Below are 57,671 nucleotides of genomic sequence, written 5' to 3' on the forward strand. Positions count from 1 at the left end.
GATCGGTATTGATTTAGGCGGGACAACTATCAAATTTGCAATTTTAACCTTAACTGGTGAAATTCAACAAAAATGGAGTATCCAGACTAACATCTTGGATGATGGAAGCCATATCGTACCAGATATTATTACTTCAATAAAGCATCATTTAAAATTATACCAAATGCAACCAAGCCAATTCAGTGGGATTGGAATGGGTTCGCCGGGAACAGTTGATTTGAAGAATGGAACAGTTATTGGGGCTTATAATTTAAATTGGAAAACATTGCAGCCGGTAAAAACAGCGATCGAAAAAGAATTGGGAATACCATTTCTCATTGATAATGATGCGAATGTAGCTGCATTAGGTGAGCGCTGGAAAGGCGCCGGGGAAAATGACAATGAAGTTGTTTTTGTGACACTTGGAACCGGTGTTGGCGGCGGAATCATCAGTAACGGGAAGTTAGTTCACGGCGTTCAAGCTGCTGGTGAAATTGGGCACATGATCGTTGAGCCAAATGGTTATTTATGTACCTGTGGTAATCATGGGTGTCTGGAAACCTATGCTTCAGCAACTGGAATTGTGCGCGTTGCTCGCGATTTAGCTGAAGAATATGCTGGACCAGCTAAATTAAAAAAATTGTTGGATGATGGACAGGATATTTCATCTAAGATAGTTTTTGACTTAGCTAAAGAAGCAGATCAATTGGCTTTAATGGTAGTTGATCAAGTATGCGGTTATTTAGGTTTAGCGTGCGCTAATATCGGGAATTTGCTGAATCCGTCATTTATCGTCATTGGTGGTGGTGTTAGTGCAGCTGGGGAATTTTTATTGGATCGTGTAAAAAAATATTTCCTTAAATATGCTTTCCCAACAGTCCGGACAACAACTGAACTCAAACTAGCTCAGTTAGGTAATGATGCTGGTGTCATCGGAGCGGCTTCATTAGCTTTGACGTTTAATTAATTAATAAAAAGAGGTGGATTGATTTTGTTAGGCACGATTTCAATTTGGGTAGTTCTTAATATTGTTTTAGCGATCATATTATTGGGAATTGTTGGTTATCAATTCTATATATGGTATTGTGGGCGTAAAGTAGCAACCTTGCTTGACAATGATAAATTTAAAGCTGGCATGCATCGGGCGCAAATTATTGATTTAAGGGAACAAAGCAACTTTGATAAGGGTCATATCTTGGGCGCGCGTAATTTGCCGTTTAGTCAGTTTAAAATTTCTCGGGAATCAATTCGCAAAGATATGCCAGTTTATTTGTATGATCAAGGAAAAGCGTTGAGTACACGAGCGGCTGTCCAACTTAATAAATTAGGTTATCAAAATATTTATATTTTGAAAGATGGATTTGAACGTTGGGATGGTAAAACCAAAAAGGCTAAATAATAGTAAATTATGTGGTGAAATATTGAACGCTTAACTAAAAATCCAGCCAAAAGTATGCAAATAGTATTTATGTTAAAAAAATAAATGGCGAAGACAATTAAAGTTCAATTGTCTTCGCCATTTGTCCGTGAGAATTTTATCCTTGCTGAGCGGCATGCATTTTACGAACCGCGCGTTTTTTATGTTCATCAATCATAGCTTCTTTTTCTTCAATTGGATCGACAACATTTTTCTTAAAAGCATAGAAACAGCCAGCAGCGGTTCCAACGGCGGTTGCAAAACCGAGAATGAATCCTTTACCGAATACGTTCATAATTGTTTCCTCCCATCATTCATGAATTTAATTACATTATGACCGATGTGCAGTAAAATATCCAGTTAAAAACAGTTAGAAAAAATAGGGGGGGTGAGTTTCAATCAGACAAAAAGTTTTATTGATCGTGGGCCCGACAGCGGTCGGAAAAACTGCTTTATCGCTTGAATTGGCGCAGGCGTTTAATGGCCAGATCATTTCAGGTGATTCAATGCAGGTTTATCGCGGTTTAGACATTGGGACAGCTAAAGCAACAGCTGCTGAACAGGCACAAGTTAAACATCATCTGATCGACATTCTTGATCCAGCAGAGCCTTTTTCAGTAGCAGCTTTCATCAAAGAATGTCAACGAAAAATTGAGCAAATTGCTCGGCAAGCTAAATTACCGATAATTGTCGGGGGGACAGGTTTTTATTTACAAGCTTTGCTAGATGATTTTCAACTTGGCGGACAACCGGCTGATCCTGATCCGAAAATTCGCCAGCAATGGCGAGACTTTGCTGCCAAGCATGGCCAGCAGCAATTATGGGAAGCATTGGCCCGAATAGATCCAACAGCAGCTCAGAAAATTCCTCCAGCAAATCAGCGAAGAGTAATTCGAGCGCTGGAAGTTTATCAGCTAACAGGCGAAAAATTTTCTTGTCAGGCCGACTTGCCACAGCCGAAATATGACCCATTGATTTTGGGACTGAATGTTGACCGCCAGTTGCTGTACCAGCGAATTAACCAGCGAGTTGATTTAATGTTAAAACAAGGTTTGCTGCCAGAAGCGCGTTGGTTATTTGATCAAGGCGGCACGGCATTGCCGGCGGGAAAGGGAATTGGCTATAAGGAGTTGTTCCCTTATTTTGCAGGTCAGTGTTCCTTAGAAACGGCAGTCGAAGAGATTAAAAAAAATTCGCGGCATTATGCTAAACGACAATTAACTTGGTTTCGTAATAAAATGTCGGTAACCTGGCTGGATCCGCAGGCAACGGATTTTCAGGAACAAGCAAGGCAGCGGGTTAATGATTGGTTGAACGAAAGGTAGATTAAATTGGAAAATTTATGGATGGAACATTTCCCACAAGAATTACAGCAAAAAATTATACAAACACAGCAGCAGATCGCTCCACAAATCGCAGAAATTGAGCAGCGGCAATTGTACAATCAAAGTCGAGTATTAAATTGCTTTAAACAGCACCGGGTTGCCGAAGAAGATTTGGTCGGTTCTACCGGTTATGGCTATGATGATATTGGAAGAGAAAAATTAGATGCGATTTACGCAGACTACTTTCATGCAGATGATGCAATTGTTAAGCCGCAGATTATGTCAGGAACTCACGCAATTACAACATCGTTATTTGCAGTTTTACGCCCTAATGATAAATTATTTTATTTAACGGGAATGCCATATGACACTATTCAGCATGTTATTGGGGTTGCTGGCAATGAACCGGGAACATTGAAGGATTTTCAGATTGGTTTTGATTATCAGCCATTACTTGAAAATGGTGAAGTTGATTATCAGCAGGCCACTAAGAAATTGCAGGATCCAACCATCAAAATGGTGGCTTTACAGCGTTCTCGCGGCTATGCAATTCGGAAGAGCTTTACAGTTGCCCAGCTGAAAAAAATGATTGAATTTATTCGAAAGATCCGCAAAGATGTTGTTATTTTCGTTGATAATTGTTACGGTGAATTTTCTGAAATTCATGAACCGACTGAATATGGTGCTGATTTGATGGCCGGTTCGCTGTATAAAAATGCTGGTGGTGGAATTGCTAAAACAGGTGGTTATATAGTTGGCCGCAAAGATTTAATTCATTTGGCAGGTAATCGGTTGAACTCGCCGGGATCGGGTAAAAACGAAGGTGCAACCATTGGACATCTGCGTGATATGTATCAAGGCTTTTTTATTGCACCGCATGTTACGGGAGAGGCTATAAAGGGTGCAATTTTTGCCAGTGCTTTATTGGAGAAGCTTGGTTTGAAGGTTTCACCGCGCTGGGATGATCCGCGAACGGATTTAGTCCAAACGGTTGAGTTGGGCTCACCAGCTAAAATGGCTGAGTTTTGTGCAGCAATTCAACACTTTTCACCGGTCAATGCTTTTGTTGATCCGATTGCCAGTCAAATGGGTGGATATGAAGATCAGGAAATCATGGCTTCGGGAAGTTTTACCGAAGGATCAACAATTGAATTGTCATGCGATGGACCAATTCGACCACCATATGCTTTATATATCCAAGGCGGACTGACTTTCGAGCATGTAAAAGTTGCGATTAGTAATGCAATCAACGAAACTTTTTTTTAAAACAAAAACATGTAAGAAAAAGTAACATTGAATATTGACATCAAGGAATCAGCTTGTTATGATTAGTGCGTAGTTTAGAGGAGGGTTGTTATGAAAGAAAAAGAGCTCAGGCGTTCGCAAGCTGTTTTGCCAATTGGAACTGTGATGAAATTAACAAAGTTGTCAGCACGGCAAATTCGTTATTATGAAGAACAGCAATTGGTAACACCGAAACGTAACGAAGGCAATCGGCGGATGTATTCATTGAATGATATTGATCGTTTGCTGGAGATAAAAGATTATCTTGACGAAGGAATTAATATGGCTGGCATCAAACATATCTATGATGAAAAGGCACGCAAGCAAGCGCAAAAGAAAGCTCAATTGGAGAAGCCTTTGACAGACGCCGACGTTCGCCGGATTTTACGTGATGAATTTATGTCGGTCAGCGGCTTAAGTAAGCAGAATGAGTTTTTTTTCAAACATAACAAAAACTTCTAAAAATTAGAAATGGGGAGCGATGTAAATGGTAAAGCCTAACTACACCAAAGATGACATCCGCAAAATTGTCAAAGATGAGAATGTTAAATTTTTGCGATTGATGTTTACAGATCTTTATGGCGTGATCAAAAATGTTGAAGTTCCGGTTAGTCAATTGGATAAGTTGCTCGATAATAAATTAATGTTCGACGGTTCATCGATCGATGGATTTGTGCGAATTGAAGAAAGTGATATGTGGCTTTATCCCGATCTTTCAACTTGGATGATTTTCCCTTGGGGGAACGAGCACGGAAAAGTTGCACGGGTAATTTGTCAAGTATATAACGCTGATCGGACTCCTTTTATTGGCGATCCGCGCAACAATTTGATTCGTGTACTCGGTGAAATGAAAGAGTTAGGTTTTACTGAGTTTAATATCGGACCTGAACCGGAATTCTTCCTTTTCAAGCTTGATCCAGAAACTGGCAAACCAACAATGCATTTAAACGATAAGGGCAGCTACTTTGACTTAGCACCAGTTGATTTAGGTGAAAATTGTCGGCGTGATATTGTGTTGGAACTTGAAAGCATGGGCTTTGATGTTGAAGCATCTCACCATGAGGTAGCTCCAGGACAGCATGAGATCGATTTCAAATATGCTGATGCATTACATGCTTGTGATAATATTCAGACTTTCAAATTAGTTGTTAAGACAGTAGCTCGTAAGCATGGTCTGCATGCAACCTTTATGCCAAAACCGCTTGATCGAATCAATGGCTCAGGGATGCATATTAATATGTCGCTCTTCCATAAAGATGGCAATGCTTTCTATGATGAAAATGGCGATATGCAGCTTTCCGAAACTGCTCACTACTTCTTAGGTGGCTTGTTGCAGCACGCACGTGGCTTTACAGCTGTAACTAACCCAATTGTTAATTCATACAAACGATTAGTTCCTGGTTATGAAGCACCGGTTTATGTTGCTTGGTCAGGTCGTAATCGTTCACCATTAGTTCGTGTTCCGATTGCGCGTGGCTTGTCAACACGTTTGGAATTGCGGAGTGTTGATCCGGCAGCTAACCCATATTTGGCAATTGCAGCTATCTTGGAAGCTGGATTGGATGGCTTACGTAATAAGATTAAAGCACCAAAACCAATTGACCGTAATATCTATGTAATGGATGATGAAGAGCGTAAAGCAAACGGTATTAGTGATTTGCCGTCAACTTTGCATAATGCTTTGAAGTCTTTGCAAAAAGATGAGGTTATTGGTAAAGCATTGGGTCCGCATTTATACCAGAACTTCATTGAAGGTAAGAAGCTTGAATGGTCTGCTTATCGGCAGGAAGTTACTCAATGGGAACGCGATCAGTATTTAGAGTTGTATTAATTTAAATTTAATGGGTTATTTAAAAAGACGATGAGCAATCATCGCCTTTTTGTTTACTGTTCTAATTTAGATTAATCTTGTTGAATTCCAGTTAAATTAGAAATATTTTTATTAGCACAGTAAGTTTTTATAACCGTTCTTTATTTGCTAATTCTGCTTCATCTGTGTCATAGGTGTTGATCATAGATTTAGGATCAGCTAAAGATAAATATTTGATTTGTGACAGATTGGCTAGATAAGTCAAACCCTGTTGTTGTGTTTTAATTAAGAAACTGTTTTTTTGAAGAAATTGATGTTTTATTTTACCAGTTACTGAGTATTCATTGTGCTGCTGGTCAGTTAACCAAACGGTTATTAATTGTTTTTTTTCGAACGCTTGTTGAATGAAAAGTTTTAATTGAAAAGTCGGCATTTGCGGATGCAACGTTTGAGTAGCTGGCGTTTTATAAATTGTTTGGATTTGACGATAAAAATTTGTCGGTAGTTGGAACCACTTGTTTTGCTTAATTTCGATCATAGTTATTTCCCTCTTTCAGAACAAATGTTCGCTGTCTATATTATATGAACATGTGTTCGAGAAAGCAAGCAAAAAAATTAATTAATCAATTGTATTATTTCCAGAAGTTGAATGTGAGTTCAAAATGCACTGTTGCATCAGTGAAAATCACTTAATTTTTATAAGAACGACTTGAAAAATAATTTGAAAAAGTACATTATAGAATTAATAACTTTTTAGAGGAGAAGTATATAAGATGTCTAACAGGGGAATGCTAATCGTATTATCTGGACCTTCAGGTGTGGGAAAAGGAACGGTTAGAAAAGCTATTTTTGAACAAGATAACAATAAATTTCATTATTCAGTTTCAATGACAACTCGTAAAATGAGACCGGGTGAGGTTAATGGCAAAGATTATTATTTTGTCAGTCAAAAGGAGTTTGAAAGTGAAATTGCCGCTGGGGACATGTTAGAATATGCCAGATATGTTGACAATTATTATGGCACCCCTTTAAAATATGTAAATAAAATGTTGGAAGATGGCAAGGATGTTTTTCTTGAAATCGAAGTTAATGGGGCAATGCAGGTCCGAAAAAAATGCCCGGATGGATTATTTATTTTTTTGACTCCACCGGATTTAATGGAGTTGCGTCACCGAATTATTGAGCGTGGAACTGATGATCTGGCAACAATTGATAAGCGAATGCACAAGGCAGTCGGAGAAATCGAAATGATGCAGAATTATGATTACGCAGTTGTTAATGATGAAGTTCCGGTCGCAGTCGAAAAGATCAAAACGATTATTCGAGCAGAACGTTGGCGGGTCAAACGGTTTTTGCCAAATTATAAAAAGCAATTAGGAGATGTTTTTAAATGATTCTTTATCCATCAGTTGATGATTTATTGGAAAAAGTTGATTCACGTTATATGTTGGTGATGTTAGCCAGCAAGCGGGCACATGAATTGGATGCGGGAGCTTTACCGTTAATGTCAGATTATAAATCAGTCAAAAATGTTGGTAAAGCTTTGGAAGAAGTAGCAGATGGAAAATTGATTATCGATCCAGATGAAAAAGAAAAAATTTAGTTTGCTGAAATTAAAGTAATTTAAAATTGACTGGTTTTTGGTGTTATGCCAACTTGCCAGTCAATTTTTTTAAAATTCTGGTTAAAAACGATTAATTGGCAATCAGTCTGGTAAAATAGGATTGGTAGTTAAAAGGGAGGCCTGAGTGTGAAAAAAAATAAAATCTTAGTTTGTCTGACTGGTGGGATTGCTTTGTATAAAGCAGCCTCTGTTGTCCGTGGGTTAGTCAAAGCCGGCTTTGATTTAGAAATCATCATGACAGCAACAGCTCAAAAATTTGTTGCGCCATTGACTTTTTCATCATTGATCAAGCGACCTGTTTATACAGATGAAGATTGGTTTACGGCAGCCGATGTTTTACATATTAAATTAGCCGATTGGGCGGATGCAGTAATTGTTATTCCAGCGACAGCTGATATTTTAGCCAAGATGGCTGGCGGATCAGCTGACAATTTGGTAACAGCTAGTTTATTGGCTAGTAGAGCGCCTAAATACGTAATTCCAGCGATGAACGAAAAGATGTTGACCGCTCCGGCGACTCAGCGAAATTTACAGCAATTAAGCGCTGATGGAGTTAAAATTTTAAAACCAGCCAAAGGACTTTTAGCTGAAGGGTATTCTGGATATGGTCGTTTGCCGGAACCGGCAGAAATTTTGACTTGGCTGACTAAACAGCTGGCTGTGATCGATAAACAACAGGATTTACAGGGAAAGTGTGTGCTGATTTCAGCTGGATCAACGGTTGAACCGCTTGATCCGGTTCGTTATTTGTCTAATAACTCAACTGGAAAGATGGGATTTTCAATTGCTCAAGCCGCACAGCAGCGAGGCGCAGAAGTTATTTTAGTAGCTGGACCAAATCATTTAGCACTGCCAACGGGGGTCAACTACCAACCTGTCAAAACAGCGCAGCAAATGGAACAGAAAATGTTAGAGTTTTATCCGCAAGCTGATTTTGTAATTATGGCGGCGGCAGTTGCTGACTTTCGTCCCATGCGGACAGCTGAGCAAAAAATTAAGAAAACCGGATTGGATCAGCTAACATTAGAGTTGGTTCGTAATCCAGATATTTTACTTGAATTAGGGAATCGTAAACAACAACAATTATTAGTCGGTTTTGCAGCTGAAACGCAGCAATTGCTGGCTAATGCTACTGCAAAGATGCAACGAAAAAAAGTTGATTTGTTAGTGGCAAATGATGTTTCACGAGCTGATGTGGGATTTGGAACTTCGCAAAATGAGGTTGTTTTTTTACGACCGCAAGCAGATCCGCAACTTGTTTCTAAACGCAGCAAGTCAGCGATTGCTGATAAAATATTTGATTTATTATTAGATTTAGATCATCAAAGGAGGAAATAATTTGCAAGTTGCAGCAGTGATTGTCGATGTTCCGGCTAGACAAACTGATCGACCATTTTCTTATGTGGTTGGTTCAGAACTGTCCGGCAAACTGACTGTTGGTATGCGGGTTATTGTTCCTTTTGGTAGAGGAAATCGTTTAATTCAAGGATTTGTTGTCGGAATTACTGAAAAACCATTAGCGGAAACCAGTAAATTAAAAAAAATTAGTGAAGTTCAAGACTTAACGCCGGTATTAAATCCTGAAATGCTGGCTTTAGCAGATTGGTTGGCAGCGACAACTTTTTCTTTTAAAATATCCTGCCTGCAAACAATGATTCCTAATGGTTTACGGGGGAAATCAGAGAAAATAGTTCGGTTACTGGCTCCTGAAAAAGTTGATCAGTCTTTAAAGGATTTTTTTGGTCAAAAAGCCGAACAACAGTTGCAACCAGCTAAATTATCGGCAGAATTATTTAGAAAATTACAGCAAGCACGAAATGCCGGTAGTGTCGAATTACTTTATCAGGTTAAAGATCAGGCACGACCAAGGCAAGTCCGAGTTGTCCAAGGCTTGTTAACGACGCAACAAGCGCAAGCTTTAAAAAAACAACAGCGAGCAAATGCTCATCAATTATTAAATGTGTTGGACTTTTTAGCGAAAAATCCACAAATAACTATTCAACAACAGCAGTTGGAAAAACAAATTGGAGTCAGTGCAGCAACAATTCGAACGGCTGCTGCTAAGCAGTGGTTGAAAGTTGATTATCAGGTTGTTAAACGGTCAGCTTATGACCTGACAACAATTTCTGCAACGACCGCTAAAAAATTAACATCAGCGCAACAGCAAGTCTATCAGCAAGTAGCTGCTGCAATCCAACAGCAAACAGCGACGTCTTTTTTGCTGGAAGGGGTCACTGGCAGCGGAAAAACCGAAATATATCTGCAATTAATGGCAGCCGCTTTAGCCAAAAAACAAAATGCACTGCTGCTGGTTCCAGAAATTTCGTTAACCCCACAGATGGTGGCACAAGTTGTTGGTCGTTTTGGCAAACAAGTAGCTTTGCTGCATAGTGGTTTATCAGTTGGAGAACGATTAGATGAATGGCGGCGAATTGAAAATGGTTCAGCCACGATTATTGTTGGAGCACGTTCAGCCGTTTTTGCCCCAATTAAGAATTTGGGAATTATTATTTTGGATGAAGAACATGAGAGCAGCTATGCACAAGATAATATGCCGCGTTATCATGCTCGAGATGTGGCTTTATGGCGTAGTCGTTATCATCATTGTCCAGTTGTTTTGGGGAGTGCAACGCCATCACTGGAATCGCGGGCTCGGGCACAAAAGGGAGTCTATCATTGGTTGCAACTACCAGAACGGATTAATACGCGGCCTTTACCGGCGGTGTCCCTAGTTGATATGCGGCAAGCAGCTCAAACTAGTCATGATTCAGATTTCTCAAATGAGTTGTTAGCTGCAATTAAGCAGCGGCTAGTAAAACAAGAACAAATTATTTTATTGCTGAATCGTCGCGGGTATGCAACTTTTATGATGTGTCGGCAATGTGGTTTTGTGCTGAAATGTCCCAATTGTGATATTTCGTTGACTCTGCACAAAGATCAGCAGGTGATGAAATGTCATTACTGCGGTCATGAGGAACCAATTCCACGAAAATGTCCGGCCTGTGGCAGTCTGAAAATTCGTTTTTATGGTACTGGTACGCAAAAGATTCAAGAGAAATTGCAGAAATACTTTGCAACTGCTAGAATTTTACGAATGGATGTCGATACAACTCGGCGCAAGGGTGCTCATCAACAGATTTTGCAACGTTTTGGTCGGCATCAGGCAGATATTCTTTTGGGAACGCAAATGATTGCTAAAGGGCTTGACTATCCTGATGTAACCTTGGTTGGTGTATTGAATGCAGATACTTCGCTCAGTTTGCCGGATTTTCGTGCCAGTGAACAAACCTTTCAATTGTTAACTCAAGTTAGTGGTCGAGCGGGCCGAGCTAAAAAAGAAGGAAAGGTTATTATTCAAACGTTTAATCCGCAGCATTATGCCCTTCAGTTTGCTAAAAAACAAGATTATGAAAAGTTTTATGCTTATGAGATGCGTTTACGCCATCAAGGAGACTACCCGCCATATTATTTTACAATTCAAATCGCTGTCAATGCTGTCAGTGAACCAGCAGCTGTTAAGTATTTATTCAAGATAGCTCACGAATTAAAACAGATTTTAAGTCCAGAAGCCAAGCTGCTCGGACCAGTCCCACAGATGATTTTACGAATTAAAAATCATTATCGCTATCATCTGATTATTAAATTTAAACATGAACCGCAATTATTAGACTATTTGCATCACTTATTAGAAAAAAGTCAACAACAAAAAGCTGTTCAGCTGATAATTATTCGAGAACCAACCAATTTTATGTAATTCTGAAAAAGAAAAGAGGAAGATTAATGACATCGATTATTTTTATGGGAACGCCGCAATTTGCCGCAACGATTTTGGCGGGATTACTGCAAGATTCGAACTATCAAATTGCTGCCGTTGTCACGCAGCCGGATAAGTATGTTGGCCGCAAAAAAGTTTTGACGGCTTCACCGGTTAAACAGCTGGCCTTAGCTCATCAATTGCCGTTGTATCAGCCTGCTAAACTTCCAAAAAGTCCAGAACTAAAGCAGCTGATAGCACTGGAAGCGGATTTGATTGTTACAGCTGCTTATGGTCAATTTTTGCCCACATCATTATTAAAAAGTGTAAAAATTGCCGCTGTTAATGTCCATGGCTCATTACTGCCAAAGTATCGCGGCGGTGCACCAATTCAATACGCAATTTTGCAGGGAGAATCCAAAACCGGGATTACTTTAATCAATATGACTAAAAAAATGGATGCAGGTTCAATGTTAGGACAAGTTGAATTGCCGATTCAATCAACAGATGATGCGGGCAGCTTGTTTGAAAAATTAAGTCTTCTTGGCCGAGATTTATTGTTAGAAAAATTACCAGCAATAATTGCCGGCAAACTGGTGGCTGTCCCACAAGACGAGCAACAAGTTTCCTTTGCACCGATTATTACCTCAGAGCAAGAGCGACTGCAGTTAACGGCAACGGCACAGCAGCTTGATCAAAAAGTTCGAGCATTAAGACCGGAACCGGGAGCTTATTTTGCTGATTTTGGTGGTAAACGAACCAAATTATGGGCAATTGAACCGTTGAGTGAACAAACCGAACTGCCAGCCGGCTACGTTGTTGATCTGACCAAGCATACATTAAAGCTGTCGGCAGCTCAAGGAACTGTTTATCAAGTAAAAGAACTCCAACCGGCTGGTAAAGCACGGCAAAAGATTAGCGATTATCTGAATGGTCAGGGTAAACAAATAACAGTAAATCAGAGGTTGATCAAAGAATGAAAAGAAAATTTGCTAGTGACCATTCGGTTCGCGGTTTATCTGTTGAAATTTTAACACGTGTTCAGCAGGAAAATGCCTATTCTAATTTATTGCTGAATCAAGTTTTACAAGCTGAACATTTAAGTGTACGAGACCAAGCCTTGCTGACACAAATTGTTTATGGTAGTTTGCAGCATCGCCTGACCTTGGAATATTGGTTGGCACCATTTATTAAACAAAAGCAGACTTTGCCTTGGGTTTATGAATTATTATTGGCAGCAATTTTTCAACTACAATACCTTGACCGCGTTCCGGCACGGGCTATTTTGGACGAATCAATCAAAATTGCCAAACGCAATGGTCATGATGGTATTCGCAAGTTCGTTACGGGAGTTTTACATGCAATTTTACGCCAAGACCTACCAGATCCGACTAAAATTAAAGATCCGCTGCAGCGTTTAAGTGTTTGCTATAGCTTGCCCGAATGGCTGCTGCAGCAGCTGCTTAATGAAAACGGTCAAGATAAAACGGTGGCTATTTTACAGACAATTAATCAACCACCGCATCAAGCAGTTCGAGTTAATCAGTCACAGTTGACAACAGCAGCAGCAAAAGAACAGCTTGAAGCGGACGGCTTTACATGCGATTTCAGTCCGTTGAGTCCGGTTAGTTTGATTATTAAACATGGCTTTGCCAGCCAAAGCAAACTTTTTAAATCGGGAGCTTTAGTATTTCAAGATGAGAGTGCTGCCCAGGTGGTTGACGGTATGCAGGTTCAACCAACCGATCACGTGTTGGATGCTTGTGCGGCTCCTGGAGGCAAGACTTTACAAATTGCCGATCAATTAACTAGCGGTGTTGTTACAGCACTTGATATTCATCAACATAAGGTTAAGTTAATTGAAGAAAATGCTGCTCGGTGTGGCTTTTCTGCTAAAGTTGCGGCTATTTGTCTGGATGCACGTCAGGCTGCTGCTAAATTTCCACCAGCCAGCTTTGATAAGATTTTAGTTGATGCACCTTGTTCCGGCATTGGCTTAGTCCGACGCAAACCGGAAATCCGTTATCGCAAGACTGCAACGGGAATTCGCAATTTACAGCAGTTACAATTGGGATTGTTGGCGAGTATGGTGCCATTAGTTAAAACGGGTGGTCGTCTGACCTATAGTACTTGTACTATTTTACAGTCAGAAAATGATCAAGTTATTGCTGCTTTTTTGCAGCAACATCCAGAATTTAAGCTATTAAGTAAAAAAACAATTTTACCAGATGAATTTGACTCGGACGGCTTTTTTATGGCATCCTTAGAAAAAATGCAAGATTAATTGGGGGGCTGTGCAGTGAATTTTTCGTATAAGAGTGATATCGGCCAAGTACGGCAACGAAATGAAGATTATGTCGGGCTATTTAAAAATCAAGCAGGAATTCGTTTTGCAGTTGTAGCAGATGGCTTAGGTGGTCACCGCGGTGGGGATGTAGCTTCAGAAATGGCGGTTTCGCATTTGGGCTATCAATTTGAAACAACCAAATTTACTGATCCACATGTCGGAGCTAAATGGCTTGAACAGCAAGTTAAACAAGAAAACCAATTAATATTGCAGCGTGCAAATCAATTCAGCGATTTATCTGGGATGGGGACAACCTTAGTCTGTGCACTTTTTTTTGGCAAGCAAGCTGTTTTAGCCAATATTGGAGACAGTCGGGGTTATTTATTGAGAGACAAAAAGCTGTTTCAATTGACTGAGGATCATTCTTTGGTTAATGAATTGGTAAAACGCGGACAAATTAGCTCGGAAGAAGCTCGTCACCATCCGCAAAAAAATATTATTACACGGACACTGGGAGTCTCAGACGAAGCAGTTTTAGATCAGCAATTGATTGAATTGCAGGCAGGGGATCTACTGTTATTATGCACTGATGGTTTAACTAATATGTTAGAAGATAGCCAACTGCTGAAGATTCTACAGAACCCAGTAAGTTTAGCGGATAAATGTGAAATTTTGATCAGACAGGCAAATGCAGCTGGCGGTAAAGACAACATTACCGTTTTGACAGCCGCTATTCAAGACAAAGTTGAGGTGGCTGGAAAATGAGAGCCGGGTATGTTTTAAGTGGCCGTTATCAAATTAAACAGACTTTAGGCGAAGGCGGGATGGCCAATGTTTACTTAGCGCAAGATTTAATTTTACAGCGACCGGTCGCAGTTAAGCTGATGCGTTTGGATTTGCGTGATGATCCAGCAGCGGTGCGACGGTTTCAGCGTGAAGCAATTTCGCTGACGGAATTAACTCATCCTAACATTGTCAGCATTTATGATGTTGGTGAAGATAACGGAATGCAATATCTGATCATGGAATATGTAGAAGGAACAGACCTGAAAGCCTATATTCAACAGAATTTTCCGCTAGCTTTTCCGACAGTTGTGGCGATTATGGAACAAATTTTGGCTGCTGTCGATCATGCACATAACCATGGAATAATTCACCGTGATTTAAAGCCACAGAATATTTTAATTAATCATGAGGGCCAAGTTAAAATTACGGATTTCGGGATTGCTTTGGCAACAACTGATTCCTTAACGCAAACAAATACTTTAATGGGATCAGTTCACTATTTGTCTCCAGAACAAGCACGTGGAAGTGTGGTTACAAAGCAATCAGATATTTATTCATTAGGAATTATTTTATTTGAATTATTAACTAAAAGAGTCCCTTTTCAGGGTGAAACAGCGGTTTCAATTGCCTTGAAACATTATAAGGATGAAATGCCAGCGGTACGTCAATTTAATCCCGAAATTCCGCAGGCACTTGAAAATGTGATTCTTCACGCGACAGCTAAAAACTTAACGGATCGTTATCAAAGTGCTGCTGAAATGGCGGCAGATTTAAAAACGGCACTCAGCCCCCAAAGAGCTGCTGAAGCTCCTTGGCATCCCCAGCAGCTTTTAGATGATGAAACTAAGGTATTAGAGCCGCTCAAAGAAAGTGAAACTAAACAAGCAGCAGTTAAAAAAACACCAACACCGAAAAAAAAGTGGAGCAAAAAGAAAAAATGGTTGGTAATTGGCGCTTCATTTGCCGGATTTTTATTGGTATTAGGTCTAATTGGCTTTGCGGTCGCACCGCGATCAGTTAAAGTTCCTGATTTGCAGGGCATGACCAAGGGTGAAGCAGTAGCTGTTTTGCAGCAGCAGCAATTAACGGTCGGCAAAACGCGCTATCGGACAAGTGGAAAGTATTATAAAGGACAGATTGTACAGACTGAACCAGCTGCGGGCAGCAGTGTTCGTCAAAAATCTAAAGTTGCTTTAATTTTATCGAGCGGACCAGAGAAACGAAAGTTTGGAAATTATCGCGGACAGTCATTCAATAAAGTAAAAAAGCGTTTGGAAAAAAAGGGAGTTACGGTTTTAAAAACAGAAAAGCATTCAAAAACGATTGCGACTGGAGAAATAATGGCCCAAAGCATTAATCCTAAACGGAAGGTTGTTTGGCGGGATTCAACGGTAACTTTTACTGTCAGTACCGGGGCAACTGCCATCAAATTGCGTGATTTGACAGGATATACACGCAAAAGCGTAATTGATTATGCAAATGAATTAGGTTTAGTACTGCAAAGCAATTGGCAAGCTGGTTCAGAAAAGACAGCAAGTGATGCCGATTTGGTGGTTGCCCAAACACCAGCCGCCGGTACATTAGTTCAAAGCGGAGGTATTTTGACGGTTACATTTGCAGCTTCAACAACGGATGCAGCCAGCACTTCATCAACTTCAGCAGCTGAATCATCATCTAGTCCTGCAAGCTCAAGCAGTACGGATTCATCCAGTTCAACAGCCTCATCAGCTAACCAATTTAAAATGGATATTACTATACCGTATAATGAACCAGCTGACAATTCAGCTGATTCAAGTGCACCTGCACAACAGGTACAAATTTATTTAGCTGATGATAATCATAGTTTGGACCAGGTATATCAAACTTTATCAATTACCAAGGATACTAAAGTAACTTTGCCGTTTTCTTTGTCTAATTCGGCAACTGGAAAATATAAAGTTGTTGCAAATGGTAAAACGATCGCTGAAAATGATAATGTTACGAGCGAAAATTAGGGGGCAGTTAATGGTAAAAGGACAGATTCTACAATCACTCAGTGGCTACTATGATGTTGTGTCTAAAGGAATAATCTATCGGACACGTGCCCGTGGTAATTTTCGGCAAAAAAAAATTACTCCTTTGGTTGGTGATTGGGTCGAATTTAAGGCTGATAATCAAAGCGAAGGATATTTGCTAAAAATTGATTCTCGTAAAAATCAGTTGGTGCGACCGCCAATTGCTAATGTTGATTGGGCAGTTGTGGTAGTATCTTGTAAAGAACCCAATTTTTCAGCTAATTTACTTGATCGGCAATTAGTCATGTTAGCTGCGCAAAAGATTCAACCATTAATTTATTTTTCTAAGCTGGATTTGTTGACTGAAAGTGAAGTAACAGATTTTAAACTGATTATTAATAATTATCAGGAATGGTACTCGGTTTTTACAACCGTTACAGCAATTCAACAACACATAATGGCTGCTGATTTTCAGCAACAGACTTTAGTTGTGATGGGACAAACCGGTGCTGGCAAATCAACATTATTAAATCATTTGGCACCAAACTTGAAGTTAGAAACTGGTGCAGTTTCTAAGGCGTTGAGCCGTGGTAAACATACTACGCGAAAGGTCACATTATTTCGCATAGGTGAAAACTATTTAGCTGATACACCGGGTTTTTCATCCTTTGAGTTACAGAATATTGCTGCTGTTGAGTTACGGAATTTCTTTCCCGAATTTTTAGCTTGCCAGTCAGCTTGCAAGTTTCGTGGCTGCTTGCATCAAAATGAACCACATTGTGCCGTTAAAGCAGCAGTTCAGGAGAAAAGGATTGCTGCCAGTCGCTACCAAAGCTATTTACAACTGCTGACAGTTATTCAGCAGCAAAAGCCGCGTTATTAAGAGAAGGGATGATCATATGAAAATTGCTCCATCGATTTTAAGTGCCAATTTTGCTGATTTGGGTCGTGATGTTAAACAAGTTGAGGAAGCAGGAGCTGACTATTTGCATATTGATATCATGGATGGCCACTTTGTCCCGAATCTTTCTTTTGGATTGCCGATTGTTCAAGCTTTACGACCGGTGACGCGGCTGCCTTTTGATTGTCATTTAATGGTGACTGATCCTAGTACTTATATTCAGCCACTATCCAAGGCTGGGGCAACAGTCATTGGTTTTCACGCAGAAGCGACAGCTCATAGTTATCGCATTGTTCAGCAAATTAAACAAGCCGGTTGTCAGGCAGAAATCGTTTTAAATCCGGGAACGAGTTTAGCAACGGTTGAGGAGATTTTGCCACTAGTCGATGCTGTCTTGTTGATGACGGTTAATCCCGGATTTGGCGGTCAAAAATTTTTGCCGTCAGTATTGAAAAAAATTCGACGCTTAGCTGAAATCAAACAACAGCAGCATTATAATTTTGAAATTGAAGTTGATGGTGGAATTAACGACCAAACTATCAGTTATTGCCGTCAAGCGGGAGCCACGGTGGCAGTTGCCGGTTCATTTGTTTTTACAGCTGACCCAGCTAAACAAATTCAGCTGTTACGGCAAGCGGCGGAGGCGGAACAATTATGAAGGAATTTAATTTATTAGTTGGCGGACCAGTGATGCAGTTACCAACTGATTTGTTAACCACTAAAAAAGCTGCTTGCTGGGGTGGTGCTGATCGCGGAGCGTTACGTTTAGTTAAGGCAGGAATTACCCCTCAGCTGGCAATTGGTGATTTTGATTCTTCAACGGCGGCTGAACGAGAATTGATTTTTAAAAACAGTCAGCGTGTAGAAACTGCTAAAGCAGAAAAAGATGATACTGACACTGAATTAGCAGTTCGGGTCATTCTACGTGACTATCGGCCAGATCAGCTTAAGATTTATGGGGCTACTGGCGGCCGGATCGATCACTTATTGGCAAACTTATTTTTTATTTTGCAGCCAGAGTTTTATCCAGCACTTGATCGGATAACCTTGATTGATCGGCAAAATAATATCAGTTTCTTCAAGCCGGGAACATATTTGCTGCAAAAACAACCGGATAAAAAATATTTAGCGTTTGTGCCATTGACTAAAGTAACTCAGTTGGTTTTATATGATGAGAAGTATCGTTTAGCCGGCAAAGATTTTAGTCAGCCAATTTCTTTGGCAAGCAATGAGTTTGTGGGAACAACTGCTAAATTTTCATTCACCAGTGGCGTTGTTTGTGTAATTCAGAGCAGTGATTAAAAAAGAACCAGTACCTTCAATTGAATGCACGGTTTAAAGCTGTCGCTTTAACAAATAGCACTCACAGTAAGGACTGGTTCTTTTGATTCAGTTTAATTAAACGCGGGTAACTTTACCTGATTTCAAGGCACGTGCTGAAACCCAAACACGTTTTGGTTTGCCATCAACTAAAATCCGAACTTTTTGCAAATTTGGTTTCCAGCTGCGGTTAGTTTGGTTTAAAGCGTGTGAACGTTTTTTACCAAAAACGGTTTTACGACCGGTAATAAAATCTTTAGCCATGATGATCCTCCCTGATTGCTGAATTTCGTAGCAATAAATGCTCGCTCATTTAATAAAAATAGCATAGATAAGTATTTAATGCAAGAACTTTGTGTAAAGTAAAAATCCTTGGCAGCTATTTAAACGCAGCTGGTGACTGAGTCACAGGTTTGGTGTTACTTCAACTTTTATGATAAAATACGTTTAACTGTTGTGTTCTTTTATAAGGAGGGCTATTATTTATGGCTGTTAAGATTAAAACACAGTATGGGGATATTGAAATAACCAACGATGTGATTGCTACAGTTGTTGGTGGAGCTGCCACTGAAATTTTTGGAATTGTCGGAATGGCTAGTAAAAATCAAATACGCGATAATTTAAATGAGATTTTAAAACGTGATAACTATGCAAAAGGTGTGGTTGTGCGTCAAGAAAATGACCGGGTGGCAGTTGATGTTTATATCGTTGTCGGTTACGGAACAAAGATTTCAGAAGTTTGCCGCAATGTTCAAGATAAAGTCAAGTATAATTTAAAATCGATGCTGGGAATAACTGCTAATTCGGTAAACGTCATTGTTCAAGGCGTTAGAGTGATTGAAGAGTAGTTATTATAGCGGGGAGGATATAATTTTGAAAGCTAAAAAGATAACGGCAGCGGAATTTAGAAAAATGGTTGCTGTCAGTTCTGAACGTTTAAATAAAAATGCTGACTTTATTAACTCGTTAAATGTTTTTCCGGTACCGGATGGTGATACTGGAACTAATATGAGTTTATCATTTGCCAGCGGAGCTAAGTATGTTGCTGAATCAACAGCTGATGATGTTGGAAGTTTAGCAGCAACTTTGGCTAAAGGGTTGCTAATGGGTGCACGGGGCAACTCTGGAGTTATTTTGTCACAGATTTTTCGTGGCTTTTACAAAAGTACTGAAAAAAAAGCTGAATTAACGCCAACTGATTTAGCAGCTGCTTTGAGCAGTGGTGTTGAATCAGCTTATAAAGCAGTTATGAAGCCTACGGAAGGAACGATTTTGACGGTTGCTCGTCAAGCTGCCAAGGCAGCAAATCAAACTAGTAATCAAACCGATGTCTCAACAGTGATGTCAGCAGCATATGAAGCGGCAAAGGATGCTTTGGCACATACACCAGAACAATTGCCAGTTCTCAAAGAGGTGGGAGTAGTTGATTCTGGTGGTCAGGGATTGACCTTTGTTTATGAAGGATTTGCAGCTGTTTTGGCTGGAAAAGCCGTTGCTGAACCAGTCGCAAAGCATCAGCCCAATATGGTTGAAATGGATGAAATGGTCAATGCTGCTCATCATCAAAGCGTTCAGAGTCAATTAAACACTGAAGATATTCGTTATGGATATTGTACTGAGATTATGCTTCGTTTAGGAGCAGGTCGTTTGGTTGATAAAAAGTTTGATTATGATGCTTTTCGTCAACATTTAAGTGAAATTGGTGACTCATTACTAGTAGTAGCTGATGAGCAGGTAGTAAAGGTGCATGTTCATACGGAACATCCCGGTCAGGTTTTATCTTACGGGCAACACTTCGGTTCTTTGATTAAAGTCAAAGTCGATAATATGCGTTTGCAGCATGAAACCATTCTGGAACACGATCGTCAAACGGATAATGAATCAAGTGCACCGACTAAACCGGCTGTTAGTGAAACTATTAACGGTTATGGAATTATTGCAATTGCATCGGGAGTTGGCTTAGGTAAATTATTCAAAAGCTTGGGTGCAACTTTGATCCTAAATGGCGGTCAGACAATGAATCCAAGTACAGAGGATATTGTTGAGGCAATTAAACAAACTCAAGCAAAAAAAGTTTTGATCCTGCCGAATAATAAAAATATTTTTTTGGCTGCCAATCAAGCAGCCAAAGTTGCCGATGTTGATGTCGCAGTTGTTCCAAGTAAAACAGTTGCTCAGGGGATGACCTCATTGCTGAGTTTTGACAGTCAGGCATCATTAAAAGACAATCAAGAACGGATGACAGCTGAATTGGATTCTGTTGTTTCAGGCCAAATCACGACAGCGGTTCGTGATACAGCCATTGATGGTCAAAACATTAAAAAAGGCGATTTTATGGCGATTGTTGATGGGAAAATTGTTTTGACAAATGCAGTTCGTAAAACAGCAGCAATTTCAATGTTGAAACGGATGTTGTCTGCTGATAGCGAAATCGTGACAATTATTTATGGGGCCGATGGTAATCAAGAAGAAGCACAAGAAATCGCTGCAGCTGCCCAGCACTTGGATAGTGATTTAGAAATTGAGGTTCATTTCGGTGGTCAGCCGGTTTATCCATATTTAATTTCGGTGGAATGATAAGAAGATTCTGACTGGCCGGCAATCACGGTCAGTTTTTTTGTTCTTGGAGGGTGAGCAGCTTGGAAACGATATTAGAACAATCACTTGCAAGCTTAAAAGGCGTTGGTCCCAAGACTTTGCAGGCTTTACAGCATTTAGGGATTACAACGATTGAAGATTTGTTGACAGCTTTTCCGTTTCGTTATGATGATTATCGTCCCAAGAAAATTGCTGAACTAATTGACCAAGAAAAAGTGACGCTTCGTGGAGTTGTAGCAACGGCACCAGTTCTAGTTCATTTTGGTCGCAAAAAAAATCGCTTGAATTTTAATTTGCAAATTGATGATCAAGTTGTATTGGTAACTTTTTTTAATCAGGGATATTTAGTAGATAAAGTTACTCAAGGAGCAGAACTGACAGTTTTTGGTAAATGGGAGAGTGCTCGGCAGCAACTGTTAGGAATGAAATTGTTGTCACTTAATAAAAAAGAGCGGCTTGCGGGAGTTTATCGTTCTTCTAAAGAAATTCACGCCACACAGCTGCAGCGATTAGTGAAACAGGCGTTTGAACGTTATCATTTGCAAATTTCAGATCTGTTGCCGCAAAATTTGCAGAAAAAGTATCATTTACTGTCACGGCAGCAGATGATACATGATATGCATTTTCCGGCTGATCAGGCAGCCGCCCAAGCAGCTAAACGAACAGCAGTGTATGAAGAATTTTTTTTATTTGAAGCACGATTGCAATATTTGAAACAGTTGGATCAGCAGCAAAGTGGCTTGCAGATTAATTATGATAATCAGCAATTGAAAAAATTTATCAGTCAACTGCCTTTTGAACTAACAGCAGCTCAGAAACGATCGGTTAATGAAATTTGTCATGATATGCACCGACCAATTCACATGAATCGGCTGTTGCAAGGTGATGTTGGTTCGGGAAAAACAATTGTAGCTGCTATTGCAATTTATGCCGCAGTGACGGCGGGATATCAAGCAGCATTGATGGCACCAACTGAAATTTTAGCACGTCAGCATGCTGATAAACTTTTTCGTTTATTTGAACCATTGGGGGTTAATGTCAGTTTACTGACTGGTGCCACGACTTCTGGTAGTCGGCAGCGGCGTGAACTACTACAACAGTTGCAAAAAGGAGCGATTAATGTTCTGGTTGGAACGCATGCTTTGATTCAAAATGGAGTGGAATTTAAAAATCTGGGACTGGTTATTACTGATGAACAACATCGTTTTGGAGTTAATCAGCGCCAAGCTTTACGATTGAAGGGTGTTCAACCTGATGTGTTGGCCTTGACAGCAACTCCGATTCCAAGAACTTTGGCTTTAACGGTTTATGGCGAAATGGATGTTTCAATTATTAATGAATTACCTCAAGGACGCAAGCCGGTTAAAACTTTTTGGTTGAAAAAAACCCAATTACAGCAAGCTTTTAATTTTATTAAAGAGCAGCTAAAACAGGGTCAGCAAGCTTATTTGGTTACACCACTGGTTAGCGAATCGGAAGTATTGGATTTGCAAAATGCTGAACAACTTTCAGAGGACGCAACTAAATTTTTTGCACCGGAATATCAAGTCGGTTTAATTCATGGTAAAATGAAAAGTGATGAAAAAGAACAGATCATGACAGCTTTTACAGGTGGCAAAATTGCTGTTTTAGTTGCAACAACGGTAATTGAAGTTGGGGTTGATGTTCCCAAAGCTTCCGTGATCTTGATTTTAGATGCTGATCGATTTGGCTTAGCGCAACTTCATCAGTTGCGAGGACGAGTTGGCCGCAGCAGCAAGCAATCATATTGTTTGCTGGTGGCTGATCCCAAAACCGATTATGGACGTGAACGACTGCAGACAATGACGGAAACAACAGATGGTTTTGTTATTGCTCAGCGTGATCTAGAATTACGCGGTCAAGGTGATGTTTTAGGCAACAAGCAAGCAGGGCTGCCTGAATTTAAGGTTGCCGATCCGGTCAAAGATTTGAGAATTTTACAGACGGCCCAAATTGATGCCAGTCAGATTGTTAAACAGCCTGATTTTGGTAAAACAGCTGCAACTAAACCATTGCTGCATTATTTGCAGCGGCAGCCGTTGGGGTTTGACTGATACTTTTAGGAGGAAAAACAGTGAAAATAGCAGTAGACGCAATGGGTGGAGATCATGCACCGGAGGCTATCGTGGCGGGAGTCGCTAAAGCACGTGATCAATATCCAGAGTTAGAATTTTTACTTTACGGTCAAACGGACCAAATTAGTAAACTATTAACAGATCAAACAAGAATTGAACTTATTCAAGCTGATGAAGTAATCGGGATGAATGATGAACCGGTCCGGGCGATTAGACGCAAGAAAAAATCTTCATTAGTGATGGCAGCACAGGCCGTCAAGAAAGGTGAAGCAGATGCGCTGTTTTCGTGTGGCAATACTGGAGCATTGTTGACTGCTGGTTTATTAATTGTTGGTCGAATTAAGGGAATCGTCAGACCTGGCTTGCTTTCAACGTTACCAGTGATTGGTGAACAATCAGGGGCTTTTAATTTATTGGATAGTGGGGCCAATGCCGAAAATAAACCCGAACATCTACATCAATATGCAATTTTGGGCAAGTATTATGCGCAAAAAGTCCGGGGAATTGCTAATCCTCGGATCGGTTTGCTGAATAATGGAACTGAACCGCATAAGGGAAGTAAAATGACTCAGGAAACCTATCAGTTATTGCAGGCTGACCCCGCTATTAATTTTATTGGCAATATCGAAGCAAATACGGTCTTGCAAAATGAAGCTGATGTGATTGTTGCTGATGGATTTATGGGTAACACTTTGCTGAAATCAATTGAAGGAACAGCAACTGCTATTATGCATTTGCTGAAGAAAACAATTATGGATAGTGGTGTCAGCAGCAAAGTAGGAGCTCTTTTACTTAAACCGGCTTTTAAACAATTAAAGGCTAAAATGAATCAAGCACAGTATGGTGGAGCGGTGTTGCTGGGAGTTAAAGCTCCGGTGGTTAAAGCGCATGGTGCCAGTGATGCGGAGACGGTTTACTATACTTTAGGTCAGATTGAACAAATGTTGAAAGAACAAATGATTCCTGATTTGGTTGAATATTTTTCTAACTTGAATCAGGCATCTGAAAATACGAATAATGCAGCTAATAAGGAGAAATAAAAAATGACAGAAGAAGAAATTTTTACTAAACTTGCCAAGATTATTCATGAACGTTTTGAAATTGCGGTTGATAAGATTACCCCAGATTTGAATTTTACTAATGATTTAGATGCTGATTCAATTGATTTAGTAGAATTCGTTTTAGAGTTGGAAGACAGTTTTGGTGCTGAAATTCCAGATGAAGAAGCTGAAAAATTGCAGACAGTTAGAGATGTTGTTACCTACATCAAAAATCACCAAAAATAAACGATAAATTTGGGATATCAATCAAGGCCAGCACAAAACGCATGTTTTGATTGCGGCCTTTTACTTTTACCAATAAATCGGAAAATTAAATAAAGGAGCAGATGAAGATTGATAGATGGATTAACTGAGTGGCTTAAAGAGCATTTTGAAATCGAGTTTAAACGAACGGAATTATTAGATGAAGCTTTTACGCATGCTTCATATGTTAATGAACATCCTAATCAAAGTTTAAAATATTATGAACGAATTGAATTCTTGGGAGATGCAGTTATGCAATTGTGCGTTTCCGAGTATTTATTTTTACGCTATCCGGCATTACCTGAAGGAAAACTATCACGGTTGCGAGCAGCGATGGTGTGTGAAGACAGTTTTAGCAAGTTTGCTGTTGAATGTCATTTTGATCAATATATTCGTTTGGGCAAAGGAGAAGAAAAGTCTCATGCACGGCAGCGGCCATCGCTGTTATGTGATATTTTTGAATCCTTTGTTGGGGCACTATATTTAGACCAGGGAAAACCAGCAGTCGACAAATTTATTTCGCAGGTTGTTTTTCCCAAGATCGATCTAGGTTGGTTTGACCATTTGCTTGATCATAAGACAGAACTCCAAGAATTTTTGCAGCAAGATGGTGATGTAGATATTGAATATCATGAGTTGGAAAATGATGGTCCAGAACATGATAAACGTTACACGATGACAGTTAGTGCCGATGGTAAACTTTTGGGTCAAGGTCAAGGACATTCCAAAAAGGCGGCTGAACAAGCGGCCGCTCGGGAAGCATTGATTAAGTTACATGCTGATAAATAAAGAGTAAGGAGCAGCTGAAATGAAACTCAAGTCATTAGTACTGGATGGCTTTAAATCATTTGCGCAAAAAACACAAATTGAATTTCGTCCGGGATTAACGGCCATTGTCGGGCCGAACGGCAGCGGAAAAAGTAATTTAGTTGAAGCGATCCGCTGGGTTTTGGGTGAACAGTCAGCTAAAAGTTTGCGCGGTTCCCGGATGCCGGATGTAATTTTTGCCGGTTCGAATGATCAAGCTGCTTTGAATCGAGCAGAAGTTGAAATTACCTTTGATAATAGCGATCACTTTCTGGCAGTTGATACTGATGAGGTTGCGATTACACGCCGGCTTTTTCGTGATGGAACAAGTGAATTTTTATTAAATCAAAAATTTGTTCGTCTGAAAGACATTACTGATTTATTAATGGATACAGGATTGGGGAAAGATTCTTTTTCACTGATTTCACAAGGAAAAGTTGAACAGGTTTTTAATAGCAAACCAGAAGAACGCCGGCAATTTATCGAAGAAGCTGCCGGCATTTTAAAGTACAAAAAAGAACGCTTGGATGCTCAAAGTAAAATGGCTGAAACTGATGATCATTTACTGCGAGTTGCTGACATTGTCAGCGAATTGGCAGGCCAGGTTGAACCGTTGAAACAACAAGCGAGTGCAGCAAAAGATTATTTAAATCAAAAAAAGCAATTAACCTACTTTGAGCGCAGTCAACTGATTTATCGACTAAAAACGACGGCTAAACAGCAGACAAACCAGCAGGCAAAATTAAAAGCAGCTGCAGTTCAAGCAACACAGCAGCAACAATTAGCAACAGATCTGCAACAACAACAAAAAAAATTACAGCAAGAGCAGCAGCAGGTAGTTCAACGGCTGGATAACTGTCAAAGTGAATTAGTAAAAATCGTTCAGCAGCGTGAGCAGCTTAATGGCCAACAACGCTTGACTTTACAGCAGCAGGATTATCGAGAACAGCGTCAACAAACTCTGAATCAACAACTTGCAACTGCCGAGCAGGAGCAGCAGCAATTACAAACACAACTGCACCAGTTGGAACAGCGTTTAGCACAACAGCAGCAAAAGATAACGTCAGTCAAAACAGCAATCAAAACCAAGAAAAAAGAATTACAGCTGGATTCAGCTGAGTTGCAAACGCAAATTGAAGAACTGCGAAATCAAATTGTTGCGAAAATGCAACGCCAAGCGTCAGTGAATAATCAAATTAATTATTTAACTAAAGAACATCAGCGACAGTTACTGCATCAGCAGCAATTAACAGCCCGCTTGACGCAATTGCAGCAGCAGCAGGATACAACTGCGACTCAACATAATGATGCTGCAAATACTGTTGCTGAATTGAAAAGAAAGTTGCAGCAGCAGCAGCAACAACAACAACAGCTGATCAACCACCAAAAAGAGCTGCAGCAGCGATATACTGAGCAGCAGCAACGTTGGTACCAAGCAAATGGTATTTTTCAGCAAACTCGAGCTAAATGTGACAGTTTTCATGAAATCTCTAGCAACTACAGTAATTATTATCAAGGTGTTAAACAAGTATTACTGGCAAAAAAACAATTAACTGGAATTATTGGTTCAGTGGCAGAATTGTTAAGTGTACCGTCAAAGATAGCTGTTGCAATTGAAACAGTTTTGGGAGGACAATTGCAAAATATTGTTGTTACCGATGAATTAGCAGCTAAACAGGCCATTAGTTATTTGAAAACACATCATTTCGGCCGAGTAACTTTTTTACCCCGAACAACGATTCAACCGCGAAAATTGCCACTATCAATTGAACAACGACTGAAAAATTTGTCAGGAGTTATTGGGATAGCTAGCCAATTAGTTAAAACGGCTGATTCAAATCAAATGGTTTTGGAACATTTATTGGCGACTACGGTAATTGTTGATTCGATCGACAATGCGATTATTGCTGCACGAAAGCTAAATTTTCGTTACCGAATCGTTTCACTGGATGGGGACGTAATTAATGCTGGTGGTTCTATGAGTGGCGGTTTTCGGCGCAGTAATAATGGTTTATTGTCACAACAGCAGCAGACAACTGAATTGGCAGCTGCTGTGGATAAGATGAAAAAACAGTTAGCCCAAATTGAAGAATTAGGTGGTCAGCTCAAACAGCAGCAACAAGCGGTAGCACAGCAACTAATGCTGCTTGAACCGCAAGTAAAACAAGCAACGCAAGCTTATCAAACGGCAGCAACTAATTTAAAATTGCAGCAAAACGAAACTGGGCATTTGCAACAACAACTAACAGCGCAACAATTTGAAGTACAGCAAAGCAACTTATCACTTAATAATTTTGCTGCCGATCAAGCTAAAGCTGTTCAAGAAAAACAGCAGCTTACGACAGATTTGGCTAAATTAAAACAAGAATTTGCCAGTCGGCAGCGGCAGTTGGAAAATATTACAGCAGTTCATCATCAGCAAGAAATTGAATTGGCTGAATTGCAACAAAAACAAGCCGTTTTGTTGCAACAACAAGCAAGCAGCCAACAGCAGGTAAATGAATTGAAGAAACGAATAACCCAGCAAGCACTTCATTTAGAACAGTATCGAAGTGAATTGACTGAATTGACAGCAAATGCTGATCAACAGCAGCTTAGTGGTGAGAGCTTGCAGCAGCGATTGGCTCAGTTGCAGCAACAACAACAAACAGCTGAACAAAAATTGCAAAAATTGCAACAACAGCGAGCTCAATTGCAACAGCAAGCTGCACAACTGCAAAGTAAAAGCAAACGCCAAGCAGAAATACAGCAATTGGCGCAGCAAGAGTTGCAGCAACTTAAATATCAAACTGAGCAGCAAGAACAGCAGCTTGATCATGATTTACAGACTTTAAGTGAAAAGTACCAATTAACTTTTGAAGCTGCCCAGCAACTTAAAATTGAGACTGACTCAGTCGTAATTGAACGACAACTGAAATTGTTAAGACGCAGCATCAGTGAATTAGGCGAGGTTAACTTAGGAGCAATTAAAGAATTTGAACGGGTTAATCAACGTTATCAATTTTTGACGGCTCAACGGCAAGATTTGCTTGAAGCTAAGGCAGAACTGCAAAAGAGTATGTTGGAAATTGATCAAGAGGTAAAAAGTCGTTTTCAAAAAACTTTTAAGCAGATAGCGGCTGCTTTCAGTCAGATTTTTCCTGAAATGTTTGGCGGCGGTCAAGCCAGTTTAAAGTTGACAGAACCGAATGATTTGCTGCAGACTGGAATTGAGATTATGGCACAGCCGCCAGGTAAGAAATTACAGCGTTTGTCGTTATTATCAGGTGGCGAGAAAGCTTTGACAGCAATTGTTTTGTTATTTGCAATTTTGCAGATTAAACCGGTCCCATTTGTAATTTTAGATGAAACAGAAGCAGCACTAGATGATGCAAATGTTGATCGATATGCACAATATTTACAAAGATTTTGTAAAAAGGCACAATTCATAGTGATTACACACCGTAAAGGAACTATGGATCATGCTAATGTGCTTTATGGGGTCACCATGCAGCAATCCGGTATCTCCAAAATGGTTTCAGTGGCATTAACCTAAAATTAGGGGAGGAATACTATGGGCTTCTTTGAGAAAATAAAACAGGCTTTTACAGGAGAAAAACCAGCAGAACCAACTGCTGCAGAAAAGAAATATGATGAAGGTTTAGCTAAAAGTCGGCAGACATTTGGTGATAAATTGAATAGTTTATTAGCAAATTTCCGCACAGTTGATGAAGATTTCTTTGATGATTTAGAAGAGACACTGATTGAATCAGATGTCGGTTTTGAAACAGCAGTTAAAATCAGTGACGAGTTGCGGCAGGAAGTTAAATTAAAAAATGCTAAAACTAAACAAGCTGTATCCGAAGTTATCATTCAAAAATTAATTGAACTGTATGAACAAGAAGGAGCCGATGAAGATGCAAAATTGCATTTTGCAACAGATGGACCAACAGTCTTTTTATTTGTGGGGGTCAATGGTGTTGGTAAAACAACGACGATCGGTAAGTTGGCTTATCAATTAAAGAAAACGGGTAAACGAGTTTTACTGGCAGCCGGTGATACTTTCCGTGCCGGAGCAATTGAACAATTAGCAGAGTGGGGTAGAAGAGTTGAAGTCCCAGTGGTTCAAAAGCCGGCTCGAAGTGATCCAGCATCGGTTGTTTATGATGCTGTCAAACGGGCGAAAACAGAAAAATTTGATGTTTTATTAGTTGACACAGCTGGACGCCTTCAAAACAAAGTTAATTTGATGAAAGAATTGGAAAAAATTTCACGTGTTATTACCCGAGAAATCCCAACAGCTCCACAAGAAGTGCTGCTGGCACTTGATGCAACGACCGGACAAAACGCTTTAACACAGGCTAAGCAATTTAAAGATGTAACACCGGTCAGCGGAATAGTTTTGACTAAATTAGATGGTACAGCCAAGGGTGGAATCGTTTTGGCGATTCGTAACGAATTACATTTACCGGTTAAATTAGTGGGACTGGGAGAACAGTTGGATGATTTGCAGAACTTTGATCCAGAAAAATTTGTTGCTGGATTGTTCGGTGGGTTATTGCAAAGTACTGACGCAGATCAGCAACAAGAATAAGCTGGCTGCTATTAAAAAGCAGTCTCAAACGATCAGACGTGATATAATGAACGCAGAATTTTGCAGAAAACTATAGCTTGTTTTGTAAGGACTGACTAATGTAATTGCCTAGGTGCTAAAAGACTGATGGTGATAAAAGCAATAATTAAGAAAGGAAAAACTATATTTCTTTTGCAAGCATAATTGTTGATGTTTGCTGATGTTTTATATAGCAAAAGTAGTCGATGACGATTGAAAAGACAAATCGAATAAATGCACTGCTTGATTTTTACGAGCCATTACTGACGCAAAAACAGACTAAGTATATTGACTATTATTATCGTGAAGATCTTTCGTTAGGGGAAATTGCAGAAAATTATCATGTATCACGACAAGCAGTCTATGATAATATTAAAAGGACTGAGAATATTTTAACGGCTTATGAAGAAAAGTTGCAGTTGTATCAGCAATTTCAACGACTTAATCAGCAGATAGAACAAATCAAGACATATGCTGTTAACCAGTATCCTGAAGATACAAAACTTTTGCAGCTGTTAGAACGGCTGGAAAGCATAGAAGAATAGGTTGGTGAATTAAAGTGGCATTTGAAGGTTTAACTGAAAGATTGCAACAAGCGATTGGCAAATTAAAACGTAAAGGCAAAGTCAGTGAGAGCGATGTCAACGAAGTTATGCGCGAAATTCGTTTGGCGTTGTTGGAAGCCGATGTTAATTTTCAAGTAGTTAAAGATTTTGTTAAGGATGTTCGAAAAAAAGCAACCGGTGCTAAGGTACTGGAAAGTTTAACCCCAGCACAACAGATTGTTAAGATCGTTAATGAACAGTTAACAGAAGTAATGGGGCAAGAAGCGGTTCCGTTGCAAAAATCTGAAAAGATTCCAACTATTATTATGATGGTTGGTCTGCAAGGAGCTGGTAAAACAACTACTTTAGGTAAATTGGCACTGAAGCTGAAAAATGAGCAACATGCGCGGCCATTGCTGATTGCCGGAGATGTTTATCGACCAGCTGCGATCGATCAGCTGCAGGCTTTAGGTCAACAAATTGAGGCGCCTGTATTTTCATTAGGCACCGATGTTTCGCCAGTTGAGATTGTTCGGCAAGGATTGGAATTAGCCCAAGAAAAGAAAAATGATTATGTTTTAATTGATACAGCTGGTCGGTTGCAAATTGACCAAAAATTGATGGATGAATTAAAACAGATCACCCAACTGGCACATCCAGATGAAACTTTGCTGACAGTTGATGCGATGACCGGACAAAATGCGGTTGAAGTCGCTAAGGGTTTTAATGAACAACTAAATATTACGGGGGTTGTTTTAACCAAGCTGGATGGTGACACTCGTGGCGGGGCTGCTTTATCAATTCGGGCAGTTACCGGCAAACCGATTAAGTTTATTGGTCAAGGTGAAAAAATGACTGATCTGGATGTCTTTTATCCAGATCGAATGGCTTCAAGAATTTTAGGCATGGGGGATATGCTGACCTTAATTGAAAAGGCTCAGCAAGACTTCGATGAGAAAAAAGCTGCTGAAATGCAAGAAAAAATGCGGGAAAACAGCTTTGACTTTAATGATTTTCTTGATCAAATGGAACAAGTTCAAAAAATGGGACCGATGGATGATTTGATGAAAATGATTCCAGGAATGGCAAATAATCCGGCACTGAAAAACTTTCAAATTGATGAAAAACAAATTGCGCATATTAAAGCAGTAGTTTTGTCGATGACGCCACAAGAGCGTGAACAGCCCGATATTTTAAATCCTAGTCGCCGCCGCCGAATTGCCGGTGGATCCGGCCGACCGATTCAAGAAGTTAATCGGATGATCAAACAATTTGATCAAATGAAGAAAATGATGAGTAATATTAGTAAAGGCAACTTGAACGGGATGGAAGGTTTGCTGGGGAACGGCTTGTCGGGTAAAATGGCTAAAATGTCATTAAATTCAATGGTGCGTAAAAATAAAAAACGTAAGCTTAAACGGCTGAAAAAGCTGAAAAAAAGACGTAAATAGCTAAATAAAAAGTAGCTGTCAAGAAATAATACTTTACAGCTTGGCAATTTATTGGTATATTATTATTCGTTGATAAATTAATTAGGAGGTGTCATTAATGTCAGTAAAAATTCGTTTGAAAAGAATGGGATCTAAACGACGTCCATTTTATCGAATCGTTGTAGCCGACTCGCGTTCACCGCGTGATGGCCGTTTTATCGAAAACGTTGGAACTTATAATCCATTGACTCAACCAGAACAGGTGACTCTTAAAGAAGAAACCATCATGACTTGGTTAAACAATGGTGCACAGCCATCTGATACGGTTAAAAACATTCTTGCAAAACAAGGAATTATGAAGAAATTCCACGAAGCACGGTTTGCAAAAAAATAAAGTTTGGCCGTTAAGCTTGAAACTTATAAGTTATAAAAAATCAATCAATTAAAAATGGGGTTTTCATTAATATTGGTTGAGTGAATATTTCTGGTATAAGAACTCTCTTGATAAGACAGCAATGTTTTGTTTAGGGAGTTTTTTTAAGGAGAGGTTTATGAAATATTTTGAAGTTGGAAAAATCGTTAATACCCATGGAATTAAAGGTGAAGTCAAAGTAACCGTTATAACTGATTTTGCAAAACAACGATTTCAACCGGGAAAATTTATTTATGTGCAAACAGATACAGCTATCCCCCAAAAGTTAACACTTAAAACTGTTAGACCGTTTAAACAATTTTATTTACTGTCTTTTGTTGAGTATACTGACCTAACAGCAGTTGAAGCTTTAAAAAATGCCAAGCTGCTGATTGACGAAACTGAGCAAACTCCTCTGGCAGCCGGTGATTACTATTATCATCAAATTATTGGACTGAAGGTTGTAGATGGACAAAAGCAAATTTTAGGAAAAATCAAAGAAATTTTAAGTCCAGGTGCTAATGATGTTTGGGTAGTTGAACGGGCAGGAAAACCGGATTTATTATTACCAGCAATTCATGATGTTATTAAAAAAATTGATCTTGAGCAAAATGAAGTTGAAGTTGAATTGCTAGATGGGTTGGATGATTGATGAAAATTAATATTTTAAGTCTTTTTCCAGAAATGTTTACCGGACCGTTGCATGAATCGATTGTTGGAAAAGCGATTGAAAAAGCATTAATTGCAGTGGAGGTGGTTAATTTTCGTGATTATACAACCAGTCGGCAAAAACATGTCGATGATTATCCCTACGGTGGTGGAGCTGGGATGCTGCTGCAGGCTCAGCCAATTTTTTCTGCGTTAGATGCTCTGGAAAAACAGGATGGAGAGCTGGGACGGGTAATTTTGCTTGATCCGGCTGGAAAAAAGTTTGATCAATCCTTGGCAGCAAAATTTTCACAGGAAAAATCGCTGACTTTTATTTGTGGACATTATGAGGGGTATGATGAGCGCATTAGAACCCGGGTGACCGATGAGGTTTCGCTAGGGGACTTTGTAATGACTGGTGGAGAAATTGCAGCGATGGCAATGATTGATGCGACAGTTAGATTATTACCTGGAGTGCTGGGTAATCAAGCTTCGGCACCAGCTGATTCATTTTCCAGCGGATTAACCGGGTTACTGGAATATCCGCAGTACACTCGACCAGCTGATTTCCAAGGATTGAAAGTGCCGGAAGTCTTATTGAGCGGCAATCACCAAAAAATTGCTGATTGGCGGCAAAAAGCAGCTCTTTTGCGGACTTATCAGCGCCGACCGGATTTATTAGAAAATATCAAATTGAACTCACAACAAAAAAAGTGGTTGCGTGAATTTGCAGAAAAAAGTTGATTGCTGCAATCAAGTATGATAATATTGTGGTTGGCTTGTTAGCCATATTAACAGCATTCCGCTGCGACTGGACATGAATGCTGGTGAAAGGAAGAAAGAAAATGAATCCATTGATTCAAAAAATTACAGAGTCACAATTACGCAAAGATATTCCTGATTTTCGTCCGGGAGATACGGTTCGGGTTTATGCTCGAATTGTTGAAGGTAACCGGGAACGAATCCAGTTATTTGAAGGTGTCGTTATTAAACGTCGCGGACAAGGTATCAGTGAAACATATACTGTTCGTAAAATCAGCAGCGGCGTCGGTGTGGAGAGAACTTTCCCAGTTCATTCACCACGTGTTGATAAAATTGAAGTTGTTCGTCAAGGACGCGTACGTCGGGCTAAGTTGTATTACTTACGTGCTTTACATGGTAAAGCTGCTCGTATCCCAGAAAAATTACGCAAATAGAACCAAGAAAAAGCCTGTTATTCAAGGCTTTTTTTGTTTGCTCTAAAATAATCAGGTACTGGTTTGTAAAAGTTCTAGAGGGCGCTCAGGGGCCAAGCTAAAGGATTAAAGCCTTATTGTGGATGATTGATTAAATAGGCTGTAAGTTCTTGTTTAACTAATTCCTGATAGCGCTGGGGGATACCGAAACTTTGAATAAATTCTTGACTGTTGATAGTATGAGTAGTCACTTGTTTTAAGTAGAAAGGGATTAATAGATTGATGGCTAATTGATTGGTCTGGTGCTCAATACTTAAAAGCTGAGCCGTCGTAGTACGATATAAAATTTGATCGCTTGATTCATTTCGCAACAAATGAGCCAGTTCATGAGCAAATTGAAAAATTAATTCATGCGGTTTTTTCCAATTTTGATTCATAATGATTATTCGTTGATCAGCACTGGCAATTGAAGGAGCTTCAGGTGTTAAGGAAGTTATCCAGTAAACTGAAATTTCCTTTTTATGCGCCAATTGTGTCAACTGGATCAGCAGTTCATTCATAAAAGTTGCCTCCGCAATTGAAAAATTATCTGTCTATTTATTACTTCGCAAAATAGAGTTGATAATCGCTAAATCTTTTCGAGATATTTTTTTCCCTTCATAGGTAAAAATGACATTATCATTTTGTTTTAATTCAACCTGTAGTTTTTTTTCAGATGCGCGTCCTAATAGATAATCAACGGAAACATTAAAATAATCAGCGATCTTTTCAACTCGCGAAATAGATGGCTGCCGTTTGTTCCATTGGTAAATGGTGTTATGGCCTAAATTTAGTTCCGACTCTAATTGATAAATTGTAATATGATTTTTTTTGGCTAATTCTTTGATGCGATCAACAATCATAATATGCCTGACTCCTTTTCTAGCTTAAAAGGTAGAAATTTAGTTGAAATCTAACTTATAAGTTAGTATAATTTAAGATATAAAAGATTTTGTTTAAATCCCTAGAATACCTTTAATAATATAATACTGAGTAAATCTTAGTCAAATTTGTTAGATAACAATTTAGATAATAGGAGTGGAGTCAGGTGAATTATGAAATTTCAGATGCAATTTTACTTTGTTTAAAGAGAAACAAACGTTTAGGAATCAAACCGTCATCACAGACTGACATTGCTGATCATTTTGGCTTGTCTAAACCATATGTTAATCAATTAATTAATGGTCATGTTGCTGACTCTGCTAATACGCGGCAACGTTTAGCAGCCATTAAACAGTATGTCGGAATGGAGTAATTATTCGGAAGAACAATTTAAAATAATTGATGTGGCTGGTAACAAATTAGAATTAATTTTGTTAGCGGCAATGAAATTAGTGGAAACCTTTGATTTAGAGAAAGGTTTTTTATTTTGGAGAATAATAGTTAGTGGCGTGATTTTTTAGACCAAGTTTGGTTGCCAAATGAGCGTTGCTTGGAGAATAACCAAGTTGCTAAAGAGGGATTAATTCGCAAATAATTTATTGGTTAAAAAAAGCCACCAGTATACTGGTGGAAAACAGGTTTTATTAACCAAATGAATTGTTGGGAATAACATTCAAGCTGGTGAATTTAATTTGAAGCTTGATTAAATAGATATTAGTAACCCATTACTGAAAAAATAGCTGTCAGGAAAACTGTCCCAACAGTTACGATGATCATTAGCCAAATAACTGCCATCGTAATTTTTTGAAAACGGCTGCGCTTCTTTTTTGCCACTTTTGTTCACCCTTTTAAATTAGTATTTATAAATAACTATACCGTTTTAAGATTAATACTGTCAAATTAAAACAGCAAAATCCTTAATTAAGTGACTTGCTAATTTTGGATATTTCACGTAAACTATGAACGATTTATAATTTTTAGGGAATAGCAGCTCATCTAATATTAATAACTTTGGATGAGTGAAAGTGAGGAATGATCAGCAGTGAAAATAATGGTACAAAAATTCGGCGGCACCTCAGTTCAAGATGATCAGTCAAGGAAAAAGGCAATCGAGCATGTTCAGTATGCCGTTGATCAAGGATATAAAACAGTTGTAGTAGTTTCAGCGATTGGTCGTAAAGGAGCTCCTTATGCTACCGATTCATTATTAAACTTGGTAGATGGAGCAAGTTCGTTACTATCAAATCGGGAATTAGATATGTTAGTTTCAGTAGGAGAAATTATTTCTACTGCGGTTTTTACAGAAATGCTGAAAAAGCAAAAATTTGCAGCGATTGCCATGACCGGACCAGACGCCGGCTTTCGAACTAATAATGAATACCAAAATGCTAAAGTTTTGGATGTCAAAACCGATGCAATTTTAAAGGCCTTTAAGACGAATGATGTCGTTGTCGTTGCAGGCTTCCAAGGTCTTTCCCGTCAGGGGCATATCACAACGCTGGGACGCGGTGGCAGTGATACTTCGGCGGCTTTATTAGGTGCTGCATTATCAGCTAAACGTGTCGATATTTTTACTGATGTCTCGGGAATGATGACCGCTGACCCGCGGCTGGTAAAAAAAGCTAAGTTCCTCAAAAATGTTAGTTATGAAGAAGTAGCTAACATGGCACATGAAGGAGCTAAGGTTATTCATCCACGAGCAGTTGAAGTAGCTCAACAAGCTCATTTACCGTTGCGGATTCGTTCGACTTGGGATAGTGTTGATGAACTGGGAACCTTGGTTTCGGATAAGGATTTATCAATTCGCCATTACCGAGCGGTGACGGGAATTGCCCATCAAGTTGGATTGACACAATTTATTATTGCAACAGCTGATTTGACAGCCGAAAATGTTTTTGCCTTATTGGCAGATAATCATCTAAGCGTTGATTTTATCAATATTTTGCCAGAAAAAGTTGTCTTTAATTTAAATCAGCAGCAAAGCCAAGTTGCGAAGCAATTGTTGGCTGCCAAAAAAATTAAAACCGAGATTATTGAAGATTGTGCCAAGGTTTCGATCGTTGGGGCTGGAATTATGGGGACGCCGGGAATCACGGCGCGAATTGTTTCAGCTTTAACGGCTAAGAAAATTAAAATTTTACAAACGACAGACAGCTATACAACGATCTGGGTATTGGTTAAACAAAGTGATTTAATTGCGGCAGTTAATGCACTCCATGATACATTTTTAAATGAACGGCAGGATGGTACCGATGAAGTATGAGGTGTTGGTGCAATTAGCTGTGATCGGTATTTTGTGGGTGGGGTTAAGTTTTTGGAAAAGAAAGTTTCCCCGTTTTTTCCCGAAAAAACTTTATCCTGTTGACTTGATTATTTTTTATTTGATTTATTGTATACACCGCTTATCAATGGTAATTTTAAAAACAAGTTTGCTGCCGGAAATTTCGCTTTTTGCAGCTTTGCTGGGAATTGGTTTAACTCTTTTTTTGGCGGTTACTCGTGGTGAAATTGTTTATTCGCTTTTTTGGCTGCAATTTTGGCGAATCTTTGGAATTTTAGTTATAATAAGCTACCTAACTCTACTGTTGATCTTTGGTTTGAAATTTGTATCTTAGATACTCAGATTAACTATTTATGGAATAATAAATGTTTGAAGCTCGAAATGAGCTTCTTTTTTTTAGCTCAATTAGTCTGAAAACGATTGAATTCTTAATGATAGTTGGTTTAAAAAATTAGAAAAAAATTAAATTCATTTAAACAGGGCAGGGAATTATAATTTTTTTTATTGTTTCGATAATCAAGTGGTAAAATAGTGGTTGAGAGTGGGAGATTGTGGTAACATCAAATATAGTTAGTTAAAGGGGGTTAGGCTGCTTGTTAATGGGCGAATATCACCATACGATTGATAGTAAAGGGCGACTGATCATTCCAGCGAAATTTCGTGAGCAGCTAGCCAAGCAGTTTGTCTTAACGCGGGGAATGGACGGCTGTTTATTTGGCTACCCGGCCAATGAATGGCAGTTGCTTGAAAAAAAACTTCAGCAGCTTCCTTTAACTAAGCGTGATGCACGAGCTTTTGTTCGTTTTTTTTATTCAGCGGCTACTGAATGTGAATTTGATCGTCAAGGTCGCATTGTGGTTCCAAAATCATTAAGGCAGCATGCTGAATTAACTAAAAAGTGTGTAGTTGTTGGTGTTTCTAATCGATTTGAGATTTGGTCAGAGGATCGTTGGCAGGAGTTCAGCGAAAAAGCTGAAGAAAATTTTGATGAAATTGCTGAAAATATGATTGATTTTGATCTGTAAGTATAAGTAAAGGTGGAGAAGTAATTTTGACCAAAGAATTTGTTCATCAGACAGTTTTATTGCATGAAGCAGTTGCTGGTCTGCAGGTTCGTCCAAATGGAGAGTATGTCGACTGTACATTGGGTGGAGGCGGTCATAGTAATTTAATTGCTCAGCAATTGAGCGCCGAGGGGCATTTGTATGCTTTTGATCAAGATGAAACGGCAATTGAGTTTAATCAGCAACGATTTGAAAATTTGCCCGTTACGCTGATTCCAGCAAACTTTCGTGAAATAAAGCAGCAATTAGCGGTTTTGAAAATTTCGCAAGTAGATGGAATCCTTTATGATTTAGGTGTTTCTTCGCCACAATTTGATGATGCACAACGTGGTTTCAGCTATCGTTTCGATGCACCGTTGGATATGCGTATGGATCAGTCACAGCAATTAACGGCTAGAATTATCGTTAACGAGTGGCCTTACGAAAAATTGATAAAGATTTTTTGGAGGTACGGTGAGGAAAAATATGCAAAGTCGATCGCACGTCACATTGAAAAAGCACGCGCTGTTGCTCCTATTGAAACTACGACCCAGTTGGTTGAACTAATTAAAGCGGGGATTCCAGCACGCGCTCGACGAACGGGTGGACATCCTGCCAAACGTGTTTTTCAGGCAATTAGAATAGCTGTGAATGATGAGTTGGGTGCATTAGAGGATTCGCTGAGTCAAGCATTAGAATTGCTTGCGCCAAATGGTCGGATTTGTGTAATTACATTTCAGTCGCTGGAAGATCGTTTAGTAAAAGCAATGTTTAAGGAGAAAAGTTCCCTACCTGATGATTTACCAGCGGGATTGCCAGTTATTCCGGCAGATATGCAGCCGGATTATCGCTTAATTACACATAAACCGATTGTGCCTAATCAAATAGAGCTCGAACAAAATCATCGAGCGCATTCGGCCCGTTTAAGAATTATTGAACGAAAAAACAAATAATTATCATAATTAAATTTTTTAGAGGATGTGATTTGTATGACAGAAAGCACCGCTACCCAAAGGCAAGAAATTGTTCCTAAGAAAGCGGCCCCAATACATAAAACAACACTGCAGCCTAATCCCAGCCGACATCGAGTACCGTTTTCTAGACTTGAGATCGGCAGTATAGTTGCTGGAGCGGTTATTCTAGTCGCTTTAACAATTGCTGTTATTTCCAGCCAAATTGGCTTGACAAAAGCTCAGTTCGGTTTGCAACAAGTCAATCAGCGAATCACTACGATTCAGAATCGCAATGTAAATACAAAACAAGAAATAAATTCATTATCAAGTCGCGATCGTTTGCTGAAAATTGCTGAAAAAGATGGATTGATGATGAATAATAGCAGCATAAGGAATGTTACCAAATGAATAATAAAAAAAAGCAGCTGAAACGACAAACCAATCGAAAGTTTTATGGTATCGGAATTTTCTTAATGGTGGCAGTAATCTTTGCCGTTTTCATTGGCCGCTTTTTTTATATTGGAATTTTTAAGACAGTTGATAAAGTCAATCTTCCACAAAAAGTCAGTCAATTGTATGCCGGCAAGACAGAGATCAAGGCCCAAAGAGGAACTATTTATGATAACGACAATCAACCAATTGCCGAAGATTCATCAACCTATAATATTTATATTGTACTATCAAAAAAAGCTACAATTTTTGGTAAAAGAGAGTATCTGGCACAAAAAGACAAGCCCAAAGCAGCTCGGGTATTGAGCAAGTATTTGGGAATCAGTTATCAAACGGTACTTAAAGATTTGAATCCCAGTGATCAGGATCTTTATCAGGTTGAACTGGGAAGTGCCGGCAGCAATCTCTCGTTTGAAACCAAACAAAAAATTGCAGCAGCTAATATTACTGGAGTCAATTTCACTTCAACGCCAGCACGATTATATCCTAACGGAATTTTTGCCTCCCATATAATTGGTGTGGCAGAAAACCAAGCAGGACAATTAACGGGAGTTTCAGGAATCGAAAAAGCTTTTAACAAGCAGCTTACCGGACATAATGGTGTTCGCAGTTTTGAAAAAGACACTCGTGGTACGCCGGTTCCTGGTAGTAAAGTCAAGTCGCGTGCAGTAAAAAATGGCGATAATTTGTATACAACGCTTAATACTCAGCTGCAAACTTACTTGGAAACTTTAATGTCGCAGGCACAGTCGACCTATCGTCCACAAGAAATGACGGCAATTTTAATGAAAGCTGATACTGGTGAAATTTTGGCTGCTACTCAACGACCGACTTTTAATGCTCAAACTAAACAGGGAATTAATCAAATTTGGCGGAATATCTTAGTTCAAGATAGCTATGAGCCCGGATCAACAATGAAGGTCTTTACGATGTCAGCAGCAATTGACAGTGGTATTTATAATCAGAATGCGACCTTTAAATCTGGATCTTATGAAATTGACGGCAAAAAAGTTAACGATTGGGATCCAAATGGTTGGGGGTATATCAGCTATCGGGATGCCTTTATTCGCTCATCAAATGTGGGGATGGCTCATCTGGAACAACAGATGGGAGCAAAAACTTGGTTAAAATATATCAAGAAATTTGGTTTTTTAAAAAAGACTGGGTTAGGCCTTCCCAACGAAGCTAAGGGTAATATTGAGTTCGGGTATCCAATTGAACAGGCTAATACAGCTTTTGGGCAAGCGATTGATGTAACAGCCCTGCAAATGATGCAGGGATTTTCAGCTATCGCTAATCATGGTAAAATGGTAAAGCCGTATTTAATTAAACGAGTAGTTGATCCTAACAATGACAAAACTGTTTATCAAGCAGGAACAAAAGTTGTTGGTAAGCCAATTCGCAGTCAAACTGCCAGTCAGGTCTTGAGCATGATGCAAGATGTAGTTAATAATCCAAATGGAACCGGGGCGGCTTTCAAAATTGATGGATATCCAATCGGTGTTAAAACCGGAACAGCTCAAATCAGCAATGATAAAGGTACCGGGTATTTGACGGGGGCAACTAATTACTTATTTTCAGTTGTCGGTATGGCACCAGCAAATAATCCTAAATATATTTTATATGTTACGATGAAACAGCCGGCAACATTTGCCGGCCAAACTTCTGGTCAAATGTTAGCATCGGTCTTTAATCCACTGATGAAGCGGGTTTTAGATGAAGATCAGGAAACAACTAATCAGCAAAAAACACAAGTGAAATTACCAAATGTGGTTGGACAATCAGTGACAAATGCCAAAAAGACTTTAAGCAATGCAGGGTTGTTGGTTACCGTTGTTGGTACTGGTAAGAAAATTACGGCTCAATCTGTTTCCGGTGGTCAAACGTCACTGACTGGTGAACGGATTATATTGTTGACTGATGGTGAAAGATTAATGCCAGATCTGACTGGCTGGTCGCGCAGCAATGTTACTGTTTTAGCAAAAATGTTAAATATCAATGTCAATTTTCAAGGTTCAGGTTACGTCAAAAGTCAAAGTATAGCAGCTAATCAACCATTGACAAATCAAAAAAATATTGTAGTACAATTGAAATAAAAATGTGGTGAAAAAAATGCAAGCAAGTAAATTAATCAAATGTTTAAGATTTAAAAAGGTTTTACCGGCAGAATATGAAGATTTTACGGTAAGCTTGTTAACACAAAATACTAAGGAAGTTATCGAAAATAGTATTTTTGTAGCAGTTAAAGGTGCCCAATTCGATGGACACCGTTTTGTCAAAGAAGCAATTCAAGCGGGAGCAAAAATGATTATTGCTCAAGAAAGAGTTGCTATTGATGGGGTTCCAGTAGTCTATGTTGAAAATTCTAAACGTGCAATGGCAATTTTAAGCAGCCATTTCTACGGTAATGCCAGTCAGGCTTTGCGGGTCATCGGTGTCACTGGAACTAATGGCAAGACGACGGTTACGCATTTGATCGAAGCGATTTTCCGAGCTCAAGGTGAAGAAACGGGATTAATAGGAACGATGTATCGAAAAATCGGTAGTGAAATTTTTCCAACGAAAAATACGACTCCCGATATTATTACGTTACAGCGGGCACTGAATAAAATGGTTGAGCGGCATGTTTCAACGGTTGCGATGGAAGTTTCTTCAATTGCTTTGATTCAAGGTCGAGTTTGGGGTGTTGATTTTGATATTGCCGTATTTACAAATTTGACACGTGATCATCTTGACTACCATAAAACAATGGCGAATTATGAACATGCTAAAAGCTTGTTATTTTCACAGTTGGGTAATTGCTATACCGGCAATGGAGATGATAAGGTCGCAGTTTTAAATATTGATGATCCTGTAGGCAGACAATTTCAGCAAGACACAGCGGCTCATATACTAACTTATGGAATTGAACAACCAGCAATGATTCGGGCGACCGATATCAAGATTCATAGTCAAGGAACTGATTTTAAGCTGCATGTTTTTGATCAAGTTTGGCCGATTCGCGTTAAAATGATCGGTCGCTTTAATGTTTATAATATTTTAGCGGCGTTTGCTGCCGCATATGCTGCCGGAGTGAAATCAGAACGGATTATTACCGCACTTAGTGAATTTTCGGGAGTTAAAGGTCGTATGCAATTAATAACATCAACCACTGGCGTCAGTGTGGTTGTAGATTATTCGCATACGCCAGATGGCTTGTTTCAAGCTTTAAAAACTCTAGATGAAGTGGCACAAAAACGCGTTTTGTGCGTAATTGGTTGTGGTGGCGATCGTGACCATGGAAAACGGCCCAAAATGGGAGAAATTGCGGTTAAGTACAGTGACTTAGCTATCTTCACTTCTGATAATCCACGGACTGAAGATCCTGAGAAAATAATCGCTGCAATGTTGACAGGGGTACCGGGAAAATCTGAAGTACCGGTTTTTGTTAAACGCCGAGCAGCAATTAACTATGCGATCAAACAAGCTCAACCGGGTGATGTAGTTTTAATCGCTGGGAAAGGGCATGAAGATTACCAAATAATTGGTAAAGAAAAGCGTCATTTTGATGATGTAGAGGAAGCTACTAAAGCATTAAAATTAAAGGAGCAAGCTGACAAATGACTTTTGCAGAAGTAATTATTTCACTAGTTTTGAGTTTTGGACTGACGGTTTTGTTTTTACCGCAGTTTATTAATTATGCTCATCGAAAAAAACAAGGGCAGATGATTCGAGAAGAAGGACCAAGTTGGCACCAGAAAAAATCTGGAACACCAACGATGGGTGGCTTGATTTTTAATACGGTGATTTTAATTGTCAGTTTAGTTGCTGCAATAATTTGGCAGCAATTAACTGCTAAATTGTTGGTATTAATCTTTATTCTAGTGCTTTATGGTGGTTTAGGTTTTTGGGATGACTCAATTAAACTTTGGAAAAAACAAAATGAGGGTCTAAAAGCTTGGCAAAAATTATTAGGACAAATTGTCGGGGCGGTTGTTTTTATGATTGTTTATTATCAGGAAAAATTACCGCTGGCTTTACACTTATTTGGTCATGAAATTTCAATTGGAATGTTTTTTATCTTGTTTGCAATTTTTTGGTTAGTTGGTTTTTCCAATGCTGTTAATTTGACTGATGGTATTGATGGTTTAGTCGGAGGTCAGGCAACGATTGCTTTTGCGGTTTATGCAGTTATTGCTGCTAAACAGCAGCAATATGATGTTTTGCTATTTTGTTTAACGATTATTGGTTCCTTATTAGGTTTTTTGCTTTTCAATCATAAACCGGCTAAAATTTTTATGGGTGACATGGGTTCTTTAGCTTTAGGTGGGGCCTTAGCTGCTGTTTCAATGTTAGTTAATCATGAAATTTCGTTGTTGTGGATTGGTTTGATTTTTGTTATCGAAACCGCCAGTGTTATTTTGCAAGTCGCTTCTTTCAAATTGACTGGCAAACGGATTTTTAAAATGAGTCCGATTCATCATCATTTTGAACTTTGCGGTTGGAGTGAATGGCGGATTGATTTGACATTTTGGTTTGTAGGTATCATTACAGGAGTCAGCGCTTTATTAACAATCTTTTAACTTAAAGGAAGTATTCGGATGAAGGCAATAAAAAGTTATCAAGGGAAAAAAGTTCTTGTATTAGGTTTAGGGAAAAGTGGCATAAATGCTGCCGAGCTTTTAGTTAGATTAGGTGCCAAGGTAACAATAAATGATTTAAAAACACCAAAAGATCCAACGATCATCAAGAATTTGCAGGCAAAGGGAATTAAAGTGATCACTGGCAGTCACCCATTAGAATTGGCTGAACAAAATGAATTAATGGTTAAAAATCCTGGGATTCCGTATACTAATCCATTAGTGAAAGCTGCTCAAGCTGCTGGTTTGCCGATTATAACTGAACCTGAATTGGCTTACGAGATTTTAGAAGCACAGTTAGTGGCAGTTACTGGAACAAACGGAAAGACAACGACGACGACTTTGATTACCTTGATGCTGGATCAGGAAAGAACAGCTGGCCGAGCTTATGCAGCTGGTAATATTGGAATTCCTGCCAGTCAAGTAGCACAAAAAGCAACTGCTAAAGATGTGATGGTTACGGAATTATCAAGCTTTCAGTTACTGGGAATTACCAAACTGCGGCCACATATTGCCGTGATCACTAATATTTATGAAGCACATACTGATTACCATGGTTCAAGAGCAAATTATGTTAAAGCTAAATTGCGGATCACTAAAAATCAGACAGCTGAGGATTATTTAATAATCAATTGGGATGCTGAAGAGTGGCGAAAATTAAGCGAAAAGTCAGCAGCTCAAATTATTCCGTTTTCGCGCAAACAGGTTGTTCCAACTGGTGCCTATCAGCAAGGTGAATATCTGTATTTTAAAGGTGAGAAGATTATTAAAGCTGCTGATATTAAAATTCCTGGTGGCCATAATATCGAAAATGCTCTAGCTGCTATTGCGGCTGCTAAACTTATGGGACAATCGAATCAGGCGATTTGCCAAGTATTACGAACTTTTAGTGGCGTTAAGCATCGAATTCAATATGTTATGACAGTTAAACAACGAAAATTCTATAATGATTCTAAAGCAACGAACATGGAAGCCTGCGAACGGGCATTAAGTAGTTTTACGCAGCCAACAGTTTTATTAGCCGGTGGCCTAGATCGAGGTTTTACTTTTGAACGTTTGATACCTTATTTTAAACATGTGCGAGCTATGATCTGTTTTGGTGAAACAGCCAAATTAATGGCTGCGGCTGGTAAAGCTGCGGGCGTTAAGCAGATTGATTTTACGCAGGATGTAGTTAGCGCTGTTCCGTTGGCATATAAGTTGAGCCAGCCGGGAGATGTTGTGCTGTTGTCGCCGGCTTGTGCCAGTTGGGATCAGTATCCAACTTTCGAAGTTCGCGGTGATCGTTTTATTAAAGCAGTTGAAAATTTAGCAACTGAACAGGAGGAAAATTAAGTTATGCGTTTACTGATATCAGGCGGCGGCACTGGTGGTCATATTTATCCGGCTTTGGCTTTGATCGATCAACTAAAGAAAACTGATCCGCAAGCAGCTGTCTTATATGTCGGTACCCATCGCGGATTAGAAAATAAGATTGTGCCAGCAGCCGGGATTGATTTTAAAACAGTCAAAATTCAAGGATTCAAGCGATCACTGTCATTTGAAAATTTAAAGACGGTTTATCTTTTTTTGAAAAGTGTTGGAACAGCTAAAAAAATTATTCGTGAATTTAAACCTGATGTTGTTGTTGGAACGGGCGGTTATGTTTGTGGAGCAGTTGTTTATGCTGCTGCACGAATGCATATTCCGACCTTTATTCATGAACAAAATAGTATTGCTGGAGTTACTAATAAGTTTTTGAGCCATTTTGTAGATCGAATTGGTATTTGTTTTCCTGAAGCAGCTAAGGAATTTCCTGATAAAAAGGTTGTTTTCACTGGAAATCCGCGGGCTCAGCAAGTTGCAGACATGAAATCAGCTGGGTATTTAAAGAATTTTGGTTTCAAATCAGAAATACCAACAGTTTTGATTTTTGGTGGTTCGCGTGGAGCACGCCGAATTAATGAAGCGACGGTTGCGGCTTTAAAAAACTTTGATGGTAAACCGTATCAGGTCTTATTTGTGACTGGCAGTGTCCATTATCAAAAAATTGAAACGATGATTAAGGAGCTACCGGCCAATGTCGTTGTTAAACCGTATATTGAAAATATGCCTTTAATTTTACCAGAAATCAGTTGTATCGTTGGTCGGGCCGGAGCAACCAGTTTAGCTGAAATTACGGCCTTGGGAATTCCTTCAATTTTGATTCCCAGTCCGTACGTAACACACGATCATCAAACACATAATGCCCAAAGTTTAGTAAAAATAAAAGCGGCAGTAATGATTAAGGAAGATCAGTTAAATGAAACAGTACTGACTAAAAAAATCGACCAGTTAATGGCAGATAAAAAATTACGGTTGCAAATGGCTCAAAATGCTAAAAAAGCTGGTGTACCTGATGCAGCTGATCAAGTTTTGAAGCAATTATTTTCTTTAAATAACTAATTCTGAATAACTAAGAAAGAGGTGTTAAGGAATGTCGGACAAAAAAGAAAAGGACCCAAATGAACGAACGTCTGCTCCCTTGACACCTTGGGAAAAAGCACAACTTGAACGAAAACAGCAAGAAGAGCGGTGGCATTTTAAGCCTTTTCAGAAAAAACGAATTGGTAATAAGTTACCGGAATTAGTTGCGTTGCGGCATAAAAGATTACGCCGGGCTTTGTTGCTTAATTTGTCAGGTTTCACGCTTTTGCTGTTATTATCACTATATTTTATTTCACCGCTCAGTAAAATAACTAAAATTGAAGTTTCTGGTACTTCAACACCTTTGGCACAACAAGTGGTTAATTTTAGTGGGGTGAAACCGGGGCAATATTTACTGGGGGTCATTTTTGAGCGACGACAAATAACCAAACAACTGCAGCAAAAGGTACCAGAAGTTCGCCATGCAGAGTTTGCTATTTCCGGTAGGAACGTTAAAGTGAAGTTAAAATTTTACCAAAATTTAGGATATGTAGCTAAGAACAATCAATTTTATCGAGTGGCTCCTAACGGTAAAATCTCACATTTGGCCCATTCATATCCTCAAGGAAATACGCCAATTTATGTTGATTTCAATAATCAGCAATTATTGAAGGAAATGGCAAAACAAATGGAGCAGTTGTCGCCTAAAATCATTCGGGCTATTTCTGAGATCCATGCAACCCCAACTAAGGCCGATTGGCAAAAACTACATTTATATATGAATGATGGTAATCAAGTTTTGGCGACAGCCAGTACTTTTGCTAGAAAAATGAAGTATTATCCTGAGATTAAAGCTCAAACATCAGGTAAAGTGATGATTGATATTCAGGTAGGAGCATTTTCTTATCAGTTGAATTAGTAATTTTAATAAATTGTAATTTTTCTGCAGTCTGAAACGTGTAATATTACTATGGGGTGTGGTAAAATTAAACTATTCAAATGAATAATAATTAATATCTACGAAACTTAATTTTGATTAAAATTTGAGAGAAGGAGGCTCGATTGATGGGGAAATCTGGAATATATGTCGGATTAGATATTGGGACAACTTCAATCAAAGTGATAGTTGCAGAATATTTGAAAGGTCAGCTTAATATTATCGGTGTTGGAAGTGAACGTTCCGATGGTCTCAGCCGAGGTGTGGTAATTGATATCGATCATGCAGTACAGGCAATTGATCGGGCGGTTGCACAAGCTGAGGAAAAAGCTAGTTTGAAGATTAAAGATGTTCAAGTCAGCTTGCCAGCTAACCTGCTTGAAATTGAACCCTGCAGCGGAATGATTGCTATTCGCAAAAACGGTGGTACCAAAGAAATTGATGAGCAAGACGTAATGCGAGTGACTAAGGCCGCTTTGACGCAGCAATTACCCCCTGAAAGACAAATTGTTGATATTATTCCTGATGAATTTACAGTTGATGGATTTGATGGTATTAAGGATCCACGGGGAATGGTTGGAGTCCGTTTAGAGATGAAAGGTGTTGTCTATACAGGACCGAAGACAATTTTGCATAACACCTTACGCTGTGTTGAAAGAGCTGGGCTGCATGTCACGGACATTGTTGTGGCTCCCTTGGCTTTATCAAGGTTGGCGTTGACTGATGGTGAACAGGATTTTGGCTCAGTACTGATTGATCTGGGAGGCGGACAGGCAACAGCAGCTGTCGTTCACGATCACAAGTTGAAATATACATACGTTGATCAAGAAGGTGGTCAGTTTGTCACTAAAGATATTTCAGTTGTACTGAACACTTCGTTGGAAAATGCTGAAAAGGTCAAACGTAATTATGGTTACGCAGCTGGCTTTTTGGCACCCAAAGATGAAACGTTTAATGTCGAGGTTGTTGGTCAGGCCGAAACGGCTGAATTTACAAGTGAATATTTAGCTGAAATTATTGAGGCCCGGTTAACACAGGTTTTTGAAAGGCTTAAAACGGTGCTGGATGATATTTCTGCTTTGCAGCTGCCTGGTGGGGTAATCATTACTGGCGGACAGGCTGCTTTGCCGGGGGTCAAAGAGTTGGCGGAAGAAGTATTTGAAACGAATGTTCGTTTGTTTGTTCCAACTCAAATGGGATTAAGACATCCGTCATTTACCCAAGTAATTGGTTTGATTGAGTATAGTGCGCATCAAAGTGAAATTGCGCGAGTTGTAAAAAAAGCTGTTTTTCCTGAGATAGAACTGTCATCGGCTCAACTTGAAAATAATGATTATACGAGTTTATCAGCAACTGATTCAGAACCTGATAAGACGGCAGTTCCGAAAAAAGAAAAAGTTGAGCATAAAGGAACCTTTGACGGTGTAAAAAAATTTTTCAGTACTTTTTTTGATTGATAAATGGAGGTAAAAGGCATGGAATTTTCGCTGGATGCAAATGAAAATACAGGCGCAAATATTAAAGTAATCGGTGTCGGTGGGGCCGGTGGCAATGCTGTTAATCGGATGATTGCTGATGATGTAAAAGGTGTTGAATTTATTGTTGCTAATACTGATGTACAGGCTTTGAAAGGCTCAAATGCTGAAACAAAAATTCAGTTGGGCCCAAAACTAACACGCGGACTAGGTGCCGGTTCAAATCCTGAGATCGGTAATAAAGCAGCTCAGGAAAGTGAAGAAGCAATCGCTGAAGCGCTTAAAGGAGCTGATATGATTTTTGTTACCGCTGGAATGGGTGGCGGCACAGGAACCGGAGCAGCACCAATTATTGCTAAAATTGCTAAGGAGCAAGGAGCATTGACTGTCGGGGTGGTAACTCGTCCATTCAGTTTTGAAGGACCTAAGCGGGCTCGATTTGCGGCAGAAGGCGTTGCTCAGATGAAAGAACATGTTGATACATTGGTAATCATTGCTAATGACCGCTTGTTGGAGATCGTTGATAAAAAGACACCGATCATGGATGCATTTAAGGAAGCAGATAACGTTTTGCGTCAAGGTGTTCAAGGAATTTCTGATTTAATTACGTCACCAGGCTATGTCAATTTGGATTTTGCTGATGTAAAGACAGTTATGGAAAATCAAGGTTCTGCTTTGATGGGAATTGGTTCAGCTAATGGCGAAAACCGAACAGTTGAAGCAACTAAAAAAGCGATTTCTTCACCATTGCTGGAAGTGTCAATTGATGGAGCAGAGCAGGTATTGCTGAATATCACCGGTGGACCTGATTTGAGTTTATTTGAAGCTCAAGATGCTTCTGAAGTAGTGGCTCAAGCAGCGACCAGTGATGTTAATATCATTTTCGGAACCTCAATTAATAACGAATTAGAGGATACAGTTGTTGTTACCGTAATTGCTACTGGGATTGATAAGAAAAAGCGTGAAAAGAAAGTTCAGCATCGTGCTAACTACAATCCTGCTCGTTCTGCTGGAAATGAACAGCGAGAAAATGTTGGAAGCAGCAGTTCTCATGAAAATGAGCAATTTAAAGCCGGTGAAAATGATCCGTTGCGTGATTGGGACTTGCGGCGGGAATTTTCTGATAATAAACATGAAAAACAAGAACGGCAAGTTGATTTTGATAATATTGAAAAGAAAAAGTTTGATGTTTTCAAAATGGATACTGCACAAGAAGAAAATGAGAATGAAACTGATGATCTGAATAAGCCACCATTTTTCAGACATCGTCGTAAATAATATTTTTTTCCAGGCAAGGGGTGATTTCAATGACTTTGGGAAATAAATTAAGCCGATTTTTTGGTGTTGATGAGGTAGAATATGATGAAGCCGCGGCTGTTGAACAACAACAAGCTGTAAAATCAGAAAATAATTTTGCCGCACACAATCAAAAAGTAGTTTCATTTAGTGATAAGAATCGTAACGGTTTCGAAAAAAAGATTGCTTTATTCGAGCCACGCATTTATTCTGATGTTAAAGCAATTGCTAGTAAATTGCTTAATGGTCAAGCAGCTGTAGTTAGTTTTCGCAGAATGGAAGAATCACAATCGCGACGAGTAGTTGATTTTTTGACAGGAACCGTCTTTGCTATCGGCGGAGAAATTCAGCGGATTGATGATCAAATCTTTTTGTGTACACCACGTGGATTTACAGTTGAAGGTAGCTTGGCTGGTAAATTTGATGATGATGAATTCAGTTAAGGAGTGTCTAATTGTTAGTTTTAACAATAATCAATCGTTTATTTGAATTATATTCTTTAGCGATTGTCGTATATGTTTTAATGTCATGGTTTCCAAATGCACAACAAAGCCGTTTTGGGGAAATCTTAGCTCGTTTTTGCCAACCGTATTTAGATTTTTTTGAACGTTTTATTCCACCGATCGGCGGGATTAGTTTTTCGCCGATCGTGGCTTTAATTGCCTTGCAGTTTATTCAAAATGGCTTAGATTTAGTTGTTAGTATGATTTTTTGAGTATAATTTTAAGAGGGCAAAATTTTGCAGTCTGAAGCAGTCTATCAACATTTTCGTTCAGCTGAAGCACCTTTAATTGCTGAATTTTCTGATTTGATTAATCAAGCAGCCGATGAGTATCGGCCGATTTTGACCAGATTTTTAGATCCGCGGGAGCGTTTTATTATTCAGTCCTTGCTGCCAAGTGATAGTACAGTTAAATTTGCTTGCTGGGGAGTAACTGAGCACGCTGAACGACAGCGCGGAATTTTTTATCCGGCCTATTTTGTACCGCAAAAAAGCGACTTTGAATTAGCATTATTACAAATCCACTATCCTTTAAAATTCGCTCAGCTGAAACATAGTCAAATTTTAGGGACGATCTTAGGTAATGGCTTGCAACGGTCAGTTATTGGCGATATTATAACCGATGAACAGCAGTGGCAGGTCATTGTTGATCAAAATATCGCTGTGTATTTGCTTGATCAAATCGAACGGATCGGTCGGACAAAAGTCAAATTTGAAGCAGTTTCATTGGATCAAGTTCTTTCTCCAAAAATTGATTGGGAGCGGCTGGATATTTCAGTTTTATCTTGGCGATTAGATGCAATTTTAGCGGCTGTATTTCATTTTTCACGCAAGAAAGCTAAGGAATTACTGGCAGCTGACAAAGTTCAGTTAAACTGGATGCCACTGATGCGGCCGGATATTCAGCTGAAGTTACAGGATATATTATCGATTCGTGGTTATGGTAGGTTTAAGATAATTGAAACGACCGGTATTTCTAAACGTGGTCGGATTCATTTGCAAGTTGATGTCTTAAGAAAATAATACATAAGCTGGAGGTGTTGGGGATATGGCGTTAACCCCGTTAGATATTCATAATAAAGAATTTCGTGTAAAATTGCGTGGCTATGATCAAGATGAAGTTAATGATTTTTTAGACCAAATCATTAAAGATTATGAGATAACACTTAAAGATAATAGTCGTTTGACTGAATCTTTAAAACAAAATCAAGAAAAGTTGAAGTATTTTAATGATTTGAAAGATTCACTTAATCAGTCAATTATTGTAGCCCAAGAAGCTGCCGATCGTGTGAAGTCAAATTCACAACGTGAGGCTGATATTACTAAACGTGAGGCTCAAAAGCAGGCTGAAGATGTAATTTCAGAAGCGCATGAAAAAGCGCATGAGATCATTGAACAGGCTTCGCAAAAAGCTAAAAAATTAATTTTTGAGACTGATGATCTTAAAAAACAGGCACGCATTTTCCGTCAGAAACTGCAGGTAATGCTGGAATCGCAATTAGAGGTTGTTAAAGGCAGTGAGTGGGATGATATTTTGCGTCAAGGCGATACAAGCGACTACGAAGCTATTCAAGAAATAATTCGTCGTGATGAAGACCTTGACAAGCAGGCAGCTAAGGCAGTAAAATCAGTTTCAAACAGTGAAGCTGTTGAAACGACTGATGATGAAGCTGCAGCGTCAGTATCAGAAGATCCAACAAAAAAAGCGGTCGTTATCTTTCCAGATGAAGAAAATGACGGTCAGCATTTCTCTGAAGATTCTTCAAAAGATTAAGTATTTTAAAGCAGAACAAGGTCAATTTGGTAGTCGGTCAAGAGAGTCGATGTCTTGGTGAAAGTCGAACCCAACGCTAAGTTGATTATCAGCTGCTATGATGATGTAAAACTGAAATTTAAGTAGGTTTTACCGGTTCATAACCGTTAAATAATGTTTAAGAGGAGTACAGCATTGTATTCTTGAACTTGGGTGGTACCACGAAGAATTCGTCCCTTTACGGACGGGTTCTTTTTTTATTTTTAGAAAGGGTGATCTAATGCGAGTTAAAGAGACGTTGAATTTAGGCAAAACAAAATTTCCGATGCGTGGAAATTTGCCTGTTCGCGAAGTAGAACGGCAAAATGAATGGGAAGAAAATCAGGTTTATGAACGGCGGCAAAAATTAAATGAAGGCAAGCCGACTTTTGTATTGCATGATGGGCCACCATATGCAAACGGCAATATTCATATGGGTCATGCACTAAATAAGATCTCTAAAGATTTTATTGTTCGTTCGAAGTCAATGATGGGATTCCGCAGTCCTTATGTTCCGGGCTGGGATACGCATGGCCTGCCAATTGAACAGCAATTAAAAAAAGCTGGTGTTGATCGAAAAACTTTGTCAGTAGCTGAGTTTCGTGAAAAGTGTCGGGAGTATGCTTTAAAACAAGTTGATAAGCAACGGACTGATTTTAAACGTCTTGGTGTAGCTGGTGAATGGGATAATCCATATTTGACTTTAGATCCAAAATTTGAAGCGCAAGAAATTCGGGTTTTCGGAAAAATGGCTGAACGTGGATTAATTTACAAAGGTAAAAAACCGGTCTTTTGGTCTTGGTCATCTGAATCGGCTCTAGCTGAAGCTGAAGTTGAATATCATGATGTTACATCACCATCAGCTTTTTATGGCGAACAAGTTATTGATGGTAAAGGATTGCTTGACGAAGATACCTATTTGGTTGTTTGGACAACTACTCCTTGGACAATCCCAGCTTCTGAGGGAATTACAGTAGATCGTGATTTTGATTATGCTTTAGTTAAACCAGCTGGCGAAGAACGCAAATTTGTTTTGGCTGCTGATTTAGTTGAAAAATGTGCTGAATTGTTTGGCTGGCAACAATATCAAGTAGTTAAAACATTTAAGGGTCAAGAACTTGAGTATGTAACTACACGCCATCCCTTTTATCCAGAACGAAAATTATTAACGATGTTAGGGGACTTTGTAACTCTGGACGCTGGGACTGGTTTGGTTCATACCGCTCCTGGCTTTGGTGAAGATGACTTTAATGTTGGCAAACAATATGGTTTGGATATTTATGTTCCAGTTGATGATAAAGGGTATCTAACAGCAGATACTGGTAAAGATTTTGCAGGTGTTTTTTATGATGATGCTAATGAGATTTCTTTAAACAAATTAAAAGCAGCTGGACTTTTATTGAAATATATGCCAATTGAACACAGCTATCCGTTTGATTGGCGAACAAAGAAACCAATTATCTTTCGGGCAACACCGCAATGGTTTGCTTCTGTTGATAAGATTCGTTCAGAAATTTTGGATGCAATTGATGAAGTCAAATTTTTCCCAGATTGGGGTCAAAAACGGCTGCATAATATGATCGCCGATCGTGGCGATTGGGTCATTTCCCGCCAACGTGTTTGGGGTGTTCCACTACCAATTTTTTATGGTGAAGATGGCGAAGCTATTATTACCAAAGAAACAGTTAATCATGTAGCTGATCTGATTGAAAAAAATGGTTCAAATATTTGGTTCCAGCGGGAAGCTAAAGAACTTTTACCTGCCGGTTTTACCAGCGAACATTCTCCTAATGGCAAGTTCACTAAGGAAAATGATATTATGGATGTTTGGTTTGATTCCGGTTCTTCCCATCAAGGTGTTTTAGCTCTGCGCGACTATTTAACATATCCTTGCGACATGTATTTGGAAGGTTCAGATCAGTATCGTGGCTGGTTTAATTCAAGTCTGATTACAAGTGTCGCTGTTTCTGGTCATGCACCATATAAACAAGTCTTATCCCAAGGCTTTACGTTAGATGGTAAGGGCCGTAAGATGAGCAAGTCGTTAGGCAACACCATTGTTCCTGCAAAAGTTATCAAACAATTTGGAGCAGAAATTATTCGTTTGTGGGTCTTAAGTGTTGATTCGTCAGCTGATGTCCGAGTTTCAATGGAGAGTTTTAATCAGATTTCGGAAGCTTACCGTAAAATTCGGAACACAATTCGGTTTTTACTGGCTAATACAACTGATTTTGACCCGCAAACTGATCAAGTTCCGTTTGAAAAAATGGCTTCACTTGATCAATATATGGAAATTAAAATTAATCAATTTACAAAAGAAATCCTTGATGGTTATGCTCAATATGATTTCATGAATATTTATAAGAAATTATTGAATTTTATTACAAGTGATTTGTCGGCCTTTTATCTTGATATTGCTAAAGATGTTGTATATATTGAGGGTAAAACCAGTCAACGGCGGCGTTCTATGCAAACAGTTCTCTATGATGTTGCAGTTCGGTTGACTAAATTATTGACACCGGCTTTGCCGCATACAACTGAGGAAATCTGGAAGTACTTAAAAGAACCTGAAGATTATGCCCAATTAGCAGAAATGCCGGAAGTTTTCCATTTTAATGATGAGGCTAAAAAATTAGCTTTGTGGGAAGAGTTTATGGCAGTTCGGAGCGATGTCTTCAAGGCTTTGGAAACAGCTCGTAATGATAAATTAATTGGTAAATCATTTGAAGCACATGTAACTTTGTATTTGTCTGACAAAGAACGTGAACATTTAGCAGCGCTTAAGACTAATTTGCGCCAAGATTTGATCGTTTCAGCTTTGGATATTGAAGATTTGGCAGCTGCTCCTGAAACAGCACTTAAATATCGTGATCGAGCTGTTTTGGTGGAACATGCTACTGGTGAAGTTTGTCCACGATGCCGAATGATCAAGACTGATATTGGCAGTGATCCTAAATTACCGCAGTTATGTGGTCGGTGTGCTAAATTGGTGGAAGAAGAATTCCCTGAGGCTTTAGCAGAAGGTCTAACTGATTAGTTATTATAAATAGTTCTATTTTGAAAGATATGGATGATTTAGTCCATGTCTTTTTTTACTGTTCTTGATCGTAATTAGTATTAGGGCAAGTTATGCAAATCATTATTGAATAAGTACTTGGATTTGTTAATCGGAATTTGTTTTTAACCGAATGTTGTATAATATGATATTATATGAACAGAATCTTAGTTTTTAAATTAGATGAAGGTAAACTCGGAGGAAATACAATGAAATTATTAAAGGTTCATGGATCGGGTAATGATTTCTTTATTTTAGATCAAAAACAATTTAAACAACCATTGACAGATAACCAGCTGCAAACTTTGGCTCAGCGGATTTGTGATCGAAAAACAGGATTGCATGGCGGAGCAGATGGTGTTTTGTCAGTTACCCCCAGCACTAAAGAATCAGCAGCGCTTGGTCGCATGCGGGTTATTAACGCTGATGGTAGTGAAGCGAGCATGTGCGGTAATGGAATACGGACAGTTGCTCGCTATTTGAGTTTGAAAAATCAGCAAACGGCTTTTAAAGTACAAACGATGTATGCTGATTTATTGGTTAAACAAGAAGCTGATTTTGCTCCCAAAGTTAAAGTTTTTGCGGCAGAAATCTCACCGGTTAGTTTTGCTGCTAAAGACTTAAAAATGCATTTTGCTGGAAAAGAACAGTTGATCAATCAAGAACTTCCTGAATTGGCGCCGGGGTTTAAGTTCTCAGCAGTTGCCGTTCCTAATCCACATTTGATTGCCTTTGTCGATCATCAACAATTAATTGGTTCTAAATTAGGTGAGATTGCTAGTTATTTAAATGATGGCAAGAATCCTTATTTTCCAGATGGAGTCAATGTTAGTTTTGTAGAAATTTTGGCGAAAAATAAGATTTTTGTTAGAACTTATGAACGTGGAGTCGGGTACACTAATGCTTGCGGAACAGCAATGTCAGCTTCAAGTTTGATGTATGTCTTGCTTTACCAACCGCAAGAACTTGAGCAGCAGCTTGAAGTTTGCAACCCGGGTGGAATGGTTAAGACAATTGTACACCAGCGTCAAGATAGTTCATATTGGATATCTTTAATTGGAAATGCAACTTTTGTAGCTGAAGTGACAATTCCCCAGGATGCAGCTTTGCAAGGCGATTTTCAAGCAGCTACTTGGCAGGAGACCGGTGAACAGGCAGCTTATGAAAATTTTGTCAGGGGGTTGAAAAAAGATGAAATTCGCTGAAAAATTATTAACAACTAAATCAATTTATCAGGGCAGAATTATCAATTTAGAAGAACAGACAGTTGAATTACCTAACGGCCAAACTGCACAACGAGAAATCGTTCGTCATCATGGTGCGGTGGCACTGCTTTGTTTAACCGCAGCTAAAGATAAGATTATTTTAGTTCGTCAATGGCGCCAGCCGATTAATAAGACGACCTTAGAAATTCCGGCCGGAAAAATTGAAGCTGCAGAAGAACCATTAGTTACGGCACGCCGGGAATTAAATGAAGAAACAAGATTAGCCGCTAAGCAGTTAGAGCAGATTGCCGTTTTTTATACTTCTCCTGGTTTTGCTGACGAAAAAATGTATTTGTACGTAGCCCATGATTTACGACCAGTTAAAAACCAGTTACCACAAGATGACGACGAGTTTTTAGAATTAGTTGAATTGACGATGGAAGAGACTGATCAAGCAATTGCAGCCGGTGAAATTTGCGATAGCAAGACGTTAATGGCAATCTGGTACTGGAAGTTGTTAAAGACGCAAACGAAAGGATGATTTATTGAAACTTTCGAAGCTTTTTAGACGGCGAGGCGGTCGGCATTTGGAGGAAACCCAAGCTCCCGAACTGTCAAATACATTTGAAGAACCGAATGTTGAGCCGAACTATAGCCGGACTGCCCATTT

The 57,671-nt window shown here is 39.1% G+C and carries 60 protein-coding genes and 1 other annotated feature (3 of these 61 running past the window's edge); of the genes, 54 read left to right on the plus strand and 6 right to left on the minus strand.

Going from position 1 to position 57,671, the window contains the following annotated elements; translation table 11 throughout:
- Positions 1–12, plus strand: the end of a protein-coding gene (locus FC89_RS01920) for a YqgQ family protein (RefSeq protein ID WP_057870865.1). The gene continues 231 nt to the left of window position 1, outside the view; 12 of the gene's 243 nt are visible here — the last part of the coding sequence; the start codon falls outside the window, past its left edge; its stop codon occupies positions 10–12.
- Positions 1–946: the 3' portion of an ROK family glucokinase gene (locus FC89_RS01925; protein WP_057870866.1), read on the plus strand. The gene continues 14 nt to the left of window position 1, outside the view; only the last 946 of its 960 coding nucleotides appear in the window; its start codon lies beyond the left edge, outside the window; the stop codon is at positions 944–946. Before FC89_RS01920 ends, FC89_RS01925 begins: the two co-directional genes overlap by 26 nt.
- Before the next feature lie 21 nt (positions 947–967).
- Entirely contained in the window at positions 968–1,378 is a 411-nt protein-coding gene (locus tag FC89_RS01930; RefSeq protein WP_057870999.1) for a rhodanese-like domain-containing protein, read from the plus strand.
- Between the two features lie 136 nt (positions 1,379–1,514).
- Here FC89_RS01930 and FC89_RS12270 read toward each other — a convergent pair whose 3' ends face one another.
- Complete coding sequence (locus FC89_RS12270) at positions 1,515–1,691, minus strand: DUF3042 family protein (protein ID WP_083485383.1); 177 nt, start codon at positions 1,689–1,691, stop codon at positions 1,515–1,517.
- 103 nt (positions 1,692–1,794) lie between these two features.
- Here FC89_RS12270 and miaA point away from each other — a divergent pair, with 103 nt between their 5' ends.
- The 4 genes from miaA (at position 1,795) to glnA (ending at position 5,836) form a co-directional block, all read left to right on the plus strand.
- Positions 1,795–2,721: a tRNA (adenosine(37)-N6)-dimethylallyltransferase MiaA gene (gene miaA / locus FC89_RS01935; protein ID WP_057870867.1), complete on the plus strand. Its 927-nt coding sequence runs from the start codon at positions 1,795–1,797 to the stop codon at positions 2,719–2,721.
- A 21-nt stretch (positions 2,722–2,742) separates the two neighbouring features.
- Complete coding sequence (locus FC89_RS01940) at positions 2,743–3,987, plus strand: methionine gamma-lyase family protein (protein WP_057870868.1); 1,245 nt, start codon at positions 2,743–2,745, stop codon at positions 3,985–3,987.
- A gap of 90 nt (positions 3,988–4,077) precedes the next feature.
- Complete coding sequence (locus FC89_RS01945; RefSeq protein WP_057870869.1) at positions 4,078–4,467, plus strand: MerR family transcriptional regulator; 390 nt, start codon at positions 4,078–4,080, stop codon at positions 4,465–4,467.
- 25 nt (positions 4,468–4,492) lie between these two features.
- Positions 4,493–5,836: a type I glutamate--ammonia ligase gene (gene glnA, locus FC89_RS01950; protein WP_057870870.1), complete on the plus strand. Its 1,344-nt coding sequence runs from the start codon at positions 4,493–4,495 to the stop codon at positions 5,834–5,836.
- Positions 5,837–5,963: 127 nt separating this feature from the next.
- On the opposite strand, the gene FC89_RS01955 is transcribed toward glnA, so the two are convergent.
- The gene (locus FC89_RS01955; RefSeq protein ID WP_057870871.1) at positions 5,964–6,353 is read right to left on the minus strand and encodes a hypothetical protein; all 390 of its coding nucleotides are present in this window, start codon (positions 6,351–6,353) and stop codon (positions 5,964–5,966) included.
- A gap of 235 nt (positions 6,354–6,588) precedes the next feature.
- On the opposite strand from FC89_RS01955, the gene gmk reads away from it, so the two are divergent.
- The 11 genes from gmk to FC89_RS02010 all read left to right on the plus strand — a co-directional run bounded on the left by gmk (position 6,589) and on the right by FC89_RS02010 (position 18,463).
- A complete protein-coding gene (gene gmk, locus FC89_RS01960) occupies positions 6,589–7,209 on the plus strand; it encodes a guanylate kinase (protein ID WP_057870872.1) in 621 nt (206 codons plus the stop codon).
- Positions 7,206–7,418, plus strand: a complete 213-nt coding sequence (rpoZ, locus tag FC89_RS01965; RefSeq protein WP_057870873.1) for a DNA-directed RNA polymerase subunit omega — start codon at positions 7,206–7,208, stop codon at positions 7,416–7,418. The genes gmk and rpoZ overlap by 4 nt, the downstream gene beginning before the upstream one ends.
- Before the next feature lie 147 nt (positions 7,419–7,565).
- Entirely contained in the window at positions 7,566–8,777 is a 1,212-nt protein-coding gene (coaBC, locus tag FC89_RS01970) for a bifunctional phosphopantothenoylcysteine decarboxylase/phosphopantothenate--cysteine ligase CoaBC (protein WP_057870874.1), read from the plus strand.
- Between the two features lies 1 nt (position 8,778).
- On the plus strand, positions 8,779–11,193 hold the full coding sequence (priA, locus tag FC89_RS01975; protein WP_057870875.1) for a primosomal protein N': 2,415 nt from the start codon (positions 8,779–8,781) through the stop codon (positions 11,191–11,193).
- Positions 11,194–11,219: 26 nt separating this feature from the next.
- Positions 11,220–12,173, plus strand: a complete 954-nt coding sequence (gene fmt, locus FC89_RS01980) for a methionyl-tRNA formyltransferase (RefSeq protein ID WP_057870876.1) — start codon at positions 11,220–11,222, stop codon at positions 12,171–12,173.
- Positions 12,170–13,477 carry a 16S rRNA (cytosine(967)-C(5))-methyltransferase RsmB gene (gene rsmB, locus FC89_RS01985; RefSeq protein ID WP_057870877.1) on the plus strand — a complete coding sequence of 436 codons (1,308 nt, stop codon included), beginning with the start codon at positions 12,170–12,172 and terminating at the stop codon, positions 13,475–13,477. Before fmt ends, rsmB begins: the two co-directional genes overlap by 4 nt.
- Before the next feature lie 15 nt (positions 13,478–13,492).
- On the plus strand, positions 13,493–14,245 hold the full coding sequence (locus tag FC89_RS01990; protein ID WP_057870878.1) for a Stp1/IreP family PP2C-type Ser/Thr phosphatase: 753 nt from the start codon (positions 13,493–13,495) through the stop codon (positions 14,243–14,245).
- A complete protein-coding gene (gene pknB / locus FC89_RS01995) occupies positions 14,242–16,260 on the plus strand; it encodes a Stk1 family PASTA domain-containing Ser/Thr kinase (RefSeq protein ID WP_057870879.1) in 2,019 nt (672 codons plus the stop codon). The genes FC89_RS01990 and pknB overlap by 4 nt, the downstream gene beginning before the upstream one ends.
- Positions 16,261–16,270: 10 nt before the next feature.
- Positions 16,271–17,143 carry a ribosome small subunit-dependent GTPase A gene (gene rsgA, locus FC89_RS02000; RefSeq protein WP_057870880.1) on the plus strand — a complete coding sequence of 291 codons (873 nt, stop codon included), beginning with the start codon at positions 16,271–16,273 and terminating at the stop codon, positions 17,141–17,143.
- 16 nt (positions 17,144–17,159) lie between these two features.
- Positions 17,160–17,819, plus strand: coding sequence for a ribulose-phosphate 3-epimerase (rpe, locus tag FC89_RS02005; protein ID WP_057870881.1), 660 nt, complete (start codon positions 17,160–17,162; stop codon positions 17,817–17,819).
- Positions 17,816–18,463 carry a thiamine diphosphokinase gene (locus FC89_RS02010; protein WP_057870882.1) on the plus strand — a complete coding sequence of 216 codons (648 nt, stop codon included), beginning with the start codon at positions 17,816–17,818 and terminating at the stop codon, positions 18,461–18,463. The genes rpe and FC89_RS02010 overlap by 4 nt, the downstream gene beginning before the upstream one ends.
- A gap of 96 nt (positions 18,464–18,559) precedes the next feature.
- Here the strand turns inward: FC89_RS02010 and rpmB are convergent, their stop codons facing one another.
- Complete coding sequence (gene rpmB, locus FC89_RS02015) at positions 18,560–18,745, minus strand: 50S ribosomal protein L28 (RefSeq protein WP_057870883.1); 186 nt, start codon at positions 18,743–18,745, stop codon at positions 18,560–18,562.
- A 221-nt stretch (positions 18,746–18,966) separates the two neighbouring features.
- On the opposite strand from rpmB, the gene FC89_RS02020 reads away from it, so the two are divergent.
- The 14 genes from FC89_RS02020 to rplS all read left to right on the plus strand — a co-directional run bounded on the left by FC89_RS02020 (position 18,967) and on the right by rplS (position 34,108).
- Positions 18,967–19,329: an Asp23/Gls24 family envelope stress response protein gene (locus tag FC89_RS02020; protein ID WP_057870884.1), complete on the plus strand. Its 363-nt coding sequence runs from the start codon at positions 18,967–18,969 to the stop codon at positions 19,327–19,329.
- Positions 19,330–19,354: 25 nt separating this feature from the next.
- A complete protein-coding gene (locus FC89_RS02025; protein ID WP_057870885.1) occupies positions 19,355–21,058 on the plus strand; it encodes a DAK2 domain-containing protein in 1,704 nt (567 codons plus the stop codon).
- Positions 21,059–21,120: 62 nt separating this feature from the next.
- A complete protein-coding gene (gene recG, locus FC89_RS02030; RefSeq protein ID WP_057870886.1) occupies positions 21,121–23,154 on the plus strand; it encodes an ATP-dependent DNA helicase RecG in 2,034 nt (677 codons plus the stop codon).
- 20 nt (positions 23,155–23,174) lie between these two features.
- Positions 23,175–24,215 (plus strand): phosphate acyltransferase PlsX, encoded by a 1,041-nt coding sequence (plsX, locus tag FC89_RS02035; RefSeq protein ID WP_057870887.1) that lies wholly within the window; start codon positions 23,175–23,177, stop codon positions 24,213–24,215.
- Between the two features lie 3 nt (positions 24,216–24,218).
- The gene (gene acpP, locus FC89_RS02040; protein ID WP_057870888.1) at positions 24,219–24,461 is read left to right on the plus strand and encodes an acyl carrier protein; all 243 of its coding nucleotides are present in this window, start codon (positions 24,219–24,221) and stop codon (positions 24,459–24,461) included.
- 108 nt (positions 24,462–24,569) lie between these two features.
- Positions 24,570–25,268: a ribonuclease III gene (gene rnc / locus FC89_RS02045; RefSeq protein WP_057870889.1), complete on the plus strand. Its 699-nt coding sequence runs from the start codon at positions 24,570–24,572 to the stop codon at positions 25,266–25,268.
- Between the two features lie 19 nt (positions 25,269–25,287).
- Entirely contained in the window at positions 25,288–28,821 is a 3,534-nt protein-coding gene (gene smc, locus FC89_RS02050; protein ID WP_057870890.1) for a chromosome segregation protein SMC, read from the plus strand.
- A gap of 18 nt (positions 28,822–28,839) precedes the next feature.
- A complete protein-coding gene (gene ftsY / locus FC89_RS02055; RefSeq protein WP_057870891.1) occupies positions 28,840–29,859 on the plus strand; it encodes a signal recognition particle-docking protein FtsY in 1,020 nt (339 codons plus the stop codon).
- A gap of 224 nt (positions 29,860–30,083) precedes the next feature.
- Positions 30,084–30,422 carry a putative DNA-binding protein gene (locus FC89_RS02060; RefSeq protein ID WP_057870892.1) on the plus strand — a complete coding sequence of 113 codons (339 nt, stop codon included), beginning with the start codon at positions 30,084–30,086 and terminating at the stop codon, positions 30,420–30,422.
- Positions 30,423–30,436: 14 nt separating this feature from the next.
- Positions 30,437–31,873, plus strand: a complete 1,437-nt coding sequence (gene ffh, locus FC89_RS02065; protein WP_057870893.1) for a signal recognition particle protein — start codon at positions 30,437–30,439, stop codon at positions 31,871–31,873.
- Between the two features lie 97 nt (positions 31,874–31,970).
- Entirely contained in the window at positions 31,971–32,246 is a 276-nt protein-coding gene (rpsP, locus tag FC89_RS02070) for a 30S ribosomal protein S16 (protein WP_057870894.1), read from the plus strand.
- A gap of 157 nt (positions 32,247–32,403) precedes the next feature.
- Complete coding sequence (gene rimM, locus FC89_RS02075) at positions 32,404–32,916, plus strand: ribosome maturation factor RimM (RefSeq protein WP_057870895.1); 513 nt, start codon at positions 32,404–32,406, stop codon at positions 32,914–32,916.
- A complete protein-coding gene (gene trmD, locus FC89_RS02080) occupies positions 32,916–33,656 on the plus strand; it encodes a tRNA (guanosine(37)-N1)-methyltransferase TrmD (RefSeq protein ID WP_057870896.1) in 741 nt (246 codons plus the stop codon). Before rimM ends, trmD begins: the two co-directional genes overlap by 1 nt.
- A gap of 101 nt (positions 33,657–33,757) precedes the next feature.
- Positions 33,758–34,108 (plus strand): 50S ribosomal protein L19, encoded by a 351-nt coding sequence (rplS, locus tag FC89_RS02085; protein WP_057870897.1) that lies wholly within the window; start codon positions 33,758–33,760, stop codon positions 34,106–34,108.
- A 113-nt stretch (positions 34,109–34,221) separates the two neighbouring features.
- On the opposite strand, the gene FC89_RS02090 is transcribed toward rplS, so the two are convergent.
- Complete coding sequence (locus tag FC89_RS02090; RefSeq protein WP_057870898.1) at positions 34,222–34,647, minus strand: ImmA/IrrE family metallo-endopeptidase; 426 nt, start codon at positions 34,645–34,647, stop codon at positions 34,222–34,224.
- Positions 34,648–34,680: 33 nt separating this feature from the next.
- Entirely contained in the window at positions 34,681–34,989 is a 309-nt protein-coding gene (locus tag FC89_RS02095; RefSeq protein WP_057870899.1) for a helix-turn-helix domain-containing protein, read from the minus strand.
- Positions 34,990–35,174: 185 nt separating this feature from the next.
- Here FC89_RS02095 and FC89_RS02100 point away from each other — a divergent pair, with 185 nt between their 5' ends.
- Positions 35,175–35,381, plus strand: a complete 207-nt coding sequence (locus FC89_RS02100; RefSeq protein ID WP_057870900.1) for a hypothetical protein — start codon at positions 35,175–35,177, stop codon at positions 35,379–35,381.
- A 341-nt stretch (positions 35,382–35,722) separates the two neighbouring features.
- On the opposite strand, the gene FC89_RS12275 is transcribed toward FC89_RS02100, so the two are convergent.
- Positions 35,723–35,842 (minus strand): DUF4044 domain-containing protein, encoded by a 120-nt coding sequence (locus FC89_RS12275; RefSeq protein ID WP_083485384.1) that lies wholly within the window; start codon positions 35,840–35,842, stop codon positions 35,723–35,725.
- A gap of 208 nt (positions 35,843–36,050) precedes the next feature.
- Between FC89_RS12275 and dapG the strand changes: the two genes are divergently transcribed.
- The 21 genes from dapG to FC89_RS02205 form a co-directional block, all read left to right on the plus strand.
- The gene (gene dapG, locus FC89_RS02105; RefSeq protein WP_057870901.1) at positions 36,051–37,271 is read left to right on the plus strand and encodes an aspartate kinase; all 1,221 of its coding nucleotides are present in this window, start codon (positions 36,051–36,053) and stop codon (positions 37,269–37,271) included.
- Positions 37,261–37,623, plus strand: coding sequence for a DUF3397 family protein (locus FC89_RS02110; protein ID WP_057870902.1), 363 nt, complete (start codon positions 37,261–37,263; stop codon positions 37,621–37,623). Before dapG ends, FC89_RS02110 begins: the two co-directional genes overlap by 11 nt.
- Before the next feature lie 259 nt (positions 37,624–37,882).
- Positions 37,883–38,314 (plus strand): division/cell wall cluster transcriptional repressor MraZ, encoded by a 432-nt coding sequence (gene mraZ / locus FC89_RS02115; RefSeq protein ID WP_057870903.1) that lies wholly within the window; start codon positions 37,883–37,885, stop codon positions 38,312–38,314.
- A 26-nt stretch (positions 38,315–38,340) separates the two neighbouring features.
- The gene (rsmH, locus tag FC89_RS02120; RefSeq protein WP_057870904.1) at positions 38,341–39,285 is read left to right on the plus strand and encodes a 16S rRNA (cytosine(1402)-N(4))-methyltransferase RsmH; all 945 of its coding nucleotides are present in this window, start codon (positions 38,341–38,343) and stop codon (positions 39,283–39,285) included.
- 36 nt (positions 39,286–39,321) lie between these two features.
- Positions 39,322–39,693, plus strand: coding sequence for a cell division protein FtsL (gene ftsL, locus FC89_RS02125; protein ID WP_057870905.1), 372 nt, complete (start codon positions 39,322–39,324; stop codon positions 39,691–39,693).
- The gene (locus FC89_RS02130; protein ID WP_057870906.1) at positions 39,690–41,831 is read left to right on the plus strand and encodes a penicillin-binding transpeptidase domain-containing protein; all 2,142 of its coding nucleotides are present in this window, start codon (positions 39,690–39,692) and stop codon (positions 41,829–41,831) included. Before ftsL ends, FC89_RS02130 begins: the two co-directional genes overlap by 4 nt.
- A 16-nt stretch (positions 41,832–41,847) precedes the next feature.
- Positions 41,848–43,338 (plus strand): UDP-N-acetylmuramoyl-L-alanyl-D-glutamate--2,6-diaminopimelate ligase, encoded by a 1,491-nt coding sequence (locus tag FC89_RS02135; protein ID WP_057870907.1) that lies wholly within the window; start codon positions 41,848–41,850, stop codon positions 43,336–43,338.
- A complete protein-coding gene (mraY, locus tag FC89_RS02140; RefSeq protein WP_057870908.1) occupies positions 43,335–44,297 on the plus strand; it encodes a phospho-N-acetylmuramoyl-pentapeptide-transferase in 963 nt (320 codons plus the stop codon). The genes FC89_RS02135 and mraY overlap by 4 nt, the downstream gene beginning before the upstream one ends.
- 18 nt (positions 44,298–44,315) lie before the next feature.
- On the plus strand, positions 44,316–45,689 hold the full coding sequence (murD, locus tag FC89_RS02145; protein ID WP_057870909.1) for a UDP-N-acetylmuramoyl-L-alanine--D-glutamate ligase: 1,374 nt from the start codon (positions 44,316–44,318) through the stop codon (positions 45,687–45,689).
- Between the two features lie 3 nt (positions 45,690–45,692).
- Entirely contained in the window at positions 45,693–46,778 is a 1,086-nt protein-coding gene (murG, locus tag FC89_RS02150; protein WP_057870910.1) for an undecaprenyldiphospho-muramoylpentapeptide beta-N-acetylglucosaminyltransferase, read from the plus strand.
- A gap of 31 nt (positions 46,779–46,809) precedes the next feature.
- On the plus strand, positions 46,810–47,658 hold the full coding sequence (locus tag FC89_RS02155; protein ID WP_057870911.1) for a cell division protein FtsQ/DivIB: 849 nt from the start codon (positions 46,810–46,812) through the stop codon (positions 47,656–47,658).
- A gap of 146 nt (positions 47,659–47,804) precedes the next feature.
- Positions 47,805–49,133 (plus strand): cell division protein FtsA, encoded by a 1,329-nt coding sequence (gene ftsA, locus FC89_RS02160; RefSeq protein ID WP_057870912.1) that lies wholly within the window; start codon positions 47,805–47,807, stop codon positions 49,131–49,133.
- 18 nt (positions 49,134–49,151) lie between these two features.
- Positions 49,152–50,429, plus strand: coding sequence for a cell division protein FtsZ (ftsZ, locus tag FC89_RS02165; RefSeq protein WP_057870913.1), 1,278 nt, complete (start codon positions 49,152–49,154; stop codon positions 50,427–50,429).
- A gap of 29 nt (positions 50,430–50,458) precedes the next feature.
- Positions 50,459–50,890 carry a cell division protein SepF gene (locus FC89_RS02170; protein ID WP_057870914.1) on the plus strand — a complete coding sequence of 144 codons (432 nt, stop codon included), beginning with the start codon at positions 50,459–50,461 and terminating at the stop codon, positions 50,888–50,890.
- A gap of 11 nt (positions 50,891–50,901) precedes the next feature.
- The gene (locus FC89_RS02175) at positions 50,902–51,162 is read left to right on the plus strand and encodes a YggT family protein (RefSeq protein ID WP_057870915.1); all 261 of its coding nucleotides are present in this window, start codon (positions 50,902–50,904) and stop codon (positions 51,160–51,162) included.
- A 24-nt stretch (positions 51,163–51,186) separates the two neighbouring features.
- On the plus strand, positions 51,187–51,972 hold the full coding sequence (locus tag FC89_RS02180; protein WP_057870916.1) for a YlmH family RNA-binding protein: 786 nt from the start codon (positions 51,187–51,189) through the stop codon (positions 51,970–51,972).
- Between the two features lie 25 nt (positions 51,973–51,997).
- A complete protein-coding gene (locus FC89_RS02185; RefSeq protein WP_057870917.1) occupies positions 51,998–52,723 on the plus strand; it encodes a DivIVA domain-containing protein in 726 nt (241 codons plus the stop codon).
- Positions 52,720–52,943, plus strand: a binding site (T-box leader). It overlaps the preceding gene by 4 nt.
- 39 nt (positions 52,944–52,982) lie before the next feature.
- Positions 52,983–55,778 carry an isoleucine--tRNA ligase gene (gene ileS, locus FC89_RS02190; RefSeq protein WP_057870918.1) on the plus strand — a complete coding sequence of 932 codons (2,796 nt, stop codon included), beginning with the start codon at positions 52,983–52,985 and terminating at the stop codon, positions 55,776–55,778.
- Between the two features lie 227 nt (positions 55,779–56,005).
- On the plus strand, positions 56,006–57,001 hold the full coding sequence (gene dapF, locus FC89_RS02195; RefSeq protein ID WP_057870919.1) for a diaminopimelate epimerase: 996 nt from the start codon (positions 56,006–56,008) through the stop codon (positions 56,999–57,001).
- On the plus strand, positions 56,988–57,542 hold the full coding sequence (locus FC89_RS02200; RefSeq protein ID WP_057870920.1) for an NUDIX hydrolase: 555 nt from the start codon (positions 56,988–56,990) through the stop codon (positions 57,540–57,542). The genes dapF and FC89_RS02200 overlap by 14 nt, the downstream gene beginning before the upstream one ends.
- A 4-nt stretch (positions 57,543–57,546) precedes the next feature.
- Positions 57,547–57,671, plus strand: the start of a protein-coding gene (locus FC89_RS02205; RefSeq protein ID WP_057870921.1) for a hypothetical protein. Its footprint extends 130 nt past the window's final position; 125 of the gene's 255 nt are visible here — the first part of the coding sequence; its start codon is at positions 57,547–57,549; the stop codon falls past the right edge of the window.

Source organism: Liquorilactobacillus ghanensis DSM 18630 (genome assembly GCF_001435235.1).
Lineage (GTDB): Bacteria > Bacillota > Bacilli > Lactobacillales > Lactobacillaceae > Liquorilactobacillus > Liquorilactobacillus ghanensis.

What these genes read in the sequence shown, in the direction of transcription:
- FC89_RS12270 (WP_083485383.1), bottom strand. Translation starts at nt 1,691, where the DNA reads ATGAACGTATTCGGTAAAGGATTCATTCTCGGTTTTGCAACCGCCGTT.
- FC89_RS01940 (WP_057870868.1), top strand. Translation starts at nt 2,743, where the DNA reads ATGGAACATTTCCCACAAGAATTACAGCAAAAAATTATACAAACACAG.
- FC89_RS01945 (WP_057870869.1), top strand. Translation starts at nt 4,078, where the DNA reads ATGAAAGAAAAAGAGCTCAGGCGTTCGCAAGCTGTTTTGCCAATTGGA.
- glnA (WP_057870870.1), top strand. Translation starts at nt 4,493, where the DNA reads ATGGTAAAGCCTAACTACACCAAAGATGACATCCGCAAAATTGTCAAA.
- FC89_RS01955 (WP_057870871.1), bottom strand. Translation starts at nt 6,353, where the DNA reads ATGATCGAAATTAAGCAAAACAAGTGGTTCCAACTACCGACAAATTTT.
- gmk (WP_057870872.1), top strand. Translation starts at nt 6,589, where the DNA reads ATGTCTAACAGGGGAATGCTAATCGTATTATCTGGACCTTCAGGTGTG.
- rpoZ (WP_057870873.1), top strand. Translation starts at nt 7,206, where the DNA reads ATGATTCTTTATCCATCAGTTGATGATTTATTGGAAAAAGTTGATTCA.
- fmt (WP_057870876.1), top strand. Translation starts at nt 11,220, where the DNA reads ATGACATCGATTATTTTTATGGGAACGCCGCAATTTGCCGCAACGATT.
- rsmB (WP_057870877.1), top strand. Translation starts at nt 12,170, where the DNA reads ATGAAAAGAAAATTTGCTAGTGACCATTCGGTTCGCGGTTTATCTGTT.
- pknB (WP_057870879.1), top strand. Translation starts at nt 14,242, where the DNA reads ATGAGAGCCGGGTATGTTTTAAGTGGCCGTTATCAAATTAAACAGACT.
- rsgA (WP_057870880.1), top strand. Translation starts at nt 16,271, where the DNA reads ATGGTAAAAGGACAGATTCTACAATCACTCAGTGGCTACTATGATGTT.
- rpe (WP_057870881.1), top strand. Translation starts at nt 17,160, where the DNA reads ATGAAAATTGCTCCATCGATTTTAAGTGCCAATTTTGCTGATTTGGGT.
- FC89_RS02010 (WP_057870882.1), top strand. Translation starts at nt 17,816, where the DNA reads ATGAAGGAATTTAATTTATTAGTTGGCGGACCAGTGATGCAGTTACCA.
- rpmB (WP_057870883.1), bottom strand. Translation starts at nt 18,745, where the DNA reads ATGGCTAAAGATTTTATTACCGGTCGTAAAACCGTTTTTGGTAAAAAA.
- FC89_RS02020 (WP_057870884.1), top strand. Translation starts at nt 18,967, where the DNA reads ATGGCTGTTAAGATTAAAACACAGTATGGGGATATTGAAATAACCAAC.
- acpP (WP_057870888.1), top strand. Translation starts at nt 24,219, where the DNA reads ATGACAGAAGAAGAAATTTTTACTAAACTTGCCAAGATTATTCATGAA.
- smc (WP_057870890.1), top strand. Translation starts at nt 25,288, where the DNA reads ATGAAACTCAAGTCATTAGTACTGGATGGCTTTAAATCATTTGCGCAA.
- ftsY (WP_057870891.1), top strand. Translation starts at nt 28,840, where the DNA reads ATGGGCTTCTTTGAGAAAATAAAACAGGCTTTTACAGGAGAAAAACCA.
- FC89_RS02060 (WP_057870892.1), top strand. Translation starts at nt 30,084, where the DNA reads ATGACGATTGAAAAGACAAATCGAATAAATGCACTGCTTGATTTTTAC.
- rpsP (WP_057870894.1), top strand. Translation starts at nt 31,971, where the DNA reads ATGTCAGTAAAAATTCGTTTGAAAAGAATGGGATCTAAACGACGTCCA.
- rimM (WP_057870895.1), top strand. Translation starts at nt 32,404, where the DNA reads ATGAAATATTTTGAAGTTGGAAAAATCGTTAATACCCATGGAATTAAA.
- trmD (WP_057870896.1), top strand. Translation starts at nt 32,916, where the DNA reads ATGAAAATTAATATTTTAAGTCTTTTTCCAGAAATGTTTACCGGACCG.
- rplS (WP_057870897.1), top strand. Translation starts at nt 33,758, where the DNA reads ATGAATCCATTGATTCAAAAAATTACAGAGTCACAATTACGCAAAGAT.
- FC89_RS02090 (WP_057870898.1), bottom strand. Translation starts at nt 34,647, where the DNA reads ATGAATGAACTGCTGATCCAGTTGACACAATTGGCGCATAAAAAGGAA.
- FC89_RS02095 (WP_057870899.1), bottom strand. Translation starts at nt 34,989, where the DNA reads ATGATTGTTGATCGCATCAAAGAATTAGCCAAAAAAAATCATATTACA.
- FC89_RS02110 (WP_057870902.1), top strand. Translation starts at nt 37,261, where the DNA reads ATGAAGTATGAGGTGTTGGTGCAATTAGCTGTGATCGGTATTTTGTGG.
- ftsL (WP_057870905.1), top strand. Translation starts at nt 39,322, where the DNA reads ATGACAGAAAGCACCGCTACCCAAAGGCAAGAAATTGTTCCTAAGAAA.
- FC89_RS02130 (WP_057870906.1), top strand. Translation starts at nt 39,690, where the DNA reads ATGAATAATAAAAAAAAGCAGCTGAAACGACAAACCAATCGAAAGTTT.
- FC89_RS02135 (WP_057870907.1), top strand. Translation starts at nt 41,848, where the DNA reads ATGCAAGCAAGTAAATTAATCAAATGTTTAAGATTTAAAAAGGTTTTA.
- mraY (WP_057870908.1), top strand. Translation starts at nt 43,335, where the DNA reads ATGACTTTTGCAGAAGTAATTATTTCACTAGTTTTGAGTTTTGGACTG.
- murD (WP_057870909.1), top strand. Translation starts at nt 44,316, where the DNA reads ATGAAGGCAATAAAAAGTTATCAAGGGAAAAAAGTTCTTGTATTAGGT.
- murG (WP_057870910.1), top strand. Translation starts at nt 45,693, where the DNA reads ATGCGTTTACTGATATCAGGCGGCGGCACTGGTGGTCATATTTATCCG.
- FC89_RS02155 (WP_057870911.1), top strand. Translation starts at nt 46,810, where the DNA reads ATGTCGGACAAAAAAGAAAAGGACCCAAATGAACGAACGTCTGCTCCC.
- ftsA (WP_057870912.1), top strand. Translation starts at nt 47,805, where the DNA reads ATGGGGAAATCTGGAATATATGTCGGATTAGATATTGGGACAACTTCA.
- ftsZ (WP_057870913.1), top strand. Translation starts at nt 49,152, where the DNA reads ATGGAATTTTCGCTGGATGCAAATGAAAATACAGGCGCAAATATTAAA.
- FC89_RS02170 (WP_057870914.1), top strand. Translation starts at nt 50,459, where the DNA reads ATGACTTTGGGAAATAAATTAAGCCGATTTTTTGGTGTTGATGAGGTA.
- FC89_RS02185 (WP_057870917.1), top strand. Translation starts at nt 51,998, where the DNA reads ATGGCGTTAACCCCGTTAGATATTCATAATAAAGAATTTCGTGTAAAA.
- ileS (WP_057870918.1), top strand. Translation starts at nt 52,983, where the DNA reads ATGCGAGTTAAAGAGACGTTGAATTTAGGCAAAACAAAATTTCCGATG.
- dapF (WP_057870919.1), top strand. Translation starts at nt 56,006, where the DNA reads ATGAAATTATTAAAGGTTCATGGATCGGGTAATGATTTCTTTATTTTA.
- FC89_RS02200 (WP_057870920.1), top strand. Translation starts at nt 56,988, where the DNA reads ATGAAATTCGCTGAAAAATTATTAACAACTAAATCAATTTATCAGGGC.